46 protein-coding genes, 2 rRNA genes and 1 riboswitch are annotated in these 57,671 nt (G+C 55.1%); of the genes, 16 read left to right on the top strand and 32 right to left on the bottom strand.

The annotated features are described in order from the left end of the window. The first annotated feature begins 134 nt into the window (after positions 1-134). Entirely contained in the window at positions 135-626 is a 492-nt protein-coding gene (locus CRO33_RS16845) for a GNAT family N-acetyltransferase (RefSeq protein ID WP_058960055.1), read from the top strand. A gap of 67 nt (positions 627-693) precedes the next feature. Here CRO33_RS16845 and ggt read toward each other — a convergent pair whose 3' ends face one another. Beyond that, positions 694-2,445 carry a gamma-glutamyltransferase gene (ggt, locus tag CRO33_RS16840; RefSeq protein WP_097118927.1) on the bottom strand — a complete coding sequence of 584 codons (1,752 nt, stop codon included), beginning with the start codon at positions 2,443-2,445 and terminating at the stop codon, positions 694-696. Positions 2,446-2,647: 202 nt separating this feature from the next. Here ggt and CRO33_RS16835 point away from each other — a divergent pair, with 202 nt between their 5' ends. Further along, on the top strand, positions 2,648-2,926 hold the full coding sequence (locus CRO33_RS16835; RefSeq protein WP_097118926.1) for a DUF2756 domain-containing protein: 279 nt from the start codon (positions 2,648-2,650) through the stop codon (positions 2,924-2,926). Here the strand turns inward: CRO33_RS16835 and ugpQ are convergent. The 10 genes from ugpQ to CRO33_RS16785 all read right to left on the bottom strand — a co-directional run bounded on the left by ugpQ (position 2,923) and on the right by CRO33_RS16785 (position 13,131). Beyond that, positions 2,923-3,666, bottom strand: a complete 744-nt coding sequence (gene ugpQ / locus CRO33_RS16830; protein WP_097118925.1) for a glycerophosphodiester phosphodiesterase — start codon at positions 3,664-3,666, stop codon at positions 2,923-2,925. The genes CRO33_RS16835 and ugpQ overlap by 4 nt on opposite strands. Beyond that, positions 3,663-4,736 carry a sn-glycerol-3-phosphate import ATP-binding protein UgpC gene (locus tag CRO33_RS16825; protein WP_058960051.1) on the bottom strand — a complete coding sequence of 358 codons (1,074 nt, stop codon included), beginning with the start codon at positions 4,734-4,736 and terminating at the stop codon, positions 3,663-3,665. Before CRO33_RS16825 ends, ugpQ begins: the two co-directional genes overlap by 4 nt. Continuing rightward, positions 4,737-5,582, bottom strand: a complete 846-nt coding sequence (ugpE, locus tag CRO33_RS16820) for a sn-glycerol-3-phosphate ABC transporter permease UgpE (RefSeq protein ID WP_034827014.1) — start codon at positions 5,580-5,582, stop codon at positions 4,737-4,739. Beyond that, on the bottom strand, positions 5,579-6,466 hold the full coding sequence (gene ugpA, locus CRO33_RS16815) for a sn-glycerol-3-phosphate ABC transporter permease UgpA (RefSeq protein ID WP_034827026.1): 888 nt from the start codon (positions 6,464-6,466) through the stop codon (positions 5,579-5,581). Before ugpA ends, ugpE begins: the two co-directional genes overlap by 4 nt. Positions 6,467-6,527: 61 nt before the next feature. Further along, a complete protein-coding gene (gene ugpB / locus CRO33_RS16810; protein ID WP_034827028.1) occupies positions 6,528-7,844 on the bottom strand; it encodes a sn-glycerol-3-phosphate ABC transporter substrate-binding protein UgpB in 1,317 nt (438 codons plus the stop codon). 328 nt (positions 7,845-8,172) lie between these two features. Next, complete coding sequence (gene livF / locus CRO33_RS16805) at positions 8,173-8,886, bottom strand: high-affinity branched-chain amino acid ABC transporter ATP-binding protein LivF (RefSeq protein WP_034827030.1); 714 nt, start codon at positions 8,884-8,886, stop codon at positions 8,173-8,175. A 1-nt stretch (position 8,887) separates the two neighbouring features. Further along, a complete protein-coding gene (livG, locus tag CRO33_RS16800; RefSeq protein ID WP_034827032.1) occupies positions 8,888-9,655 on the bottom strand; it encodes a high-affinity branched-chain amino acid ABC transporter ATP-binding protein LivG in 768 nt (255 codons plus the stop codon). After that, entirely contained in the window at positions 9,652-10,923 is a 1,272-nt protein-coding gene (locus CRO33_RS16795) for a high-affinity branched-chain amino acid ABC transporter permease LivM (RefSeq protein WP_097118924.1), read from the bottom strand. Before CRO33_RS16795 ends, livG begins: the two co-directional genes overlap by 4 nt. Continuing rightward, positions 10,920-11,846: a high-affinity branched-chain amino acid ABC transporter permease LivH gene (gene livH / locus CRO33_RS16790; protein WP_034827036.1), complete on the bottom strand. Its 927-nt coding sequence runs from the start codon at positions 11,844-11,846 to the stop codon at positions 10,920-10,922. Before livH ends, CRO33_RS16795 begins: the two co-directional genes overlap by 4 nt. A 157-nt stretch (positions 11,847-12,003) precedes the next feature. Then, entirely contained in the window at positions 12,004-13,131 is a 1,128-nt protein-coding gene (locus CRO33_RS16785; RefSeq protein ID WP_045815772.1) for a branched-chain amino acid ABC transporter substrate-binding protein, read from the bottom strand. 404 nt (positions 13,132-13,535) lie between these two features. Here CRO33_RS16785 and panM point away from each other — a divergent pair, with 404 nt between their 5' ends. Then, a complete protein-coding gene (panM, locus tag CRO33_RS16780; RefSeq protein WP_097118923.1) occupies positions 13,536-13,922 on the top strand; it encodes an aspartate 1-decarboxylase autocleavage activator PanM in 387 nt (128 codons plus the stop codon). Between the two features lie 147 nt (positions 13,923-14,069). On the opposite strand, the gene rpoH is transcribed toward panM, so the two are convergent. The 4 genes from rpoH to ftsY all read right to left on the bottom strand — a co-directional run bounded on the left by rpoH (position 14,070) and on the right by ftsY (position 18,457). Continuing rightward, on the bottom strand, positions 14,070-14,927 hold the full coding sequence (gene rpoH, locus CRO33_RS16775; RefSeq protein ID WP_034827057.1) for an RNA polymerase sigma factor RpoH: 858 nt from the start codon (positions 14,925-14,927) through the stop codon (positions 14,070-14,072). A 239-nt stretch (positions 14,928-15,166) separates the two neighbouring features. Beyond that, complete coding sequence (gene ftsX, locus CRO33_RS16770; RefSeq protein ID WP_058960044.1) at positions 15,167-16,153, bottom strand: permease-like cell division protein FtsX; 987 nt, start codon at positions 16,151-16,153, stop codon at positions 15,167-15,169. Continuing rightward, positions 16,143-16,811 (bottom strand): cell division ATP-binding protein FtsE, encoded by a 669-nt coding sequence (ftsE, locus tag CRO33_RS16765; RefSeq protein ID WP_034827061.1) that lies wholly within the window; start codon positions 16,809-16,811, stop codon positions 16,143-16,145. Before ftsE ends, ftsX begins: the two co-directional genes overlap by 11 nt. A 5-nt stretch (positions 16,812-16,816) precedes the next feature. Further along, positions 16,817-18,457: a signal recognition particle-docking protein FtsY gene (ftsY, locus tag CRO33_RS16760; RefSeq protein WP_097118922.1), complete on the bottom strand. Its 1,641-nt coding sequence runs from the start codon at positions 18,455-18,457 to the stop codon at positions 16,817-16,819. A gap of 230 nt (positions 18,458-18,687) precedes the next feature. On the opposite strand from ftsY, the gene rsmD reads away from it, so the two are divergent. After that, on the top strand, positions 18,688-19,287 hold the full coding sequence (rsmD, locus tag CRO33_RS16755) for a 16S rRNA (guanine(966)-N(2))-methyltransferase (RefSeq protein ID WP_058960042.1): 600 nt from the start codon (positions 18,688-18,690) through the stop codon (positions 19,285-19,287). Beyond that, positions 19,277-19,546 carry a DUF1145 family protein gene (locus tag CRO33_RS16750; RefSeq protein ID WP_034827067.1) on the top strand — a complete coding sequence of 90 codons (270 nt, stop codon included), beginning with the start codon at positions 19,277-19,279 and terminating at the stop codon, positions 19,544-19,546. The genes rsmD and CRO33_RS16750 overlap by 11 nt, the downstream gene beginning before the upstream one ends. 27 nt (positions 19,547-19,573) lie before the next feature. Here CRO33_RS16750 and CRO33_RS16745 read toward each other — a convergent pair whose 3' ends face one another. Further along, positions 19,574-19,930, bottom strand: a complete 357-nt coding sequence (locus CRO33_RS16745) for a DUF2500 domain-containing protein (RefSeq protein WP_097118921.1) — start codon at positions 19,928-19,930, stop codon at positions 19,574-19,576. A gap of 162 nt (positions 19,931-20,092) precedes the next feature. Between CRO33_RS16745 and CRO33_RS16740 the strand changes: the two genes are divergently transcribed. Together CRO33_RS16740 and CRO33_RS16735 are read left to right on the top strand one after the other, a co-directional pair. Further along, positions 20,093-20,722 carry a lysoplasmalogenase gene (locus CRO33_RS16740; protein ID WP_097118920.1) on the top strand — a complete coding sequence of 210 codons (630 nt, stop codon included), beginning with the start codon at positions 20,093-20,095 and terminating at the stop codon, positions 20,720-20,722. Positions 20,723-20,814: 92 nt separating this feature from the next. Continuing rightward, positions 20,815-23,091, top strand: a complete 2,277-nt coding sequence (locus CRO33_RS16735) for a zinc/cadmium/mercury/lead-transporting ATPase (RefSeq protein ID WP_097118919.1) — start codon at positions 20,815-20,817, stop codon at positions 23,089-23,091. Here CRO33_RS16735 and tusA read toward each other — a convergent pair. Next, on the bottom strand, positions 23,088-23,336 hold the full coding sequence (gene tusA, locus CRO33_RS16730; RefSeq protein WP_034827082.1) for a sulfurtransferase TusA: 249 nt from the start codon (positions 23,334-23,336) through the stop codon (positions 23,088-23,090). The two genes, CRO33_RS16735 and tusA, sit on opposite strands and share 4 nt — an antisense overlap. Positions 23,337-23,643: 307 nt before the next feature. Between tusA and CRO33_RS16725 the strand changes: the two genes are divergently transcribed. Next, complete coding sequence (locus CRO33_RS16725) at positions 23,644-24,309, top strand: 7-cyano-7-deazaguanine/7-aminomethyl-7-deazaguanine transporter (RefSeq protein WP_034827083.1); 666 nt, start codon at positions 23,644-23,646, stop codon at positions 24,307-24,309. Positions 24,310-24,434: 125 nt separating this feature from the next. Further along, entirely contained in the window at positions 24,435-24,992 is a 558-nt protein-coding gene (locus CRO33_RS16720; RefSeq protein WP_034827084.1) for a DcrB family lipoprotein, read from the top strand. Between the two features lie 88 nt (positions 24,993-25,080). Here the strand turns inward: CRO33_RS16720 and glgP are convergent, their stop codons facing one another. The 6 genes from glgP to asd all read right to left on the bottom strand — a co-directional run bounded on the left by glgP (position 25,081) and on the right by asd (position 35,981). Further along, on the bottom strand, positions 25,081-27,528 hold the full coding sequence (glgP, locus tag CRO33_RS16715) for a glycogen phosphorylase (RefSeq protein ID WP_097118918.1): 2,448 nt from the start codon (positions 27,526-27,528) through the stop codon (positions 25,081-25,083). 21 nt (positions 27,529-27,549) lie between these two features. Continuing rightward, the gene (gene glgA, locus CRO33_RS16710; protein ID WP_097118917.1) at positions 27,550-28,983 is read right to left on the bottom strand and encodes a glycogen synthase GlgA; all 1,434 of its coding nucleotides are present in this window, start codon (positions 28,981-28,983) and stop codon (positions 27,550-27,552) included. 69 nt (positions 28,984-29,052) lie between these two features. After that, positions 29,053-30,336 carry a glucose-1-phosphate adenylyltransferase gene (glgC, locus tag CRO33_RS16705; protein WP_097118916.1) on the bottom strand — a complete coding sequence of 428 codons (1,284 nt, stop codon included), beginning with the start codon at positions 30,334-30,336 and terminating at the stop codon, positions 29,053-29,055. A 10-nt stretch (positions 30,337-30,346) separates the two neighbouring features. Beyond that, positions 30,347-32,326 (bottom strand): glycogen debranching protein GlgX, encoded by a 1,980-nt coding sequence (glgX, locus tag CRO33_RS16700; protein ID WP_097118915.1) that lies wholly within the window; start codon positions 32,324-32,326, stop codon positions 30,347-30,349. Beyond that, positions 32,326-34,512: a 1,4-alpha-glucan branching enzyme gene (gene glgB, locus CRO33_RS16695; RefSeq protein WP_097118914.1), complete on the bottom strand. Its 2,187-nt coding sequence runs from the start codon at positions 34,510-34,512 to the stop codon at positions 32,326-32,328. The genes glgX and glgB overlap by 1 nt, the downstream gene beginning before the upstream one ends. Positions 34,513-34,871: 359 nt before the next feature. Next, positions 34,872-35,981 (bottom strand): aspartate-semialdehyde dehydrogenase, encoded by a 1,110-nt coding sequence (gene asd / locus CRO33_RS16690; RefSeq protein ID WP_097118913.1) that lies wholly within the window; start codon positions 35,979-35,981, stop codon positions 34,872-34,874. A gap of 321 nt (positions 35,982-36,302) precedes the next feature. Between asd and CRO33_RS16685 the strand changes: the two genes are divergently transcribed. Further along, positions 36,303-36,896 (top strand): YhgN family NAAT transporter, encoded by a 594-nt coding sequence (locus CRO33_RS16685; protein ID WP_097118912.1) that lies wholly within the window; start codon positions 36,303-36,305, stop codon positions 36,894-36,896. Positions 36,897-36,938: 42 nt separating this feature from the next. Here the strand turns inward: CRO33_RS16685 and panS are convergent, their stop codons facing one another. Both panS and lysC read right to left on the bottom strand, forming a co-directional pair. Then, a complete protein-coding gene (gene panS / locus CRO33_RS16680; RefSeq protein WP_097118911.1) occupies positions 36,939-37,862 on the bottom strand; it encodes a ketopantoate/pantoate/pantothenate transporter PanS in 924 nt (307 codons plus the stop codon). Between the two features lie 284 nt (positions 37,863-38,146). Continuing rightward, positions 38,147-39,502, bottom strand: coding sequence for a lysine-sensitive aspartokinase 3 (gene lysC, locus CRO33_RS16675; protein ID WP_034827106.1), 1,356 nt, complete (start codon positions 39,500-39,502; stop codon positions 38,147-38,149). A 109-nt stretch (positions 39,503-39,611) separates the two neighbouring features. Further along, a riboswitch (Lysine riboswitch) is annotated at positions 39,612-39,806 on the bottom strand. Positions 39,807-40,200: 394 nt separating this feature from the next. Between lysC and pgi the strand changes: the two genes are divergently transcribed. The 5 genes from pgi to CRO33_RS16650 all read left to right on the top strand — a co-directional run bounded on the left by pgi (position 40,201) and on the right by CRO33_RS16650 (position 46,168). Next, on the top strand, positions 40,201-41,847 hold the full coding sequence (gene pgi, locus CRO33_RS16670) for a glucose-6-phosphate isomerase (RefSeq protein WP_097119023.1): 1,647 nt from the start codon (positions 40,201-40,203) through the stop codon (positions 41,845-41,847). 523 nt (positions 41,848-42,370) lie between these two features. Next, positions 42,371-42,619 (top strand): exopolysaccharide production protein YjbE, encoded by a 249-nt coding sequence (gene yjbE, locus CRO33_RS16665; protein WP_097118910.1) that lies wholly within the window; start codon positions 42,371-42,373, stop codon positions 42,617-42,619. 77 nt (positions 42,620-42,696) lie between these two features. Continuing rightward, a complete protein-coding gene (locus tag CRO33_RS16660) occupies positions 42,697-43,344 on the top strand; it encodes a YjbF family lipoprotein (protein ID WP_034827114.1) in 648 nt (215 codons plus the stop codon). Next, a complete protein-coding gene (locus CRO33_RS16655; RefSeq protein WP_097118909.1) occupies positions 43,341-44,078 on the top strand; it encodes a capsule biosynthesis GfcC family protein in 738 nt (245 codons plus the stop codon). Before CRO33_RS16660 ends, CRO33_RS16655 begins: the two co-directional genes overlap by 4 nt. Then, positions 44,078-46,168, top strand: a complete 2,091-nt coding sequence (locus CRO33_RS16650; protein WP_097118908.1) for a YjbH domain-containing protein — start codon at positions 44,078-44,080, stop codon at positions 46,166-46,168. The genes CRO33_RS16655 and CRO33_RS16650 overlap by 1 nt, the downstream gene beginning before the upstream one ends. A gap of 119 nt (positions 46,169-46,287) precedes the next feature. Here the strand turns inward: CRO33_RS16650 and metH are convergent, their stop codons facing one another. After that, positions 46,288-49,971 carry a methionine synthase gene (gene metH / locus CRO33_RS16645; RefSeq protein WP_097119022.1) on the bottom strand — a complete coding sequence of 1,228 codons (3,684 nt, stop codon included), beginning with the start codon at positions 49,969-49,971 and terminating at the stop codon, positions 46,288-46,290. A 198-nt stretch (positions 49,972-50,169) separates the two neighbouring features. On the opposite strand from metH, the gene iclR reads away from it, so the two are divergent. After that, positions 50,170-51,000 carry a glyoxylate bypass operon transcriptional repressor IclR gene (gene iclR, locus CRO33_RS16640; protein WP_097118907.1) on the top strand — a complete coding sequence of 277 codons (831 nt, stop codon included), beginning with the start codon at positions 50,170-50,172 and terminating at the stop codon, positions 50,998-51,000. Here the strand turns inward: iclR and aceK are convergent. The 6 genes from aceK to CRO33_RS16610 form a co-directional block, all read right to left on the bottom strand. Next, positions 50,997-52,730 (bottom strand): bifunctional isocitrate dehydrogenase kinase/phosphatase, encoded by a 1,734-nt coding sequence (gene aceK, locus CRO33_RS16635; protein WP_097118906.1) that lies wholly within the window; start codon positions 52,728-52,730, stop codon positions 50,997-50,999. The genes iclR and aceK overlap by 4 nt on opposite strands. 133 nt (positions 52,731-52,863) lie before the next feature. Beyond that, positions 52,864-54,165 carry an isocitrate lyase gene (gene aceA / locus CRO33_RS16630; RefSeq protein ID WP_058960030.1) on the bottom strand — a complete coding sequence of 434 codons (1,302 nt, stop codon included), beginning with the start codon at positions 54,163-54,165 and terminating at the stop codon, positions 52,864-52,866. Between the two features lie 16 nt (positions 54,166-54,181). Next, the gene (gene aceB / locus CRO33_RS16625; protein WP_097118905.1) at positions 54,182-55,780 is read right to left on the bottom strand and encodes a malate synthase A; all 1,599 of its coding nucleotides are present in this window, start codon (positions 55,778-55,780) and stop codon (positions 54,182-54,184) included. A gap of 271 nt (positions 55,781-56,051) precedes the next feature. Then, the gene (metA, locus tag CRO33_RS16620) at positions 56,052-56,981 is read right to left on the bottom strand and encodes a homoserine O-acetyltransferase MetA (protein WP_034827128.1); all 930 of its coding nucleotides are present in this window, start codon (positions 56,979-56,981) and stop codon (positions 56,052-56,054) included. 384 nt (positions 56,982-57,365) lie between these two features. Continuing rightward, positions 57,366-57,481 (bottom strand): 5S ribosomal RNA (gene rrf, locus CRO33_RS16615). A gap of 105 nt (positions 57,482-57,586) precedes the next feature. Beyond that, a 23S ribosomal RNA gene (locus CRO33_RS16610) occupies positions 57,587-57,671 on the bottom strand; the annotation flags it as partial.

Here is a 57,671-nt window from a genome sequence, read left to right as displayed (position 1 = left end):
CGGTCCGCATGACAATAATAATCATTATCATTCGCGTCTGTAAACCCCTTTTGAGAATTATTTTCGATTGACGACTTGCGAGAATTCCTTGATGTTAAAGGGGATTTTATTCACTTTGCACAAGGAGTCGCTTTATGAGTCAGATCGTCATTCGCCACGTAATCCCAGAAGATGCTGCTGCACTAACACGTCTCTACAGCCAACCGGAGACGCAGGCGAATACATTGCAACTGCCACACCAGTCACCCACGCTATGGCAGGAACGCCTTAGCAATCCACGTCCGGGTGTGCATATGCTAGTGGCAATGATTGACGATCAACTGGCTGGGCAAATCACGCTAGAAGTGCAATCTGTCGCACGACGTCGCCATGCCGCTACCTTTGGCATGGGCGTTGATCCCGCCTTTCACCGTCGCGGCGTAGGCTCGGCGCTGATGGCCGCGATGATTGACCTGTGTGACAACTGGCTACAAGTGACACGAATCGAGTTAACCGTGTTCGCTGATAACCATAAAGCGATGGGTCTTTATCAGAAGTTTGGCTTTGAGATCGAAGGGACGGCGAAGCGTTTTGCCATGCGCGACGGCGAGATGATTGATACGCACTACATGGCGCGATTGAAATAATTTGCGCGATGAATCGCGCCGCTACAACTCGTACTGAGGCGGTAGCGGCGCACTTTATTACGCTAAATTAATACCCGGCACTCAAATCATCCACCGAACGCGGATCCGAAGCACCATAGCGCATGCCATCCGGCCCAATCATAATGCTCTGCGTGCTGCCCATTGCGGGCATCACTTTCACATGCTGACCTTTAGCTTCCAGCAAACGCAACGTATCCGGGCTAAAGCCTTTCTCCACGCGTAGCTGATCCGGCAACCATTGATGGTGGAAACGCGGCGCATTGGTCGCTTCCGCCACGTTCATACCGAAATCGATACTGTTCACCACCATTTGCAACACAGTGGTGATAATACGGCTGCCACCAGGGCTACCTGTCACCAGCCAGGTTTTGCCGTCTTTGGCGATGATGGTCGGTGACATCGATGACAATGGACGTTTAGCCGGTTGCACCGCATTCGCTTCGCCACCCACCAAACCATACACGTTCGGCGTACCCGGTTTGGCGGAGAAGTCATCCATCTCGTTGTTCATCAGGATACCGCTCTGCCCGGCGACAATGCCGCTACCGAAATAGGTGTTCAGCGTGTAGGTCACGGCGACCGCATTACCGTCTTTATCCACCACCGAGAAGTGCGTAGTCTGGTTGCTTTCGTACGGCTCAAGCTTACCCGGTTTGATTTCGCTGGAAGGACGCGCTTTGTTGACGTCAATCTGCTGCGCCAGGGTTTTGGCGTAGGCTTTGCTGGTCAACGCCTGCTGCGGCACTTTGACGAAATCCGGATCGCCAAGGTATTCCGAACGATCGGCATAGGCGTATTTTTCCGCTTCCGCCATCACCTGCATAGCGTCCGCACTGCCAAAGCCCCACTTCGCCAGATCAAAGTTTTCGAGGATATTCAGGATCTGCACGATATGAATCCCACCTGAAGACGGTGGCGGCATTGAGAACACTTCATAGCCGCGATAGGTGCCGCTGACCGGTTTACGCTCTACCGCACGATAGGCGGCCAGATCCGGTTTGCCAATCAATCCGCCATGCTGTGCCATTTCTCCAGCGATCTCATCGGCAATTTTGCCTTTGTAGAACGCATCCGGCCCTTGTTGAGCAATCAGTTGCAGGCTGTGCGCGAGGTTTTTCTGCACCAGACGCTCACCTTTTTGATACGGCTTGCCGTCTGCCTTGTAGAAAATCGCCCGGCTGTTGTCGTGATTGATCAACGTCTCTTTGCCGTAGGTCGCCAAATCGTCCGCCAGCGCATCGTTAACGATGATGCCCTCACGCGCTAGCTTAATCGCCGGAGCCAGCAGTTTACTCAGCGGCAGCGTACCGTATTTTTGTGCCGCCAGCGCAAAACCAGCAACAGTGCCCGGTGTGCCCGAGGCTAAATGGGACGTGAGCGACAGTTTAGGGTCAGCATTACCCTGCTTATCGAGGAACATATCGCGTGAAGCACGCGCCGGCGCCATTTCACGAAAATCGATCGCCGTGGTGCGTCCCGAGGCGGTACGCAGCATCATAAAGCCACCACCGCCGAGATTACCGGCTTGTGGATGAGTGACGGCTAATGCGAAGCCCACTGCAACGGCCGCATCCACGGCATTACCGCCCTGCTTCAGAATATCGACGCCCACCTGGGTGGCTATCGCATCCACCGACGCCACCATACCGTGCTGCGCCTTCACCGGATGGAAGGTGTCACTGTCCACGCCGTATGACACCGGTGGCGCGCTAGCGGGCGCGGAAAACGCCCCCTGTACCACGGTAAAACTCATCAATAATGCCCAGCCAACCAGACGCACGCTGCCCTTTAGTCTCATTTGCGATCTTCCTTTGCGATTATTTACATTTGTTATTTTTTGATGCAAGTGTTTGCAAACACGATAAAAAGCGTAGCAGTAAGCCAAATTCGGCGCACTCCTGGTTCAGGACTTTGTGACATCGCATAAACTTATGACAGCAGCCTTGGTTGCCATATTGATGGCGACAGCACACAGCAGGCTGCATTAATGGAGGAAGACCATGAAAAAATGGCTAATCGTTATCGCTGCGTTGCTGCCGTTAAGCAGCATGGCAAATATGCTGAACAGCACAAATGACCCGAACAAGCCTGGCTATAACCCGAGCCAGCAGCGCATGCAGTCGCAAATGCAGACTCAGCAGCAACAACAACAGTTGAAGCTGAAACAGGATCAGCAGCAGCAGAATCAGGAGTTACAGCGGAAAATGCAGGAGCGAAGGGATAGCGCCCAGCAGCGCATGATTCAGCAACAGCCGGGCCAGCAGCAAAACCAGAATTAACGGAAGTCGGGACCGATAATGTCGATGCGGTCAGTACAGATGGCATCGACGCCCCAACTCAATAGCTCGCGCGCCCGCGCGGGCTGATTCACCGTGTACACCAGAATATGCAATCCGGCGGCTTTCAGCTGCGCGGTGCGTTCGGCATCCAGCAGTTTGTGATTGAGATGGATGGAGACGCAACCCAGTGCACTCGTCAGCGCCTGCCAGTCATCGTGCCACTCATCCAGCAATAATCCGCGTGGCAATTCAGGCGCCGCCTGCATCGCTGCTTCCAATGCTTCATAAGAGAAGGAAGAGAGTAGCGGCGCCGTTTGCCCCTGCCACAGTTCGCGCGCGGCCAACGCCACATCGCGTCCGGTTTCCACCTCTTTGCCGGTGGTCGGCTTGATCTCAACGTTCGCCATCATCTGATGCTGGCGGCAGCGATCGGCCACGTCACGCAGCAGTGCCAGCGGCTCGCCTTCATACTCACGGCTGTACCAACTGCCCGCATCCAGCTGCGATAGCTTACTCCATGAGAGATCGCCCGCCACACCCCAGCCGTTGCTGGTGCGATCCAGCGTATCGTCATGCAGCAGGAACACCTGTTTATCATCCGACAGCTTGGCATCAAACTCGATCATGGTATGACCGTACTGCGCGCCGACATCTATTGCCGCCAGCGTATTTTCCGGTGCCAGTTTACCGCCGCCGCGATGGGCGACGATCTGTGGGTATGGCCAATTTTCTACACTCATTCCAGACGCTTTCCATGGGTTGAATCGAAGAAGTGTAACGCATCTGGCGGCAGTTGCAGCCATAAGGTGCTGCCCGATTGCGGACGTTCACTGTGCGGCAAACGCACCACCAGACGGGTATTACCGATGCGGCCGTGCGCGAGATTATCCGCACCCAACATCTCCAGCGTATCGACCACTAATGGAATGCCGCCCGCTGCTTGCGAGCTGAGCACCAGATGCTCAGGACGGATGCCCAACGTAAGGGGACGATTCGCCCACTTCGCTTTGCTCTCGCCCAATGGCAAGCTATTAAGCGCATCGAGCGTAAAGCGCGTGCCGTCGCTGTTGATCTGGCCTGGCAGCAGGTTCATTGCCGGTGCACCGATAAACGACGCCACAAACTGGCTCGCCGGACGCTCATACACTTCCACCGGCGTGCCGACTTGCTCGACTACACCTTTGTTCATCACCATCACGCGCTGGGCCAACGTCATGGCTTCTACCTGATCGTGCGTCACATACAGACTGGTGGTTTTCAGGCGACGGTGCAGTTGTTGCAGCTCAAGACGCATCTGCACACGCAGGCGCGCATCGAGGTTCGACAGTGGCTCATCGAACAGGAACACCGCTGGTTCACGCACGATGGCGCGGCCCATTGCCACACGCTGGCGCTGTCCACCGGAAAGCTCACGCGGACGACGTGACAGCAGGTGATCCAATTCCAGACTGCGCGCGGCTTCCATTACGCGTTGATCGATCTGCTCTTTACCCATGCCGCGAATTTTCAGGCCATAGGCCATATTCTCACCCACGGTCATATGCGGGTAAAGCGCATAGTTCTGGAACACCATGGCGATGCCACGATCTTTCGGTTCCATGTTAGTGACTCGTTTGTCGTCGATGTAGATATCGCCGGAAGTCACACGTTCCAGGCCTGCCACCATGCGCAGCAGCGTCGACTTGCCGCAGCCGGAAGGGCCCACCATCACCATAAATTCGCCATCGTTGATGGTGATATTCAGTGGCTGAATGATCTGATTTTTGCCGTCATACGATTTGGTGACGGTCTGAAGGGTTACGCCTGCCATTTATTTATCACTCTCCACCAGGCCACGCACAAAGGCACGTTGCATCACGAGTACCACCACCACCGGTGGGATCAGGGTTAATAACATTGCCGCCATCACTTCGTTCCACTGCGTCGGCCCACCGCTGGTGTTGATCATACTTTTCACCCCGGCGACCGCCGTGCTGAGACTGGGATCGTTGATGATCAACAGCGGCCAGAGATACTGGTTCCAGCCGTAGATAAAGGTGATCACGAACAGCGCCGCGAGGTTGGTTTTGGACAGTGGCAAAACGATGTCCCAGAAGAAGCGCATCGGGCTGGCGCCATCAATGCGCGCCGCTTCAATCAGCTCATCCGGCAACGACATAAAGAACTGGCGGAACAGGAAGGTCGCAGTTGCTGAAGCCATGAGCGGCAGGGTTAAGCCACTGTAGCTGTCGAGCATGTGCAGGTTTGAAATCACTTCTACCGTCGGAAAGATACGCACTTCTACCGGCAGCATCAGGGTGATGAAGATCAGCCAGAAGAACAGCGAGCGCAACGGGAAACGGAACCACACCAGCGCAAACGCGGAGAGCATCGACACCGCGATTTTACCCACCGTGATGCCGAGCGCCATGATCAGGCTGTTGAGCATCATCATGCCAAAGGCCGGACCGCTGCCGTTGACGCCCTGGGTCCAGATGCGCGAAATGTTGTCCCACAAATGTGTGCCGGGCACTAAGGTCATCGGCACCTGATACACCGCTTCGTTATCCAGCGTGGCGGCGACTATCGCCACGTACAGTGGGAACAGAATGGTCAGGACACCGAGCACCAGCAGGGTATGGCTGAAGATGTCCAGCCCGCGTCGATTCTCAATCATTGGTATTGCACCTTACGCTCGACAAAGCGGAATTGCAGGATCGTCAGGCCAATCACCAGCAGCATCAGCACCACGGATTGCGCGGCAGAGGACGAGAGATCCAGACCGGTAAAGCCTTCGCGATAAATTTTGTAGATCAGCGTGGTAGTGGCCTGCACCGGACCGCCGCCGGTCGCGGCATCGATCACCGGGAAGGTGTCGAAGAAGGCATACACCAGGTTGACCACCAGCAGGAAGAAACTCACCGGGGTGATCAGCGGCAGTGACAGATTGAAGAAGCGACGCACCGGTCCAGCACCGTCTATCGCCGCCGCTTCCACCAGCGATTTGGGGATCGACTGCAGTGCGGCAAAGAAGAACAGGAAGTTGTAGCTCATCTGCTGCCAGATGGATGCCAGCACGATCAGGAACATCGCCTGACCGCTGTTTTGCGCGTAGTTCCAGTTATAGCCAATCTGGTTCAGCAGATGGCTGAACAGGCCGAGGCCAGGGTTGAACAGGAACATCCACAGCACGGCAGCGACCACCGGTGCAACGGCGTAAGGCAGCAGCAATAGCGTTTGGTACAGTTTTTTCAGACGCACCACGTAGTCGACCAGAGCCGCCAGCAGCAGCGAGAAGGTCATGCCGCACACCGTAACCAGTGCGCTGAATTCGATGGTGGTCCAGAAAGAGTCGAGGTAATAGCTGTCGCTGAACAGGCGTTTGAAGTTATCCAGCCCGACGAAGGTGCTGGAAATACCAAAGGGATCGATGCTTTGCAGCGAATACCACAGCGCTTCACCGGCCGGCCACAGGAAGAAAATAGCGGTAATCACCAGTTGTGGTGCCACCAGCAAATAGGGCAAAAAACGGGAGCGAAAAACAGGGCGTGATGAGGACATAGCAGACTCGCCAAAAGAGAAATCGGGGCTGACGCCATGCGCCAGCCCCGAGACAACGGAATTACTTCACTTGCTGTTCAAAACGACGCAGCAGTTCGTTTCCGCGCTTCACAGCGTTATCTAGTGCAGCTTGTGGCGCCTGTTTGCCCGTCCACACGCCTTCCAGCTCTTCGTCCACAATGGTACGAATCTGTGGCATGTTGCCCAGACGCATGCCTTTGGTGAACGGCAGTGGATCTTTGTTCAGCATCTGACGTGTGGCGATGTCTGCGCCTGGGTTCTTGTCATAGAAGCCCTGTTGCTTGGTCAGCTCATATGCAGCAGTGGTGATTGGCAGGTAACCGGTCTTCTGGTGCCATTCTGCGGCGATTTCTGGCTGAGCCAGGAACTTCATGAACTCGGCTACGCCCTTGTAGGTGTCGGCATCTTTGCCTTTCATCACCCACAGGCTCGCGCCGCCGATGATGGCGTTCTGCGGTGCGTTAGGCACAGTTGAGTCGTAAGGCATCATGCCAACGCCGAAGTTGAATTTCGCGTAATGCTTGATATCCGCCAGTGAACCGGAAGAAGCCGTGGTGATGCCGCAGTCGCCGTTATAGAACTTCGCGGTGGATTCATCTTTACGACCGAAGTAGGTGAAATCACCCTTCTTGTTCATGTCTTCCAGCATCTGGATGTGGCGCACCTGAACCGGCTTGTTGAATTCCAATACCGCATCGGTACCGTCAAAGCCGTTGTTTTTGGTGGCAACCGGCAGTGCATGCCAGGCGCTGAAGTTTTCGATTTGAATCCAACCCTGCCAGCCGCTGGCGTAACCACAAGTCATGCCCGCTTTACGCAGTGCGTCGGCGTCTTTTGCCAGTTCCTGCCAGGTTTTAGGCGGCTGGTCTGGGTTCAGACCGGCTTTCTTGAAGGCATCTTTGTTGTAGTACAGCACTGGGGTTGAGCTGTTGAACGGCTGAGAGATCAGCTGGCCATTGCTGTCGCTGTAATAACCTGCAACCGCTGGCACGAACTGTTTTGGATCCATCTGCACGCCCGCGTCTTTAAACACGTCATGCACAGGCACGATAGCTTTTGAAGCCATCATGGTCGCCGTACCCACTTCGTAAACCTGCAGAATCGCCGGTGCTTTACCGGTACGCACAGCAGCGATACCCGCTGCCAGGCTCTGCTCGTAGTTACCTTTGTAAGTCGGTACGATTTTGTATTCTGGGTGAGCCTGGTTAAAACGTTGTGCCAGAGAATCGACTTCTTTGCCTAACTCGCCTTCCATTGAGTGCCAGAAAGGAATGTCAGTGGCAGCCAGCGCGTTACCACTGAGCGCCAGACCAAGCAAAACACTCATCAGGCGGGGACGAAGCGTAAAAGCGGACATAAGTTTTTTCCTGTGCTGTTAGGTACGCGCGATATCACGCATTTTTTTGTTCGCGAAGTAACATGACACGGGGAAATGACGGATTAATAACAGGTTTATGACGGGAATGTGACGGAGATTGCGCGTATTAGAAAGTTTAAAGTGGCACAAGTTATCTCAAACTTGAGCCACTGTTTAGACCGCCAGCGTTGCAGTCAGACCGCACCTTCTATCAGACCGTCGGCGGCGCAGCCAGATTGCGGGCGGACAGCGCGCAGCCACCGGAACGTACACGTAGTACGTGAGGATAGCGAGCACTGCCCAACCGCAAGCTGGCAAGTAAGCCAGGTCAGGCACCGAGGTAAGCGCTGCGTACCGCTTCGTTGGACAGCAACGCTTCACCACTGTCTTCCAGCACCACATGACCGTTCTCCAGCACGTAGCCGCGATCGGCGAGCTTCAGCGCCTGGTTGGCGTTTTGCTCCACCAGGAAAATGGTCATGCCCTCTTTACGCAACTGTTCAATCGTATCGAAAATCTGCTGAATAATAATCGGTGCTAAACCTAAAGAAGGTTCGTCGAGTAACAGCAAACGCGGCTGACTCATTAGCGCACGACCGATCGCCAGCATCTGCTGTTCACCACCGGACATGGTGCCCGCGCGCTGCACTTTACGTTCAGCCAGACGCGGGAACAGCTGATAAACCCGCTCAATGCGCTCCTGATACTGCTGGCGCGTGGCAAAGAAACCGCCCATCGCCAGGTTCTCTTCCACCGTCATCCGGGAAAACACGCGGCGGCCTTCCGGCACAATCGCAATCGCTTCACGCATGATTTTGGCGGTTTGCCAGTCGGTGATCTCTTTGCCGTCGAAGATAATAGTGCCACTGGTGGCACGCGGTTCACCGCACAGGGTGCCGAGCAACGTGGTTTTACCTGCGCCGTTAGCCCCAATCAGGGTGACAATTTCACCCTGACTGATGTGCAGGTTGATGTTGTGCAGTGCCTGAATCGGGCCGTAATGGGCACTCACCCCTTGCAACGTTAAAATTGGGTTTGCCATATTACGCCTCACCTAAATAAGCACGGATCACATCCGGATTGTTACGCACTTCTTCCGGCGTACCGTTAGCCAGCGGTGTGCCCTGGTTCACCACATAAATGCGGTCAGAAATGCCCATCACCAGCTTCATATCGTGTTCGATTAACAGTACCGAGACCTTATGCTCACCGCGCAGTTCGGCAATCAGTTCGTCCAGTTCGTGGGTTTCGCGTGGGTTAAGTCCTGCGGCAGGCTCATCCAGCATCAGGATTTCCGGACGCGTCACCATGCAGCGCGCAATCTCCAGACGACGCTGCTGGCCGTAAGCGAGGTTGCCCGCCTGGCGATTGGCCAGCTCCAGCAGGCCGATGCGATCCAGCCAGGTGGCAGCACGATCCAACGCTTCACTCTCCCCGCGACGGAACGCCGGGGTTTTGAACAGGCCGGAGAACACGCCACTTTTCAGATGCTGATGCTGCGCGACCAGCAGGTTTTCAATCACCGTCATCTCACGGAACAGTCGCACGTGCTGGAAAGTACGCACGATGCCCATACGCGCAATCTTCTGGCCTGGCTGGCCCTGCAACTCCTGATCGCGCAGTTTGATGGTACCGCCGGTCGGCTTGTAAAAACCGGTCAGGCAGTTGAACACCGTGGTTTTACCGGCACCGTTCGGCCCGATCAGTGACACGATTTCCTGGGGATGCAGTTCCAGCGCCACATTGTTGACGGCCAACAGCCCGCCAAAGCGCATCATCAAGCCTTCAACGGCTAACAAAGGCTGACTCATGCCTGCTCTCCTTGTTTACTGCTTTTCAACTTCAGGTGTGGACGTTTCATCGGCAACAATCCTTGCGGACGCCAAATCATCATCAGCACCATCAAACCACCCAGCACCAGCATGCTGTACTCGTTCAGATCACGCATCAATTCGCGCGACACCACCAGCAGCACGGCCGCGAGGATCACCGCAAACTGCGAACCCATGCCGCCCAGTACCACAATCGCCAGCACAAAGGCTGATTCGACGAAGGTGAAGGATTCCGGGCTAACAAAACCCTGACGTGCGGCAAACAGCGTGCCAGCAAAACCGGCGAACACGGCGCTGATGGTGAAAGCGGTCAGCTTGATGCGTGTTGGGCTGAGTCCCAATGAACGACAGGCGATCTCATCTTCACGCAGCGCTTCCCACGCGCGACCCAATGGCATACGCAGCAAACGGTTAATCACGAACAAGGTCAGCACCACCAGCAGCAGCGCCACCAGATAGAGGAAGATGACACGATGATTCGGATCGTACTGCAGGCCCGTTAGCTCATGGAAAGTAGTCCAGCCGCCTTCACTGACACGACGTCCAAACTCAATGCCAAACAGGCTTGGTTTAGGAATCTGCGCGATACCGTTTGGACCGCCGGTAATAGAAGTGCTGTTGAGCAGCAGAATACGCACGATTTCACCGAAGCCGAGCGTCACAATCGCCAGATAGTCACCGCGCAGGCGCAGTACCGGGAAGCCGAGCATCAGGCCAAACGCACCTGCGACAATCCCCGCCAGCGGCAGGCTTTCCCAGAAACCAAAACCGTAATAGTGATTGAGCAGCGCGAAGGTGTAAGCGCCGATGGCATAGAAACCACCGTAGCCCAGCACCAGCAGACCAGACAGGCCGACCACCACGTTGAGGCCGAGACCGAGCATCACGTAGATCAGCGTTAATGTGGCGATATCGACACTGCCGCGCGACACCAGAAACGGCCACAGCACCGCAGCAGCAATCAACAGCGCCATCACCAGCTTTTGCTTTGGCGTCGAACCATCGAAGCCCGGCAGCACAAAGCCTTTACCGCTGCGTTTTAACTTGCCATGGAACACCGGGCGCAGCAGCTGGAAGACAAAAACCACCGCACAGCCGATGAAAATCCAGTTCCAGCGCGCCGCGCCAGCGTTAGCCACCACCAGTTTGGTGCCATCAAGATCAAGACGGACGCCCATAAAGAAAGTGGCGAGAATCAGTAACATCACCGTTGAAATCACGGCGTTGACCAGACCGAGGCGTTTCATACTTTCTCTACCTCCGGACGGCCCAGAATGCCGGTCGGCATCACCAGCAGCACTACAATCAGCAGTGCGAATGACACCACATCTTTGTATTCGGTCGACAGATACGCCGAGGTCAGCGCTTCAGCGATACCGAGCACCAGACCACCAATCATCGCGCCCGGAATACTGCCGATGCCGCCCAGTACCGCAGCGGTAAACGCCTTCATCCCGGCCATAAAGCCGATGAACGGGTTGATCGAGCCATAAAACTGGCCCAGCAGCACGCCCGCCACCGCCGCCATCGCCGCACCAATAATGAAGGTCAGTGAAATCACGCGGTCAGTATTAATCCCCAGCAGACTGGCCATTTTCAGGTCTTCCGCACAGGCGCGGCAGGCGCGGCCCATACGTGAATAACGAATAAACAGCGTCAGGGCCAGCATCGACAGGAAGGTCACGACCCAAATCACCAGCTGCATGGTGGAGAGCGTGGCAGCAAAGCCGTTGCTCTCGCCCAGCGTCCACTGGCCGGTAATCAGGCTTGGCAACGCCAGATCGCGCGAACCTTGCGTCAGACTGACGTAGTTCTGCAGAAAGATCGACATCCCAATAGCCGAAATCAGCGCGATCAAGCGCTTAGAGGAGCGCACGGGTTTATACGCCACGCGCTCAATGCTCCAGCCGTAGGCGCTGGAGATGATCACCGCCATCACGAACCCGGCGGCAATCATCAGCCACGTGGTATCGATACCCATCATCATCAGGGCGGCAATCACAATAAAGGAGACATAACTGCCGATCATATACACCTCGCCATGGGCGAAGTTGATCATGCCGATGATGCCGTAAACCATGGTGTAACCAATGGCGATCAGCGCGTAAGTGCTCCCGAGGGTGACCCCGTTGAACATCTGCTGAATGAAATAGAGAAACTGCTCGGACATAGTGAGGACCTGCATGTGGACTAAAAATCCCCTCTCCCTTTTGGCAGAGGGTTAGGGTGAGGGAACAGGCGCGCGGGATCCCATCAAGACGGTACGCGCTGTCCCTCCCCCAGCCCTCTCCGGCAAAAGAGAGGGCCAATCTATTTAAGCTTGGGAATTACTTAACAGCGGTAGAGGAACCGTCTTTGTGCCATTTGAAGACACCAAATTCGAAGCCCTTCAGGTCGCCTTTCTGATCCCAGTTCAGGTTGCCCATCACCGTTGGAACCGCTGCGCCCTCTTTCAGGTTTTTAGCAATGGCATCTGGCTCAGCGCTCTTGCTACGTTCAATACCGGCCACCAGCGACTGAATGGCCGCATAGGTGGTCCAGACGAACGGACCGGTTGGATCTTTACGGTTAGACGCGGTATTAGCTTTGATGGCTTCAACAATCGCCTTGTTCTCTGGCAACTGGTCATAACGTTTCGGCAAGGTGACGTACAGGCCTTCAGATGCATCACCGGCGATGTTAGACAGTGAGGCGTTGCCTACACCTTCTGGACCCATGAAGCCAGCAGTCAGACCGGCTGCTTTTGCCTGACGCAGAATCTGGCCCAGCTCTGGGTAGTAGCCACCGTAGTAAACGAAATCGACGTTTTCTTTCTTCAGACGCGCAATCAGCGTAGAGAAATCTTTATCGCCCGCGGTGATACCTTCGAACAGCACCACATTGCCGCCTTTGGCTTTCAGGGTTTTCTGCACCGATTCGGCCAGTCCCTGACCGTACTGCTGCTTGTCATGCACCACAGCGATACGTTTTGGTTTGATCTCATTGAGAATGTAAGTTGCAGCGGTTGGACCCTGATCGGAATCCAGACCGGTAGTACGCAGCACATCCGCATAGCCACGCGCGGTCAGCTCTGGTGCGGTTGCCGCTGGGGTGATCATCAGAATGCCTTCATCGTTATAGATGTCGGAAGCAGGCTGAGTAGAAGAGGAGCACAGGTGGCCGATCACATACTTGATGCCGTCGTTAACCACTTTGTTGGCCACTGCAACCGCTTGTTTCGGGTCACAGGCGTCGTCATATTCCACGCCAACCAGTTTGTCACCGTTCACGCCACCTTTGGCGTTGATGTCCTTAATGGCTTGCGCTGCACCGGTGAACTGCATATCACCGTATTGTGCAACCGGACCAGTTGCTGCGCCAACGATGGCAATCTTGATATCTTTCGCCAGTGCCGCGTGGCTCAGCGCCAGCGCAACGCAACCCGCCAGTAATGCGCGTCCTTTACTCATTTTCATGCGAACTTCCCCATCTGTTGTGTCGTGTGTCGTTGTGTTTGGTTTATTTTCTGCCAGTCAAAGAGGAAAACTGATTCAAGAATAATGAGTTAGCGCTCTTTTCTGGCATTTATTGGTAATAAGGCTTTATTTTTCAGGTTATTAAACAGGAACTTTCTTCTGTAAATCAACTGACATATTCAGTATTAGTCGCGTTGCACAGCAGAATCATCTGGTTTTTATGGCCGGTTTTTAGCCAAAATGCCAGCGCGTTATGCTGGCTTTTTCAGCTAACATTGATGGCTTCCTCCACAATCCTGGCAAAGTGGCTGGCATTTGACCTATTTTCATCGCAAAAAAGTGACAGCACGCTGACTGTCTAAATTCGCTACACTATGGCCTTTCTGGCAGTACAGGTAAGGGTAATGAAGCTCACTATTCAGCGAATCACCGCACTCACGCCGCAGGATCGGTTGGATTTAGCTAAAGTCTGGTCGCAGATCGATATTTCGCAACTTGAGGCTGCATTAAGCGAGACGCAGCGCTTGTATGCGGCAAGGTTTAACGATCGTCTGTTGGGCGGGTTGCAGCTGGAGATTTGTGGCACGCAGGGGAAGATTTCACACCTCACCGTGCGCGAAGTGACGCGCCGCCGTGGAGTCGGGCAATATTTGCTGGAAGAGACTATCGCGCAGAATAGCGCGCTGGCAGATTGGTGGGTAGCCGATGACGGCGACGACGATCAGAGTGTGCGCGCGGCCTTTATGCAGGCCTGTGGTTTTCGCGCGCAGGCCGATGGCTGGGTGCGCTAATTATTGCGGACACGTAACGGCGCGATTTATCGCGCTGTCCTGAAGCGCCAGGGTTGGTGACTGATGCGCAATACATTGCGCGGCTACGGACTGCGGGCAAATAAAAAGGGCGACTATAAAGTCGCCCCGTTTTTCACCCGATGGTTATCAGGCTTCAATCGCCATACGCAGTTTCTTCATGGCGTTCTTTTCCAGCTGACGCACACGCTCTGCAGAGACGCCATATTTGTCGGCCAACTCCTGCAAAGTGGTTTTATTCTCATCATCCAGCCAACGGGCGCGGATGATGTGCTGGCTGCGCTCATCAAGGCTCAGCATGGCATCGCTCAGCTTATCAGCAGCGTGCGCATCCCAGTTATCCTCTTCAATGCCGTCGGCAAAGTCTGAGGTTTTATCCTGCAGATAGAGTACCGGTGCCATCGGCTTACCTTCGCCAGCTTCGTCATCCGAAGACATGTCGAAAGTCATATCCTGCGCGGCCATACGAGATTCCATCTCGAGGACATCTTTGCTGCTCACGCCCAACTCGCGCGCAACCATCTCCACTTCATCCTGATTAAACCAACCAAGACGCTGTTTGCTTTTACGCAGATTAAAGAACAGCTTGCGCTGGGCTTTCGTGGTCGCGACTTTCACAATACGCCAGTTACGCAGCACGTATTCGTGAATCTCTGCTTTGATCCAGTGCACGGCAAATGACACCAGACGCACGCCAACTTCAGGGTTGAAGCGACGCACCGCCTTCATCAGGCCTATGTTACCTTCCTGAATCAGGTCCGCCTGTGGCAGGCCGTAACCGGAGTAGTTACGAGCAATATGAACAACAAAGCGCAGGTGAGACAGGATCAGCGTCTTAGCTGCATCCAGATCGCCCTGGTAATGCAGTTTCTCCGCTAATGCCTTCTCCTCTTCTGCCGTTAATACCGGCCAGTTGTTGGCAGCCCGGACATAAGATTCCAGGTTACCCAGAGGCGCAATCGCTAAAGTTTGCATTTCTTTGGTCATTCAAACCCTCACAAATTCAATGGACTTGCTGCGCGGTATTTTGCGCAGACGTTACATTATGTCAACGTCGCGAAAAAACCAAAAGCAATCTGTGCTACTTGGACGACAAAGTTATCCACAAGTTCAATATTAGCAGTGAATATTTTACACACAGATGACGGCGGGAAAAATAGGAAGATTCCTCTGCTCCCAGATCGTCGGCAGCAGAGGAAGAGTATATCAAAAAACGTTGCTGTTGGTTACTGCGGCGTAAATCGGCGTAAATGTTGTACAGTGGCTAACCATGCGGCAACCCAGCCAATAATGGCGGCGATGAGCAGCAGTAGCAGCCCTTCGTCCCAGGAAAAACCTTCAAGAACAAAGGTGGTGCCAAACACCGTCGCCACCTGCGCTACGACTGATTGCAGACGCAGTACCAGCACTTCGGACAGCAGCAGTGAAAGCACTGCACCACTGAAACCTAACAGCGCGCCGCCATACAGGAACGGACGCAAGATAAAGCCGTCGGTGGCACCAATCAGCTTTTGCACGTTAATGGTATCGCGACGGGCAAAGATGCTCAGGCGCACGCTGTTACCAATCACCAGGAACACCGCCACCACCATCAGCAGACCAATCATCGAAGCAATTTGCCCTACCAGCCCGGTTAACGCCGCTAAACGGGCAAACCAGCTGTCATCCATGCGCACTTCATCCACACCCTGCACTTTCGACACGCGGTCGCGCAGGTTAGCCATAGTGTCTGAATTCTGGAAATTCAGTTTCGGCGTGATGATGGCCACGGCAGGCAGCGGGTTTTGCTCCAGCATGTCCATTGAACCGCCGAAACCAGACCAGTTGCGGAACTCATTCAGCGCTTCTTCACGGGTCAGATAGTTAACGTTATCCACGCCATCTAACTTTTTCAGCTCAGCAGCGACATTCTCAGCCGCCGTATCATCCAGCGCTTTATCCAGATACACCGTCAACTGCGGTGCCGGATACCACTGCGTCGCCGCCTGGCTGACGTTTTTCCACACCATATAGCAGACGCTCGGCAGCGTCAGCGAGATAGCAATCACCATCACGGTCAGCAGCGTGGCCAGCGGCTGACGCCACATATCCGAGAGCGTACCGCGCAGCGCATAGCGCCACTGCTCCTGCCAGCCGCCTTTCAGCGCCTTACTTTTTGAAGGCGCCTTCGCCGCCTTCGGCGCCGCTGGGCGCTTATTGCGTTTATTGACCATCATGGCCTCCGTGCAGGCGTCCCTGATTCAGCGTCATCAAGCGGTAATTGCGGCGGGCAATCAGCCCGGTGTCGTGCGTCGCCATTAAGACGGTCACACCAACACGATTGAACTCTTCAAACAGGCGCAGAATGTCTTCTGACAGGGCATCATCCAGATTACCGGTGGGTTCGTCCGCCAGCAGCACCGCAGGTTTGTTCACCACCGCGCGGGCAATGCCGACACGTTGCTGTTCACCACCAGAAAGCTGGATCGGATAACTCTTCGCTTTGTCGAGCAAGCCGACTTTATCCAGCGCTGCCGATACACGGCGACGAATATCTTCACCACTGGCGCCGGAAATGATCAGTGGAATCGCCACGTTGTCATAGACCGAACGATCCATCAGCAAGTGGTGATCCTGGAAAATCATCCCGATCTGACGTCGCAGGAAAGGCACTTCGCTGCGACGCAGACGTGAAATATCGTGGCCGCTAAACCAGATTTGCCCGGCGCTCGGGCGCTCAATGCCACAAATCAGCTTCAGCAAGGTACTTTTCCCTGCACCGGAGTGGCCGGTCAGGAATGCCATTTCGCCGGGGCGAAGATGGAAATCCACTCCCTGCAGCGCCTGACGTCCTCCCAGGTATGCTTTACTGACCTCTTCAAAGCGAATCATCCCAATCATTCCTCTCGGGCAAACAGTGCCTCAATAAAGTCTGCGGCCTTAAACGGCCGTAAATCCTCGATGCCTTCCCCGACACCGATATAACGAATCGGAATACCAAACTGATCGGCAACCGAGAAGATCACACCACCTTTGGCGGTGCCGTCGAGCTTGGTCAGCGTGATGCCGGTCAGTCCCACCGCTTCATGGAACAGTTTGGCCTGGCTAACGGCGTTTTGCCCGGTGCTGGCATCGAGGGTTAACATCACTTCATGTGGTGCATCCTCATCCAGCTTTTTCATCACGCGGGTGATTTTTTTCAGCTCTTCCATCAGATGGGCTTTGTTCTGCAGGCGACCAGCGGTATCTGCAATGAGTACATCGACGTTGCGTGACTTCGCGGCCTGAATGGCGTCGAAGATAACGGAAGCCGAGTCAGCACCCGTATGCTGAGCCACCACAGGAATGTTGTTACGCTGACCCCAGACCTGAAGCTGTTCCACTGCTGCTGCACGGAAGGTATCACCCGCCGCCAACATCACTGATTTTCCCTGAGCCTGATATTGACGCGCCAGCTTACCGATAGTGGTGGTTTTACCCACGCCGTTGACGCCTACCATCAGGATAACAAACGGCGTTTTGCCGCCCACATCCAGTGGCTGATCAACTTTTTCCAGAATGCCGGCCATTTCACTTTTCAGCAGGCCGTAAAGTGCTTCAGCATCACGCAACTGCTTGCGGTTAGCCTGCTGCGTCAGATTGGTGATGATGCGGCGCGTGGTCTCTACACCCACATCAGCAATCAGCAACTGCTCTTCCAGCTCTTCAAACAGGTCATCATCGATTTTTTTGCCGCGGAACAGGCTAACAAAACCGGAACCGAGGTTTTCTCGGGTTTTGACCAGGCTGCGCTTGAGGCGAGCAAAGAAGCCCTCTTTGGTCGGACGATCCTGCTCCTGCGTGATCAGCGGCGCTGCGGCCAGCGGTAAATCGCTGACAGTATCCTGCGCTTCGGCTTCAGCGTCTTCCGCATAGGTTTCGGCCAACGCCAAGGCTTCAAGTTCTTCGTCGCTTAACGCGTCGTCTTCCGATTCAACGGCTGCTTCTTCGATTTCCGGCTCATGCTGCGCAACGAGTGGCTCAACAGCCGCTTCCTCGATCTCTGGCTCATGCTGCCCAACCACTGGCTCAACGACCGCTTCTTCGATCTCTGGCTCATGCTGCGCAATCACTGGCTCAACGTCCGCTTCTTCGATTTCCGGCTCGTACTGCGCAACTACTGGCGCAACGGACGCTTCTTCGATCTCCGGCTCGTGCTGCGCAGCAGGCGCTTCAACAATCAGTTCTTCTGCCTGAGGCTCTTCTTCGACAGGTGCTACGTCCGGATGGATTTCCTCCTCCGGTAGCACTTCCTCTTCAATTGCCGTGATCGGCTTGGACACCACCGCTTCCGGCTGTGCCCGTTGTTCTTCGGCTACGTGCTCAGTGACGGCAACCGTCTCTTCCGCCTGCGCTTCGGCGCTTGCTAACGCGCTCTCTTCAGCGATCGGCTGTTGCGCCGCTTCGGCCGGTTGCTGCTCTTCCGCAGGCTGCTGCTTCTCTTCTTCTTTGCCAAAGCCTAGCCAGGAAAAAAAGCCACGTTTTTTCTCTTTTGCCATTGTGTAACCACACTCCTCGATGGCTTATTCCCGGTAGCACGCTGTTCCCAGGGGATAAAAAATTCAATTTTTTGTTCGCGAGCGGCGTAAAAATCAGGCAATTACGCGCGCCATATCAACTCAGTAGTCTAACACTTTCCAGCCAGCGCACCACAGCACCCTTTTTTACGTTTCTTCTGCCTGCCACGCCCGTTAAACTACGCAACAAATTATGACGAGTTGTGAGCAAAATGAGTAAATCCCCCCGCAGCAGCGGCGCTGCTGGCCAGATTCGTATCATTGGCGGACAGTGGCGCGGTCGCAAATTACCGGTGCCGGATAGCGCGGGTCTGCGCCCGACCACCGATCGCGTGCGTGAAACCCTGTTTAACTGGTTAGCGCCGGATATTCAGGAAGCGCGTTGTCTCGATTGCTTCGCCGGTAGCGGTGCGCTCGGCCTGGAAGCACTGTCACGCTATGCGGCGTCTGCTACGCTGCTTGAGATGGAACGTTCCGTTGCCCAGCAGCTGTCGCAGAATCTGCAAACCCTGCGTGCGACGCAAGGCAACGTCGTGCAGACCAATACGCTACAGTGGTTGAGCCAACCCGGAGAGCCGTTCGATGTGGTGTTTGTTGATCCACCATTCCGTAAAGGATTACTGCTGGAGACGCTAACGCTGCTGGAAAACAACGGCTGGCTGGCGGAGAACGCACTGATTTACGTCGAAAGCGAAGTGGAGCACGGCACGCCTGTGGCGCCCGCTAACTGGGACTTGTACCGCGAAAAAATTGCCGGTCAGGTGGCATATCGCCTTTATCAACGCCAACAGGAGACGCACGATGTGGCTTAATCTGGGACGATTACTGATGATTTGCGTCTGGGCATTTCTGCTGCTCAATCTGGTGCATCCTTTCCCGACACCGCTGCGCTACTTTGTGCATGTGGCGCTGTTCTTCATGGTGATCATGCACGGCTTGCAGCTGGTTCTGCTGCGCGCGACTCAGCCGAAAGAGGCGCCAAAACTCAGTGGCGTCACGCAAGCGAAGATTTTCTTTTTTGGTGTGTTTGAACTGCTGGCGTGGCAGAAAAAGCATTACCCGAAGATGTAAGGATACGGGCCGCTGCAGCGGCCCGTTTTATTGCGCAGGCGTGAAACTGACAAAGCGACTGCCCTGCATTTTCAACTCTCCCTTCGCGCCCTTATCGATATGATGATAGTCATCGGCGCTCACCACCACCTTAATATCACTCGCCCCATTGAGTGGATGAAACCAGGCTTCGTACTTCATATCTTCAGCCACAATCTCTTCACGCTGGCGCGAACGGCGATTGGGGGAAGGAAACTCACGTTTGGTTTTCACTTCTACGCTCAGTGAGCGAATCGGTGAAGCATCATTTACCGCGGTTTCACGGCGATGCTTAATAAACTGACGGGTCGCCAATACGGCAATAATCGCCAGAACGATGAAAAAGATTAGCGGTGGTTTGCTCATGATTTCTCTCGCACTTTGCGTTAATGTCGGAACAGTAAAAGACGACAAAGCATACAACCAGAGTTGACCGATTGTCACATTCGTCGCCGGTAACTTACACTGAGATCGCGATTTTGGGAAAATTCATGACTCTGAACAGCACGTTCAGAAAAGGGAGAAAACATGCTTTGGTCTTTCCTTGCCGTACTTTTTTCCGGTTGGCTGTACGTTGATGCTTCATACCGTGGCCCGCAGTGGCAACGCTGGCTGTTCAAACCTGTTACCTTGCTGTTGCTGGTCGCCTGGGCCTGGCAAGCGCCCACGCTCAATACCACCGATTACCTGATTCTGGCTGGCCTGATTGCCACTCTGGTCGGCGATGCACTGACGTTACTGCCTCGCCAGCAAATGCTCTATGCGCTGGGTGCATTCTTCCTGTCACATCTGCTCTACACCATCAGCTTTGCTGCCCACATGACCATGAGTTTCTTCTGGCCGATTCCGGTCACGCTGCTGGTGATTGGGGTGGTGGTGATTGGCATTATCTGGTCGAAGCTGGAGGATTTGCGCTGGCCGATCTGTACCCTAATTGGGATGACGCTGGTGATGAACTGGATGGCGGCAGAGAATTACTTCTTCCGCCCGACGGATTACAGCTTCTCACTATTGGTTGGCGCCGGACTGCTGCTATTAGGCAACATTATCTGGTTTATCACCCATTATCGCCGCCGTTTCAGTGCCGATAGCGCCATTGTTGCCGCTTGCTATTTCGCCGGCCACTTTATGATTGTGCGTTCGCTGTGGCTGTATTGAAGAAAAGATGACCTTTTGCTTGACTCTGGAGTTTACTCCAGAGTGTAGCATTCGGAATGCGGGCAGTGGCCCGCATTGATACCGGAGGCTCTATGCACGCCCATTCTCATTCATGCCGTTGTGGAAAATCCCACAGCAAAACCCAGCCGCTGTGCGCCATTCGCAGTGTTTCACCTACGACGCTGAAAATCTCAGCCGCCCTCCCCGCCACACCAGAAAGTGGTTGCGGTTGCTGTGACAACGACAGCGGCAGTCCCGGCGGCGAAAGCGACGCCGAAAGCGACAGGCCCTCATCCACATCTCATCAATTCCGCTGGCAGATTGCCGGAATGGATTGCCCCAGCTGCGCGCGAAAAATTGAAAGTGCTGTACAACAGCTGGCGCAGGTGCGCACCGCTCGCGTGATTTTTGCCAGTGAAAAACTGGTGGTGGATGCCGACCAGGATATTCGCCCGGCCATCGAACAGGCCGTCAAAAATGTCGGTTTTACCCTGACCTCAAACGATCCGCAATCTCAGCCCGCACCGCAACGCCGCTGGCAGGAAAATGCCGGTTTGCTGTTACTGGCGCTGCTGATGCTTGCCAGTTGGCTGCTGAGCCAGGTTTCTCCGGTATGGGGCGATCGCCTGTTTGTGATGACCACGCTGATCGGCCTGGCTCCGATTGCATTCAGCGCGTGGAAACTGCTGCGAGGCGGTTCACCCTTCAGTATCGAAACCCTGATGACCCTTGCCGCCACCGGTGCGTTGGTGATTGGCGCACATGCTGAAGCCGCGATGGTGCTGTTGCTGTTCCAGCTGGGTGAAAGGCTGGAGTCATTTGCAGCTTCTCGCGCACGACGCGGTGTGACGGCGTTAATGGCACTGCGCCCCGATACTGCTACGCGTTTGAAAGGCACGCAGCGCGAGCAGGTGGCGCTGGCTGACTTGCATCCTGGCGATACGATTGAAGTCGCGGCTGGCGGTCGTTTGCCGGCCGATGGCGAGCTGCTAAACCAGAGCGCCAGTTTTGATGAAAGTGCGCTGACGGGCGAGTCCGTGCCGGTTGCCCGTCAGCCGGGCGAAACGGTGATGGCGGGCGCCACTAGCGTGGATCGCCTGGTCACGCTGAAAGTCATCTCCGAACCTGGCCAGAGCGCGATTGATCGCATCCTGCAGCTCATCGAAGAAGCTGAAAGCCACCGTGCACCGGTTGAGCGCTTTATCGATCGCTTCAGCCGCATTTATACGCCTGCCATTATGCTGCTGGCGCTGTTAGTGATGGTGCTGCCGCCACTGTTAGCGGGGGCAGCGTGGTTGCCGTGGATTTATAAAGGCCTGACGCTGCTGTTAATTGGTTGCCCTTGTGCGCTGGTGATATCAACACCCGCCGCGATCACCTCTGGCTTAGCGGCGGCCGCGCGACAGGGCGCCCTGATCAAAGGTGGCGCCGCGCTGGAACGTCTCAGCCGCATCCAGACCATCGCATTCGATAAAACCGGTACCCTCACACTGGGTAAACCGCAGGTGACCGAGGTCGAATCTTTCAGTGCGATGGAAGCAAATGCACTGCTGAGCATTGCGGCGGCAGTGGAGCAAGGTTCCAGCCATCCATTGGCGATCGCCATCGTGCGTGAGGCCGAAAAGCGCCAGCTCAGGCTACCGCGCGCCCGGCAGCAGCAAACGCTGGCTGGCAGCGGCATCCGTGCGCAGATTGATGGCGTGACCTATCAGCTGCTGGCTCCACGCGATGCCACCACGCTCACGACCGATCAGCAGCAGGCGATCGCGCAACGGGAAGCTCAAGGTAAAACCGTGGTGGTGCTGTTACAGGATGAGACCGTCATCGGCACCCTGGCGTTGCAGGATCAGCTACGCGAGGAAGCCGTCACGGCGCTGGCACAGTTGCAAGCGCTGGGCATTAATAGCCTGATGTTGACCGGTGATAACCCGCGTGCGGCGGCGTCGATGGCGACGCAACTCAACATCGATTATCGCGCCGGCTTGTTGCCTGCCGATAAAGTGGAGATGGTGCGCAAACTGGAGGAGCAGCAGCCGCTGGCCATGGTAGGCGATGGCATTAACGACGCCCCGGCGATGAAAGCGGCCACGATTGGCATTGCCATGGGCAGCGGCACCGATGTCGCGCTGGAAGCCGCCGACGCCGCGCTGACACAAAACCGTCTGGCAATTCTGCCACGCACTATCGCACTGGCCCGTCGCACGCGCGCCATCATCCGTCAAAACATCGCGATAGCGCTGGGGCTGAAAGGCATTTTCCTGATCACCACACTGCTCGGTTTCACCGGTCTGTGGCTGGCAGTGCTGGCAGATTCAGGTGCGACAGCGCTGGTCACAGCCAACGCTTTGCGATTGCTGCGACAGCGTTAAGCCGTGCCCTTCTGAATCAGATACTGGTACGGCAGCGTTTCCGTCTGCTGTGCCAGCAACTGATGTTCCATAAAGCGGCAAAAACCGGGAATATCACGCGTGGTGGCCGGATCATCGGCAATGATCAGTAAGGTTTCGCCCGCCTGCATGGTGCGCACGGTTTTGCGCACCATCATTACGGGCTCAGGGCAGCGCAGGCCAAGGGCATCAAGCTTGTGGTCCGGCGCAGAAAAGGGATCGCTCATGATTCTCTGTCTTCATTCAAGATGGGCGCTCATTCTAGCGCGCTAAATGGAGAGCGCAAGGCGATAACGATTGCGTTAAAATTAACCATTGCATTATTTGCGCAACGCGCTAAGATGCCGCCGTTTTTTTACCAAATTGCTTAATCCTCGAAATAATTCGCGTTTTAGCAAGGCGGCAAGTGCGTGTATCCCCAGGAGCTTACATAAGTAAGTGGCTGGGGTACGCGAACTTAGCCAACGAAGCGACAACGCGAAGTATGAAGAGGATTGTTGGGTTCCCTCACCCCATTACTCAAAAAGGTCTCACATGATTGATTTCTCTGCACGTCAGCGCATGCATGCGCTGTTTTGGCTTTCCCTATTCCATCTGCTGGTGATCACGTCCAGTAACTATCTGGTCCAGCTGCCGGTTTCCATCTTCGGCTTCCACACCACCTGGGGTGCCTTTAGCTTTCCATTTATCTTCCTCGCTACCGATCTCACCGTGCGCATCTTTGGCGCGCCGTTAGCCCGTCGTATTATTTTGGCGGTGATGATCCCGGCGCTGTTTATCTCTTACGTGGTGTCCTGTGTGTTTTACCAGGGCGAATGGCAAGGATGGGCATCGCTGGAACAGGTGAATCTGTTTGTCGCACGTATCGCCAGTGCCAGCTTTATGGCCTATGCGCTCGGTCAGATTCTGGATGTCCACGTTTTTAACCGTTTGCGTCGTTTACCGCAGTGGTGGATCGCCCCTGCTGCAGCCATGTTCCTCGGCAATATCAGCGATACGCTGGCCTTCTTTTTCATCGCCTTCTACAAGAGCCCGGACCCGTTCATGGCCGCGCATTGGGTGGAGATCGCACTGGTGGATTACAGCTTCAAAGTGCTGATCTGCATGATTTTCTTCCTGCCTGCTTACGGTGTGTTGCTGAACAGCCTGCTAAAACGTCTGGCAGAGCGCTCGACACAGCGTCAGATCAATTTCGGCTAATTGCACATAGACGAAACGCCGCAGCGCGCTAAGATTTCCTGACAAACCGGCGGTTGCTTTTGACCGCCGATTCCGTTTTTATACCGGGTAGAAAACACCTGACTGGAATCATCAAAGGGAAAAGAATGCGTAACTTAGTGAAATATGCGGGTATTGGTTTGTTGGTGTTAGGCCTTGCGGCCTGTGATCAGAAGAAAGAAGATGCGGCGGCAGGCAGCAACGGTGCCAGCGCCAGCCAGTCAGCCCAGACGGTGAACCTGATGGACGGCAAGCTGAGCTTCAGTCTGCCGGCGGGCATGTCTGATAAAAGCGGTAAACTCGGTTCTGAATCTACCAATATGCATGTGTACGCCGATGAAACCGGCCAGCGCGCAATTATTGTGATTGCGGGCGATCCGACCAACGAAGCGCTGGATGCCTTGTCACAGCGTCTGGAACAGCAGCAGCGCGGTCGCGATCCGCAGTTGCAGGTCGTTTCTAACAAAGCGGTGACGCTGAAAGATCAGCCCGCTCAGCAGTTGGATACCGTGATTTCGGCCAACAACCAAACCTCATGGTCTTCCGTGATTCTGGCAAAAGTGGATGGCAAACTGCTGACACTGCAGATCACTCTTCCAGCCGACAATCAGCAGCAGGCGCAGAGCGATGCTGATGCGATCGTGAAAAGCATCACTCTCAAGTAATGCTTTATAGGTGCGTATAAAAGCGCACCCTTCGAAAATCTCATCCATTGCGTTCAGGGTCGCCTTTAATGGCGACCCATTTCATACCTTACAATCTCACCGGCGAAATATGCCAAATCTCGTCCGCGTACTCCTGGATCGTCCTGTCTGCTGAGAAGTAGCCCATGTTGGCGATATTCAATGCCGCACGGCGCTGCCACTCATCCGGCTGACGATAAAGCTTGTCCACCTTATCCTGCGCATCCACATAGCTGCGATAATCGGCCAGCAGTTGATAGTGATCGCCGAAGTTCACCAGCGCATCAAACAGATTGCGATAGCGACCTGGCTCTCCCGGGCTGAATGCACCACTGGCAATTTGCGTTAGCGCCTGGTGCAGCTCGGCATCTTCCTCATAATATTTACGCGGGTTGTAGCCATCCTTGCGCAGCTGCTCGACCTGCGGCGTGGTGTTGCCGAAGATAAAGATATTTTCCGCACCCACATGCTCGCGCATCTCGACGTTCGCACCATCCAGCGTACCGATGGTCAACGCGCCATTGAGGGCAAACTTCATGTTACTGGTGCCGGACGCCTCGGTGCCTGCCGTAGAGATCTGCTCGGACAGATCCGCCGCCGGAATAATGATCTGCGCCAGGCTCACGCTGTAGTTAGGAATAAACACCACCTTCAGCTTGTTCTTCACCTGCGGATCGTTGTTGATCACGTTGGCAACATCGTTGATCAGATGGATGATGTGCTTCGCCACGTAATAGGCCGACGCCGCTTTACCGGCGAAGATATTCACGCGCGGCACCCAATCCGCGGTGGGATCGGCTTTGATGCGGTTATAACGGGTGATGACGTGCAGCACGTTAAGCAGCTGACGCTTATATTCATGGATACGTTTGATCTGCACATCGAACAGCGCATGCGGATCCAGCACAATATCCATGTTTTTCGCCACCCAATCCGCCAGACGTTTTTTGTTGGCGAATTTGGCGTCGGAAACTTGCTCGATAAAGGCCGGATAATCGATGTGTGGCGTCAGATCGCTCAGCTGACTGAGGTCGGTTCGCCAGGTGCGACCAATCGTCTCATCCAGCACATCAGAAAGCGCCGGGTTGGCCAGCGCCAGCCAGCGACGCGGCGTCACGCCGTTGGTTTTATTACAGAAACGCCCCGGGAACAGGCGCGCGAAATCAGCAAACAGCGACTGCACCATCAGATTGGAGTGCAGCTCTGAAACGCCATTCACCTTGTGGCTGACCACCACCGCCAGCCACGCCATGCGCACCTTGCGGCCGTTGTTTTCGTCGATGATCGAGATGCGTGACATCAAATCCCAATCATCCGGATAGTATTCCTGGATGGTTTTCAGGAAGTAATCGTTGATTTCGAAAACAATGCTGAGGTGGCGCGGCAGAATCTTGCCGAACATATCCACCGGCCAGGTTTCCAGCGCTTCACTCATCAATGTGTGGTTGGTGTACGAGAACACCTGGCAAGTGACCTCAAAAGCGTCATCCCAGCTGAACTTGTGATCGTCGATCAACAAGCGCATCAATTCAGGGATGGCTAAAACCGGGTGGGTGTCATTGAGATGGATAGCAATTTTATCCGCCAGGTTGTCCCAGGTTTCATGCATTTGCCAGTGGCGATTCAAAATATCCTGCACCGTGGCGGAGACGAGGAAATACTCCTGACGCAAACGCAGTTCACGGCCTGAATCGGTGGAGTCATCCGGATAGAGCACGCGCGATACGTTCTCTGAATGGTTTTTATCTTCCACCGCCGCAAAGTAATCCCCCTGGTTAAACTTGCCGAGGTTGATCTCATTGCTGGCCTGCGCGCTCCACAAGCGCAGCGTGTTGGTGGCATCGGTGTCGAAACCCGGAATGATTTGATCGTAAGCCGCCGCGATAATCTCTTCGGTTTCCAGCCAACGAACGCGCGCACCTTCATGCTGCAGACGGCCACCGAAACGCACTTTGTAGCGCGTGTTAAAGCGCTGGAACTCCCACGGATTGCCGTATTCCAGCCAGTAATCCGGCGATTCACGCTGCTGACCGTCGACAATATTCTGCTTGAACATGCCGTAATCGTAGCGAATGCCGTAACCGCGTCCCGGCAAACCGAGGGTGGCGAGCGAGTCAAGGAAACACGCCGCTAAACGACCCAGGCCGCCATTGCCGAGCCCCGGATCGTTCTCTTCGTCCATCAGTTCGCTAAGGTCTAGCCCCATCTCCTCCAGCGCCTGATTGAGATCATCGTAGATACCCATCGCCAGCAATGCATTGCCCAGCGTGCGTCCCATCAGGAACTCCATCGACAGGTAGTAAACCTGACGCACATCCTGCGACAGCTGCGCACGGCTGGAGCGCAACCAACGTTCTACCATGCGATCGCGCACCGCCAGCAAGGCGGCGTTAAGCCACTCATGGTGATTGGCGATCGACGGGTCTTTACCAATAGTAAACATCAGTTTATAGGCGATTGAGTGCTTCAGTGCGTCAACCGTAAGCGTGGGTGAGGCATAGGTGAAAGGTGCATTCATATCCAGTATCCCAATCTCTGATTACAGCAAACGTTGATAAAGATCGCGGTAGGCTTGTGCGGCCACCTGCCAACTAAAATCCATCCCCATCGCCTGCCGCTGAACGTAGCGCCAGAGAGAAGGACGGGACCAGAGGACAAAAGCACGTCGAATCGCCCGCAGCAGCGACCAGGCGTTACTGTCTTCAAAACTGAAACCGCTTGCGACCCCGTCAGCGAGGTTCTCCAGCGAACTGTCCTGCACGGTATCTGCCAGCCCGCCGGTGCGGCGCACTAACGGCAATGTGCCATATTTCAAACCGTACAACTGAGTTAAGCCGCACGGTTCAAAACGGCTCGGCACCATAATCACATCGGCGCCACCGACAATGCGGTGTGAGAAGGCTTCGTGATAACCGATCTGTACGCCGACGCTGCCTGGATGTTCCGCCGCCGCAGCGAGGAAACCTTGTTGTAACTCTGCATCGCCCTGGCCCAACAGCACCAGCTGCCCGCCTTGCGCCAATAGCCCCGGTAACGCTTCCAGCACCAGATCCAGCCCTTTCTGTTTGGTCAAACGGCTGATGACACAAAATACCGGCACTTTGTCATCCACCTTCAGGCCCATGGCGATCTGTAGTTGGCGCTTGTTCTCCGCTTTGCTCTCCAGCGTTTCCCGGTCGTAACGCGCCGTCAGCAGCAGGTCGTGCGCCGGGTCCCAAATACCCGGGTCAACGCCATTCAGGATGCCACTCAGCCGCCCCTCTTTCAGACGCTGCTCTAGCAGCGCTTCCATGCCATAACCGAATTCTGGCCGGGTGATTTCCAGAGCATACGTCGGGCTGACTGCGGTTATATGATCGGCATAAAATAATCCCGCCTTGAGGTACGAAATTTGTCCGTAGAACTCCAGGCCATGCATGGTGAAGAAACTGCGCGGGATCTGGATCTCATCAAGATGACGCGAATTGAACAGCCCCTGATACGCGAGGTTGTGCACGGTAAACACCGTTTTTGCCGGGTGTCCACGGGCCGCGATGTAAGCACAGGTTAACCCCGCGTGCCAGTCATGCGCGTGCACCACATCGGGTTGCCAGTAGGTATCCAACCCGCTGGCCAGCTCGGCACCCATCCAGCCCAGCAGCGCAAAACGCAGATAGTTATCCACGTAGGCAAACTGCGATGTGTCGTGATAAGGGCTGCCGGGACGCTCATACAATCCCGGCGCATCAATTAAATAAATGCCAACGCCATTGAATTGTCCAAATAATAAACGGACCGGGCCAGCAAAAGTATGCAATTCCGCAACGATCTCGGTGTCAGGAATCCCTTTACGCAAATCCGGATACGCGGGAAGCAATACCCGCGCATCCGTACCACCCGCAATCTGAGCCTGAGGCAATGCGCCGACGACATCAGCCAACCCGCCGGTTTTCAGCAGCGGGAAAAGTTCTGAACAGACATGTAAAACCTGCATCCTGGACCCCTATTGTGTTATCGCGCGCGTTCCCCGCGGCGATTATGTGCTTGCTCGTTGCATTCGTGGTCAGCCAGCCAATTTGGCCAGCATGGCGCGCGTCACCAAAACGATGCCTTCTTCTGAACGGTAAAAACGGCGGCTGTCTTCATCAGGGTTTTCACCAATCACCATGCCTTCCGGAATCACGCAGGCGCGATCAATCACGCAACGGCGTAGACGACAGGAACGATTGATCACCACATCCGGTAACAGCACCGATGAATCGATATTGCAAAACGAGTTAATGCGCACGCGTGGGAACAACACCGAATTCACCACCACGGAACCGGAGATAATGCAGCCGCCGGAAACCAGTGAATTCATCGTCATGCCATGGCTGCCCGAGCGATCCTGCACAAATTTGGCGGGCGGCAAGGGTTCCATATGCGTACGGATTGGCCAGTCGTGGTCGTACATATCCAGTTCCGGCGTGACCGAGGCCAGATCGAGATTAGCGCGCCAGTAAGCTTCCAGCGTTCCGACGTCACGCCAGTAAGGCTCGGCGTTTTCATCGTTCTGTACGCACGACAACGTAAAGGAGTGCGCGTAGGCTTCACCGCTGGCGACAATTTTTGGCAGCAAATCCTTGCCGAAATCGTGGCTCGATTCAGGGATTAGCAAATCCTCTTCCAATAGCTGGTAGAGGTAATCAGCGTTGAACACGTAGATCCCCATACTGGCTAACGCTTTGGTGTCATCGCCCGGCATTGACGGTGGCTTCGGCGGTTTTTCCACAAAATCCACCACGTTGTTGTCCGCATCCACCGCCATCACACCAAACGCCGTGGCTTCGTCGAGCGGCACCGGTAAGCAGGCGATGGTGCACTTCGCGCCACGTTCAGCGTGATCGAGCAACATGCGCGAGTAATCCATTTTGTAGATATGATCCCCGGCGAGAATCACGATGTATTGCGCTCGATAGCGGCGAATGATGTCGAGGTTCTGCGAAACTGCATCGGCGGTACCGCGATACCAATGCTCGGTGGATGCACGCTGCTGCGCCGGCAGCAAATCGACAAATTCATTCATCTCTTCGTTGAATAACGACCAGCCACGCTGGATGTGCTGCGTTAACGTATGCGACTGATATTGGGTGATCACGCCGATGCGCCGAATACCCGAATTGATACAATTCGACAGCGCAAAGTCGATGATGCGGAACTTGCCGCCGAAATGAACGGCAGGTTTGGCACGTTTCGCGGTGAGATCTTTCAGACGCGTACCGCGCCCGCCAGCAAGGATCAACGCCACCGTTTGTGTAGGGAGCTGGCGCGCCAGCATCAGTGGATCTGTTCTATCTAACTTAACCATGTCTGACTCCTTATGATTGCTTTAGGAACACACACACGCCGTGTGCGGGCCCGTGCCAGACAGTTGTCAGGATGGGGTTATCTTCCCCGGCGAAAGGAGGAATGGCACGCCACTCTCCGTCTGGTAAGGCAAGGTCACTCACCGATTCCGTGGCGTTGATTGTTATTAACCAGCGGCTGGAGAGCAGGATCTGCATTCTGTGCGCCCCCTGTTCCCACTCCTCATTTCCCAGTGGTTTGCCGCTGGCATTGAACCACTGCACATTGCCATCGCCCTCCTGCCACCAGCGATCCGCTGTCAGTGCAGGAATGCGCTGACGCAGCCGGATTAACGCGGCAGTGAAGTCGACCAGTCCAAAATCATCCTGATGCCAGTGCAACCAGGTGAGTGGGTTGTCCTGACAGTACGCGTTATTGTTACCGTGCTGGCTGTGACCGCGTTCGTCCCCGGCCAGCAGCATCGGTGTACCTTGCGCCAACAGCAGCGTGGTCAGCAGAGCATGCACGCTACGCCGACGACGTTCGACAATATCGAAATTGACCTGTAGCCCCTCTTTGCCATGGTTGTGGCTGAAGTTGCTGCTACTGCCGTCACGATTGTCTTCGCCGTTGGCCTGATTGTGTTTATTGTTGAAGCTCACCACGTCGCGCAGCGTAAAACCGTCATGCGCGGTGATCAGATTGATACTGGCGTGCGGCAAGCGTCCCTCTCGCTGGAACACATCGCTGGAGGCGGCAAACCGCCGGGCAAATTCGCCATTATTGAGCTGGCCGTGCAGCCAGTAACGGCGCGCGGCATCGCGGAAATGGTCATTCCATTCCGCGAATCCTTCGGGAAAATTGCCCACCTGATAGCCGCCGGGGCCGATATCCCACGGTTCAGCAATCAATTTGACCTGTGACAGCACCGGACAGGCTTTAATGGCGATGAACAGCGGCGCATCCTGCCGATAGTCCGGCGTACGACCCAGCACGCTGGCGAGGTCAAAACGGAAGCCATCGATATGGCAGTCCCGCACCCAATAGCGCAGCGCTTCTAATGCCCATTCCATCACCTGCGGATCGCTGAGATTGAGCGTATTGCCGCAGCCGGTCCAGTTTTGATATTCACCCTGCGCGTCGAGCCAGTAATAGCTGGCGTTATCCACGCCGCGCAGTGAAATGTTGGGGCCAATCTCTTCCAACTCGGCAGTGTGGTTGAACACCACATCAAGGATCACTTCGATACCCGCCGCATGCAGCGCTTTCACCGCCTGCTGAAACTCCTGCAAGGGCGTTAAACCCTGCTCGCCGGAGGCATAGCGCGGATCCACCGCCCACAGCGCGAACGGGTTGTAACCCCAGTAATTGCTCAGCCCGAGTCGTAGCAGACGCGGCTCGCTGGCGAAGTGCGCTATCGGCAGCAGTTCCAGCGCGGTGATGCCGAGATGGCGTAAGTACTTCACCATAGCAGGATGGCCCAGTGCCGCATAAGTCCCGCGCAGCCTTTCCGGAATTTCCGGATGTTGCCGGGTTAAGCCACGCACGTGCGCCTCATACACCACCGTCTTGCCCCACGGCGTACGCAGTGGTTTCTCATCATCCCAGTCAAAATCTTCAGCGATCACCAGTGATTTGGGCGCAATGGCGGCGTTATCCTGCTCATCCGGCTGCTGCTCACCACCGCTAAAACGCGGATCGTCGGGAATATCCCCCACCACCGCTTTCGCGCAGGGATCCACCAGCAATTTGGCGGGGTTAAAACGATGACCTTGCTGTGGTGCCCACGGACCGTGGACGCGATAGCCGTAACGCTGGCCGGGCTTTAATGCCGAAAAATAGCCGTGCCAGATATCCCCACTGCGCGCGGGTAGCGTAAAGCGACGCTCAACGCCGTGCGCGTCAAACAGGCACAGCTCCACCTGCTCGGCATGGCGGGAAAACAGCGTGAAGTTAACGCCGCGCCCATCGTAATGGGCGCCCAACGGCGTTGGCTGCCCGGGCTCCAGCATCAGTCGCCCTCCCGCACCAGCCAAATCGTGGCCAGCGGCGGCAAGGTCAGGCTCAGGGATTGCGCCCGACCGTGGCTCTCAATGTTATCGGTATGCACGATGCCGTGATTGCGGATATTACTGCCGTGATAATCCTGCTGATCGGTGTTCAGCACCTCACGCCAGCCGCCTTGTTGATTGACGCCAAAGCGGTAGTCGTGGCGCGCCACCGGCGTGAAGTTACTGGCAACGATGATTTCATTGCCGTCACGATCGCGGCGCACAAACACAAATACCGAGTTTTCATGATCGTCGACCACCAGCCATTCAAAGCCCTGCGCATCGAAATCAAGTTGATGTAATGCCGTGAAGTGTTTGTAGCTGTGGTTGAGATCGCGCACCAGACGCTGTACGCCGTTGTGCCAGTTGTCTTCGCCCTCCAGCAGATGCCAGTCGAGGCTCGAATCGTGGTTCCACTCACGCCCTTGCGCAAACTCGTTGCCCATAAACTGCAGCTTTTTACCGGGGAAGCCCCACATCCAGCCGTAATAGGCACGCAGGTTGGCAAACTTTTGCCACGCATCGCCGGGCATGCGATCAAGAATCGAGCGTTTACCGTGCACCACTTCATCGTGCGACAGCGGCAGCACGAAGTTTTCGGTGTAGTTATAAAGCATGCCAAACGTCATCAGGTTGTGATGATAGCGACGGTGCACCGGATCGAGTTTCATGTAGTCGAGCGTGTCGTGCATCCAGCCGAGGTTCCATTTGAACCAGAAGCCGAGGCCGCCATCTTCAGAAGGGCGTGTCACACCCGGATAGTCGGTGGACTCTTCTGCCACGCTGATGGTGCCCGGTGCCGCACGGCCCAGTGTGCGGTTGGTGTGGCGCAGGAAGGAAATCGCTTCAAGATTTTCACGCCCGCCAAAGTGGTTAGGGATCCATTCGCCCTCTTTGCGGCTGTAATCGCGGTAGATCATCGATGCCACGGCATCCACACGCAGGCCATCAATGCCAAAGCGCTCCATCCAATACAGCGCGTTGCCGGAGAGATAGTTACTGACTTCGCGGCGTCCAAAGTTGTAGATCAGTGTGTTCCAGTCCTGATGGTAGCCTTCACGCGGATCGCTGTGCTCATACAGTTCGGTGCCATCAAATTTCGCCAATCCGAAATCGTCACTGGGAAAGTGACCCGGCACCCAATCAAGCAACACATTAAGGCCGGCATCGTGCGCTGCGGCGATAAAGTGGCGGAACTCATCGCGGGTACCAAAGCGGCGCGTGGGTGCATACATGCCAAGAGGCTGATAGCCCCAGCTGCCATCAAACGGATGTTCGTTGATCGGCAGCAGTTCAATGTGGGTGAAGCCCATCTCTTTGACGTAAGGCACCAGCTGTTCGGCCAGCTCTTTGTAGCTCAGCCAGAAGTTGTTGTCGGTGTGGCGGCGCCAGGATCCCAGATGCACTTCGTAAATCGAGATCGGTTGATCAAAAGCATTGGCGGCTTTGCGCTGCGGCTGCATCTCCACCTTCGGCGGTAAACCGCAGATCATTGAGGCGGTTTGCGGGCGCATCTGTGCTTCAAAGGCAAACGGGTCGGCTTTGATGCGCATCTGCCCTGACGCATCAATAATTTCATATTTGTACAGCTGGCCATTCACCGCGCCCGGCACAAACAGCTCCCAGATACCCAGCTCACGGCGGAAGCGCATCGGGTGACGACGACCGTCCCAGAAATTGAATTCGCCTACCACAGAGACGCGACGTGCGTTCGGTGCCCACACCGAGAAACGGGTGCCGCTGACGCCATCGATGGTGGCGTTATGTGCACCTAACGTTTCATACGGGCGCAGATGCGTGCCTTCGCCGAGCAGCCAGGCATCCATTTCGGCCAGTAGAGGACCGAAGCGATAGGCATCATCGATCAGGTTTTGCTGGCCGTGCCAGGTGACCGCCAGCTGATAGCGAAACAGGTTTTTACGGCGTGGGATCACACCGCAGAAGAAGCCGCGTGAATCGAGGCATTTAAGCTGCGCGCATTTGCGTCCGGTGTTGGTTTCAATCACCCAGACTTCGGAGGCATCGGGCAGCAGCGCGCGCACTTCAAGGCCTTCGACAGTTTGGTGCATCCCCAAAAAAGAGAAGGGATCGGCATAATTCCCGGCAAAAAGGGCATTGATCGCCTGGCGATCGGGAAGCTCTGACATGACTTTCTTCCTATGATTTTGCGCAGGCGACCGGAGTGGACAACAATGCCGCCTCTGGTGCGCTGCTTTTCATTGAGCCATACGTACATCAGCAAGAGAGGACACCGTCCATGGGAGAAGATCTTTGCCGTGTACAACAACCATTCAGTTCGGAAAGCAAAAACAGTAAACAACCGGCACATCACTGTTAAATCATAGCTTGGGGCTGGCAGAAGCCAGGGGGGAAAGCAAAAAAATCTTGTCGGGCAAGCAAAAAGGGGAAGCGGATCACTTGTCAGGCGCAATTTGGGTTAAGTTTTGCAACCTGGTTGGCATAAAAAAGGCCGGGAAATCCCGGCCTGTCTGCTTTGTCGCTGCGCTTAGTCGATCAGCAAACGCAACATGCGGCGTAGCGGTTCAGCCGCGCCCCACAACAATTGGTCACCCACGGTAAAGGCGGAAAGGTATTCCGGCCCCATGTTCAGTTTGCGCAGACGGCCCACTGGCGTGGTCAGCGTACCGGTCACCGCTGCAGGGGTCAGTTCACGCATGGTGATTTCGCGGTCATTTGGCACCACTTTCACCCACTCGTTATGAGAAGCCAGCAGCTGTTCGATTTCGTTCAGCGGGATATCTTTTTTCAGCTTCAGGGTGAATGCCTGGCTGTGGCAGCGCAGTGCACCGACGCGCACACACAGACCATCCACTGGGATCACGCTGCTGGTGCGCAGAATCTTGTTGGTTTCTGCCTGGCCTTTCCACTCTTCGCGGCTCTGGCCATTATCCAGCTGCTTGTCGATCCATGGAATCAGGCTGCCCGCCAGCGGTACGCCGAAGTTGTCGGTCGGCAAAGTGCCTGAACGGGTAAAATCGGTGACGCTGCGTTCGATATCCAGAATCGCCGAAGCCGGATCCTGCAGGGATTTCGCCACGTGGTCGTGCAACATGCCCATCTGGGTCAGCAGTTCACGCATATGGCGCGCACCGCCGCCCGACGCCGCCTGATAAGTAGCGACAGAGGCCCACTCCACCAGATCGTTAGCGAACAGGCCGCCGAGTGACATCAGCATCAGGCTGACGGTACAGTTACCGCCGACGAAGGTTTTGATACCGTTGTCGAGGCCCTGACGAATCACATTGTGGTTAACCGGATCGAGAATGATGATGGCGTCATCTTTCATGCGCAGCGTCGAGGCCGCATCAATCCAGTAACCCTGCCAGCCGCTTTCACGCAGCTTAGGGTAAACTTCACTGGTGTAGTCACCGCCCTGGCAGGTGATAATAATATCCAGCGCCTTCAGCGCCTCGATATCAAAAGCATCCTGCAGCGCACCGGTCGACTTGCCGCCGAATGTCGGTGCAGCCTGACCAAGCTGAGACGTGGAGAAGAAGACCGGATTAATCACATCAAAATCGCGTTCTTCACTCATGCGTGACATCAGCACAGAGCCGACCATGCCACGCCAACCAATAAAGCCTACATTCTTCATTTTCTGTCCGTCCGGGGCGTTATCACTGTGCCCTTCGTGGTGCGAGGAAAAGACCAAGCGGAATATCCAGTTGATCTGCGTAATAATCAGGTTTACCTGCGACCTCCAACTCTACAAAATGCAGGCTTTCTGGCAAGTGAATTAATTCGATTGCGCCAACTTTTTCAGCAGTACAACTAATACTCCCCTCAATGAATCGAGGTACGGGCAGGCGGAAATTCGGAGTATCTCGATCGGCTACGCGAGTCAGCGCTCCGGAAGCCCATCGCCGCCAACGCACCTTAGTTGAAAAATGACGGGAACAAGGGATGGCTATTACCTATGACTGAAATGATATCTGCGACCATATTGCTGCTGTTGATTATGGATCCGCTAGGCAACCTGCCGATTTTTATGTCGGTGCTTAAGCATCTCGAACCCAAGCGCCGGCGCGCGGTGCTAATACGTGAAATGCTGATCGCACTGATCATCATGCTGCTGTTCCTGTTTACCGGCGAACGTATTCTGGCGTTCCTGAATTTGCGCACCGAAACCGTCTCGATCTCCGGCGGCATCATCCTGTTCCTGATTGCCATTCGCATGATTTTTCCCTCTGGCGAAACCAGCACCAGCGGATTATCTGCAGGTGAAGAACCGTTTCTGGTGCCGCTGGCGATTCCGCTGGTCGCAGGCCCTTCGCTGTTAGCCACGCTGATGCTGCTGTCACATCAATATCCTAATCAGATGTCACATTTGGTTGGCGCATTGCTGATTGCCTGGGGCGTTACCGTGGTCATTCTGCTGATGTCAGGACTGTTTTTACGCCTGTTGGGCGACAAAGGCGTTAACGCGCTGGAGCGGTTGATGGGCTTGATTTTGATTATGCTGGCAACGCAGATGTTCCTGGATGGGATCCGCGCTTATCTAAAACTTTAGTAAATAGACAGCGGGCGGCACTTTGGCCGCCCGCTCGCAGGATTACTTCTGCTTCTTCTCAATCGGTTTGCCCGACCAGTAACCGGCCAGCAGCGAACCTGAAAGGTTGTGCCACACCGAGAACAGCGCACCCGGCAAGGCGGCCAGTGGCGAGAAGTAGAGTTTGCCCAGCGTTGCCGCCAGACCGGAGTTCTGCATACCCACTTCCAGTGCCAGCGTGCGGCAGGTGGATTCGTCAAAGCCAAACAGCTTGCCGCCCCAGTAACCGCCCAGCAGGCCGATGGCGTTATGCAGAATCACCGCCGCAATCACCACCAGGCCGACAGAACCGATAAAGCCCTGAGAACCCGCTACCACTGCGCTGATAATCAGCAGAATGCAGACCATGGAAAATGCCGGCAGATAGGGCTCAACACGGCGCACCACGCTGTTCATTGAGTGGTGGATGATCAGACCCAGACCAATCGGGATAACCACGATTTTAATAATGCTGAGCAGCATGCCGATCACATCGACCTGAATGTGAGTATCGACATAGAAGCGCGTCAGTAGCGGCGTGGCGAACACACCCACCAGCGCAGACACTGAAGAGATGGTCACGGACAGGGCCACATCGCCCTTCGCCAGATAGATCATCACGTTGGACGCGGTACCGCTGGCCACGCTGCCCACCAGGATCATCCCGGCTGAAAGGTCCGGCGGCATGTGGAATAGCTTAGCCAGGCACCAGGCGGCGAGTGGCATCACCAGATAGTGCAAAAAGGTGCCGGCAATAACCGGTGCCGGACGCGTCAGCACACGTTTGAAATCATCAATATTCAGAGTGACGCCCATGCCGAACATGATCAGCATTAGCAGGTAAGTGACCCACGGCCCAATACCGAGAAACGTCGAGGGTGAGTAATACGCCGCGACCGAGAGCAGCACGGCCCAGAGCGGGAACAGGCGGGTTAATTTGGCGAGCATGGAGAGACTTCCTTAGATATTTTTTAATTTATTTCATATGCCACAGATGAAGTGCCGCGCGGGGAACGACCACAGCGACGGACGCGGGATCATAACATTTCATTATCGTGACGTAAGGCGGGAAGTCGCTGGCAGGATAAAATGCGGATCGTCTGCGGCAAAGCAGGGAAAAAGGCAATGATATCCGCTGCTTTTAAGGCGGTGGACGAGATATCGCACGCCTGTAGCCTGTTAAAGAAATAAAAAAGCCGGACGATGTCCGGCTCGTTTTCAGCATGTCTGGATTAACTGCCAAACAAGTTCTTATGCAGCGCGCGCACCACTTCTTCTGCGTCTGGCGTTGGTACCAGGAAGCACAGGTTATAGCTGCTGGCACCGTAGCAAATCATGCGCAGATTAAACGGCTCAAGGGCACCAAACACCTCTTTGCCAACGCCGCAGGCTTTCGACAGGTTGTTGCCGATAATCGCCACCAGCGCCAGGTTCTCTTCCACTTCCACGCGGCACAGTGAAGAGAGCTCAGTCAGCAGTGCTTGCGTCAACAAGCTTTCACCGGTGGTCGAAGAACCGGTGGTATCCAGCGTCAGCGCCACGCTCACTTCTGACGTGGTGACCAGATCGACGGAGATGTTATGGCGAGCCAGAATCGCGAACACTTCAGCCAGGAAGCCGTGCGCGTGCAGCATGTTCAGGCTGTGCAGCGTCATCAGCGTTTGCTTACGACGCAGTGCCAGCGCGCGGAACAGCGGTGGATTCTGGGTTTCATTGCACACGCGCGTGCCACCTGCAGCCGGATCTTTACTCGAACCGACGAACACCGGAATGTCACTGCGCACAGCTGGCAGCAAGGTCGCTGGATGCAGCACTTTCGCGCCGAAGATCGCCATTTCCGCCGCTTCCTCGAAGGTGATCTCTTCGATGCGTTTCGCGGTGGGCACCACGCGTGGATCGGTGGTGTAGATACCGGCCACGTCGGTCCAGATATCCACACGCGATGCCTGCAGAGCTTCTCCCAACAGTGCTGCGGTATAGTCGCTGCCGCCACGTCCCAGCGTGGTGGTGCGCCCTTTGCCTTCGCTACCAATAAAGCCCTGAGTAACGACCAGTGCTTCTGCAACACGTGGAGCCAGTTGCGCGGTGGACAGCTCTTTCAGCGTGGCAACATCAGGCTCAGCACGACCAAAACGGTCGCTGGTGCGCATCACTTTACGCACATCAAACCATTCGGCATTGACCTGACGCTCACGCAGCACTTCCACGAACAGCAGGGTCGACATCAGCTCACCGTGGCTTACCAACTCATCGGTCAGCGCATGTGAGGTCGCCAGCGCAGTCGCTTCCGCCAGCATCAGGATGTTTTCCAGCATGCGATCAATCTCCTGGCGAATCACTTCAGGGGATTGCAGGCGATCAATGATGGCGTATTGAATGTTGCGAATTTCGTCCAGCAGGTGCGCGCGCTGCTCCAGTTCCCGGCCTTCAGCCAGAGAAACCAGCAGATTAGTCACGCCAGCAGACGCAGAGAGCACCACTAAACGGGTATTGGCATCAGAGAGCACAACATCCGCACTGCGGTTCATGGCATCAAAATCGGCAACGCTGGTGCCGCCAAATTTTGCCACGATCAGGTTTTGAGACATGTTACGAACCTCGTGTCAGATTAGCTTTCTCCCGTGGTTAAACGGAAGAGGTGATTTCAGCCTTGGCACAAGAGAAGAGCAGAATTGGACAGACAAGATCAGGAGATGAGTCACCAAAAGCACTTCACCTTGCGAAACGTCCGACTGCGGACGCTTCTGGTGACAACCCAGAGGATTCAGCCCCTGCAGCCGACAGGACAACACTCCGCGTGTTGTTCCATCTCGGCGTCGCACCCCATGATGTGTTGTCGTTGGATACGGATCCTCAAACACACTGCCTGGGCGACGCGCCTCTTCTGGCTTGCACCCAAAGGTGCAAGTCGCGGGCACAAAATACTGATTAATTTTGCTGCTGTCCAGCCTTGCAACACGTTGAAAATTCTTTTTTAGAATTACGCCAGCGCATCGCAGAACAAACGCTGGCAGCCACACCCGCCTAGAGTAGTCAACGGCGCGCAAAAACGCGGCTTTTTGCTGATGCGGCACAGGGAATTTTTTTGCCAGAACATCGACAATCACCGCCGGATTAACCTGAAACCTTGCGGCCACGGTCACAAATTTTTTCCCTTCGTTTGCAACTGTGGTCATACTGAAACCCGTTTGCAGTAGCGTATCAGCCACAAGAAATGCTTAGCACGCTGGGCCAGCAGGACGCGCCCGGCTGGAATGACGGTTCTTATTTCAACAAGAGTGTTGCCATGAAAAATATCAATCCGAAACAAACCGCAGCCTGGAAAGCGCTGCAGCAGCATTTTGACCAGATGAAATCGGTGCAGATCGCCGACCTGTTTAAAGATGATGCCGATCGTTTTGCGAAATTCTCTGCCACTTTCGACGATCAGATGCTGGTGGATTTCTCAAAAAACCGCATCACCCAGGAAACCCTCGATAAGTTACAGGCGCTGGCAAAAGAGACCGATCTGGCGGGCGCCATCAAATCCATGTTCTCTGGTGAGAAGATCAACCGCACCGAAGAGCGTGCCGTGCTGCACGTTGCTTTGCGTAATCGCAGCAACACGCCAATCATTGTTGATGGCAAAGATGTGATGCCAGAAGTGAATGCGGTGCTGGCGAAGATGAAAGGCTTCTCTGAGCGCATCATCAGCGGTGAGTGGAAAGGTTATACCGGCAAAGCGATCACCGACGTGGTGAACATCGGTATCGGCGGTTCGGATCTCGGTCCATTCATGGTGACTGAGGCGCTGCGCCCGTATAAAAATCACCTGAACATGCACTTTGTTTCTAACGTTGATGGCACACACATTGCCGAAACGCTGAAAGATCTCAGCCCGGAAACCACCCTGTTCCTCGTGGCGTCTAAAACCTTCACCACGCAGGAGACCATGACCAACGCCCACAGCGCGCGCGACTGGTTCCTGAAAACCGCGGGCGACCAGCAGCATGTCGCCAAACACTTTGCTGCGCTGTCGACCAACAGTAAAGCGGTGGGCGAGTTCGGTATCGATACCGACAATATGTTTGAGTTCTGGGACTGGGTCGGCGGTCGCTATTCACTGTGGTCAGCGATTGGCTTGTCGATCATCCTGTCAGTGGGCTTCGAGAACTTCGAACAGCTGCTGAGCGGCGCACATGCGATGGACAACCACTTCGCCAACACGCCAGCCGAACAAAACCTGCCGGTGCTGCTGGCACTGATCGGTATCTGGTACAACAACTTCTTTGGTGCCGAAACCGAAGCCATCCTGCCTTACGACCAGTACATGCACCGTTTCGCAGCGTACTTCCAGCAGGGCAACATGGAGTCCAACGGTAAGTACGTGGATCGCGAAGGTAACCCGGTGGATTACCAGACCGGCCCAATTATCTGGGGCGAGCCTGGCACCAACGGTCAGCATGCGTTTTATCAGCTGATTCATCAGGGCACCAAACTGATCCCTTGCGACTTTATCGCCCCGGCGCAGACCCACAACGCACTGACCGATCACCATCCGAAACTGCTGTCGAACTTCTTCGCGCAGACCGAAGCGCTGGCGTTTGGCAAATCACGTGAGGTGGTCGAGAAAGAGTTTACCGATGCCGGTAAATCCGTTGAGTCTGTTGCCCACATCGTGCCGTTCAAGGTGTTCGAGGGTAACCGCCCAACCAACTCCATCCTGCTACGTGAAATCACCCCGTTCAGCCTGGGTGCACTGATTGCGCTGTACGAGCACAAGATCTTCACTCAGGGCGCGATTCTCAACATCTTCACCTTTGACCAATGGGGTGTTGAATTGGGTAAACAGTTGGCAAACCGTATTCTGCCAGAGCTGGAAAATGAATCGCAGATCAGCAGCCACGACAGTTCCACTAATGGCTTAATTAACCGCTATAAATCCTGGCGATAATTTTCCTGCCAATCTGAATAAGGCGGCTTAATTGCCGCCTTATTTCTATCAAACATGCAATAAACCTCGCAATTTTGTTATTCAGCGATCCCGTTACGGTTAGATAATTCTTAAAATGCGCTAAGGAAAATCGGAGTTTGTTTAAAATGAATAGCATGGCACTCATCAAAAAATGGATCTAATTCGCCCACCTAAAATAAGCATCTATTTGATTAATCTATCATTAAAATTAAAGCACACTCAGGAAAATCTGATTAATCCTATTCCGTACCATTTTTTAATGCAAAAGTGAAAAATGCTGCCGTGTCAGCCCCAACCACTCAAATATCCCGCTACCTGAAAAATATTCATTTAAAAAAAGCAGCTATCGCCAATTCGCCGTATTTATCACCAGAATAACCCCTGTTTTTCACCCTCTTTTACTGGCGATGAACTCTGGTAATTTGTTGCCCTATACTGAACGCGCCCGAAATTAGGGTACATCCTTCATTCATTTGTTTCTAAAAATGCAGGAAACGTTGTTATGAAAAAACTGATGGTTGCCAGTGCAGCCTTACTTTACGTTGCCGTTTCTTCCGCTGCGATTGCCGCACCGGAAGAAGCTGGTGCTGCAGCGGGCGCGCAGGCGGGAGCAATCTCGACCGGTGCCACGACCGCTGTGGGTATCGGCGCACTGGGCGCGTTAGTAGGACTCGGCATCGCTGCTGCTGGCGGCGGTGACGGCGCAAATACCGGCACAACAACGACCACCACAACGAGCACCACGCGTTGATGTAGCACCTTTAAACATAACCACACAGCCGTGTGGTTATTTTTTGCCTGGTTTTATTTTTGACAGGGATATACACAGTGCACCGACTCTCCTTGCTACTTTTCTGCCTGCTGCTGCAGGCCTGCACACAAACACAAAAAGGCCTGGAACAAACCGTGATGCTGGCCGTGAAAGGTCCGGATGATGTCACCGTCACCGATGAGCAGGTTGCCAGTCTCCCTTACGCCAGCCTGTATGCGCGCATCAATGAAGGACCGCGTATCTTCGTGGTACTTGGGTATGACGAAAACGGCCAGCAGAAATGGATCACCCAGGATAAAGCGATGCTGGTGATGCAGCATGGCAGGCTCGTCAAAACACTGGGGCTGGCCAGCAACCTTGATGAGGTCAGCAATCTGGCGCAGGATCCGCTCGCCGATGCGCTGCATCTGCAAAACAATGTCAGCTGGACCCGCGTGGTGCAGTGGCGCGAGAAAGAGAAAGTACGCGCTGCCACCGCCACTTCCACCTTTCAGCGCGGCGATGACACCGTGCTGAACATCGCCGGTGAGCGCGTGCCCTGCCGTATCTGGATCGAGACCGTGCGAATGGATGATGTCGGCGCAGAATGGCAAAACACCTTCTGGATCGATAACCGTGATGGCAGCGTTTTGCAGGCAAATCAAATGCTCGCCGCAGATGCCTTCCCAGTTGAAACCACTATTCTGAAGCCGGCAAAATCATGAAAATAATCTCCCCTCTGTTAACGGCCATCGCGCTGCTGACGGCCGGTTATGCGCAGGCAGATAGCCAGGTAACGGTGCATGACCAGCACAGCCAACACAGCCTGCAGATCGATCATGCACAGAATCTGGCGCAGCTGGTCACCAACCCGGCACTGCACACCTGGTGGCCCGGTACGGTGATCGCTGAACGTGGCGCAACGGCGGTGGCACAGCAACAACAGCAACAGCTGCTGGCTGATTTACGCACCTGGCAGGCCGAAAGCGGCGATGCGCTGGCAGCGACCATTGGCGCAGTGATCCACCAGCTCAGCACGATACAGGTCACCGGACGCCAGTTCACTGAACTCGATCCTGATTGGGTGCGCCTGCGTCCAGAAGCCAATCGCACGCTACAGGGCAGCTACGACCTCTACACGCTGCCTCAGCCTGACCAGGTGCTGATTCTCGGCGCGCTGGAACATCCCGGCAAAGCAAGCTGGCAACCTGGTCGCACCGTGCGTGATTACCTTGATACCCACGATCGCCTGTCAGGAGCCGAGCGCAGTTTCGCCACGGTGATCTCGCCTTCGGGCCAGATGCAGCAGGTGCCGGTCGCCTACTGGAATCAACGTCACGTGGAAGTGGCACCCGGCAGCATCATCTGGCTGGGCTTTACCTCGTGGAGCCTGCCGTGGGGAAAAGCTGATTTGAATGCGCGCATGCTTTCTGTTCTGACACACCGGATTCCAGACTGATGAAAAAACAATTACTTCTCAGCCTGTTGGCTGCTTCTGTCTCTGCGGCATGCCAGGTGCACGCGGAAACCTGGCCGGAACCCATCGGGCCATCACAATCGGATTTCGGCGGCGTGGGTTTGATGCAGACCCCCACGGCACGTATGGCAAAAGAGGGCGAATTCAGCCTGAACTTCCGCGATAACGATCAATATCGCTACTACTCTGCTTCGCTGCAGCTGTTCCCATGGCTGGAAACCACCGTGCGTTACACTGACGTGCGTACGCGCCGCTATAGCGCAGTTGAAGGCTTCAGTGGCGACCAAAGTTATAAAGACAAAGCCTTCGATGTGAAGCTGCGTCTGTGGCAGGAGAGCTACTGGCTGCCTGAAGTGGCAGTCGGATCGCGTGATTTGGGCGGTACCGGCCTGTTTGACAGTGAATATCTGGTGGCAACCAAAGCCTGGGGACCGTTTGATTTCACCATGGGCATCGGCTGGGGCTACCTCGGTAACAGCGGCAGTATCAAAAACCCGTTCTGCTCCTACAGCGATAGCTTCTGTAGCCGTACCGGCGGTGGCTCGGCGGGTTCTATCAATGGTTCCCAGATGTTCCACGGCCCGGCAGCACTGTTTGGCGGCGTGGAGTATCAAACCCCCTGGCAGCCGCTACGTCTGAAGCTGGAATATGAAGGCAATGACTATCAGGATGACTTTGCCGGACGTCTGGAACAGCGCAGCAAGGTCAACGTGGGAGCGATTTATCGCCTGACCGATTGGGCCGATGTCAACGCCAGCTATGAGCGTGGCAACACCTTTATGTTTGGCGTGACCGTGCGCACTAACTTCAACGATTTGCGCCAGTCGCACATTGATAGTGCCAAACCGGCTTATAACCCGCAGCCGCAGGGTGATCTGTTGCAACCGACGGTGGTAGCCAACCAGCTGACCGATCTGAAGTACAACGCCGGATTAAGCGGTCCGCGCATCCAGACCAAAGGCAGTACGCTGTATGTCTCTGGCGAACAGACGAAATACCGCGATACGCGCGAAGGCGTCGATCGTGCCAATCGCATCATCATGAACAACCTGCCGGCCGGCATTGATACCATAGATGTCACCGAGTCGCGTCTCAATATGCCGCAGGTGACCACCCGCACTGATGTCGCCAGTCTGCACAATGCGCTGAGCGGTTACCCGCTGGGTCATGAGCAGCCGCTGCAGCAGACGCGTGAGAATCCGGTCGATCCTGGCGAGACTGAACAAGGCTTCTTTATCCGCAAAGATCGCCTTCACTACAATCTGGCACCGGTGCTCAATCAGTCGGTTGGTGGGCCTGAGAGCTTCTACATGTACCAACTGGGCGTGATGGGCAGCGTTGATTACGCACTGACCGATCACCTGCTGGTTAGCGGCAGCCTGTTTGGTAACCTCGCCAATAACTACGACAAATTTAACTACAACGGCGCACCGGCTGACTCCACCCTGCCGCGCGTGCGTACCCATATTCGCGACTACGTCGAGAACAATGTTTACGTTAATGACCTGCAAGCCAACTACATGGGGTATCTCGGCAATGGCTTCTATGGCCAGGTGTACGGCGGTTATCTCGAAACCATGTACGGCGGCGTGGGTGGTGAAGTGTTGTATCGTCCGATAGACAGCAACTGGGCTTTTGGTGTTGATGCCAACTACGTGAAACAACGTGACTGGGACAACATGATGCAGTTCACCGACTACAAAGCGCCAACCGGACACTTCACCGCGTACTGGCGCCCATGGTTCATGCAGGACGTGCTGGTGAAAGCCAGCGTCGGTGAATATCTGGCGAAAGATAAAGGTGTGACGGTCGATGTGTCGAAGCGCTTCGACAGCGGTGTGATGGTCGGCTTCTACGCCACCAAAACCAACGTGTCCGCCGAAGCCTATGGCGAAGGCGACTTCACCAAAGGCTTCTATATCTCGATTCCAATGGATCTGTTTACCGTGACGCCAACCCGTGGCCGTGCGCAGGTGAATTGGGTGCCGCTAACGCGTGATGGCGGACAGATGCTGGGGCGTAAATATCAGCTGTATGACATGACCTCAGATCGTGATGCGCGGTTTAATTAACGACAAGTGTGGAAGGTTGAAACGGCGTTGACCTCCAGGCGCATTCCTGGAGGTTTCGGGGCCTTGCCTGGTTGGGCCCCGACTGAATGCTCTGCGTATCCTTTTACGCCATCAGCCCATCAATCCGCGTCATAACCCAGATTCGGTGCCAGCCAGCGCTCAACCTCGCTGACACTCATCCCTTTACGCGCCGCGTAATCTTCCACCTGATCACGCTGAATCTGCGCCACAGCGAAGTATTTGCTGTCCGGATGGCTGAAATACCAGCCGGATACTGCCGCACCCGGCCACATAGCAAAGGACTCCGTGAGCTTCATGCCAGTGTGCGTCTCCACATCCAGCAACTGCCAGATTTGCGCTTTCTCCGTGTGTTCCGGACAGGCCGGATAGCCCGGAGCAGGACGAATGCCCTGATAATTTTCGCGAATCAACTCTTCGTTACTCAGGTTCTCATGAGCGGCAAAGCCCCAAATCACCTTACGTACCCGCTCATGCAGATATTCGGCAAAAGCTTCGGCCAGACGGTCTGCCAGCGCCTTGATCATGATTTTGTTGTAGTCATCATGCTGCTGTTCATAGGCTTCGGCCAGCGCATCCTCTTCCAGTCCACCGGTGACAGCAAACGCACCGAGATAATCGGCTTTACCGCTGGATTTCGGTGCGACAAAGTCAGCTAAGCAGTAGTTGGCGAAGTCGGTTTTCTCGGTCTGCTGACGTAAGTGATGGCTCACACCTATCACCTGATCGCGGTTTTCATCACGGTAGACTTCAATATCGTCTCCGACGCGGTTTGCCGGGAAAATCCCGACTACGCCACGCGGATTGAGGGTGCCGGTTTCACTGAGCCTGTCCAACATGGCGTTGGCATCGGCAAACAGGCGTTTAGCCTCTTCACCCACCACTTCATCTTCGAGAATGCGCGGGTATTTCCCCGCCAGCGACCAGGTCATAAAGAACGGCGTCCAGTCGATGTAGTTACGGAGGGTGTCGATACTGGCTTCAACCGCGCTGACCCCAAGGCGATGCGCGACCGGCGGCGTATAGCTTTCCCAGTCGATGGCGTAATCGTTGTCGCGTGCGGTTTGCAGGCTGACCGGCGGCGTGCGTGGCTTCTTACGTGCGTGCTGAATGCGCACCGTGTCGTACTCTTTGCGCGTGCGGGCCACAAACTCCTCTTTGAGGCTTTCTGAGAGCAGTGAAGAGACAACACCCACGGTGCGTGAGGCGTTTTGCACATACACCGTTGGACCACTGTAGTTCTGCTCGATCTTCACTGCCGTATGCGCTTTCGACGTGGTCGCACCGCCAATCAGTAACGGGATGGTGAAGCCCTGGCGCTCCATCTCTTTCGCCACGTTGACCATCTCATCCAGCGAAGGCGTAATCAGCCCGGAAAGCCCAATGATATCGGCATTTTCAGCAATGGCGGTTTTCAGGATTTTGTCACTTGGCACCATCACGCCAAGATCGATAATTTCGTAGTTATTACACTGCAGCACCACGCCGACAATGTTTTTACCGATGTCATGCACATCGCCCTTCACCGTCGCCAGCACGATTTTACCGTTACTGCGCCCGGCTTCTTTGCTGGCTTCAATATAAGGTTCGAGATAGGCCACCGCTTGCTTCATCACGCGCGCCGATTTCACTACCTGCGGCAGGAACATTTTGCCCTCGCCGAACAAATCGCCGACCACGTTCATGCCGGACATCAGCGGCCCTTCAATCACTTCAATGGGCCGTGCGGCAGCCTGACGCGCCTCCTCGGTGTCCAGCTCAATAAACTCTGTGATGCCTTTTACCAGCGAGTATTCCAGACGTTTAACCACATCCCAGCTACGCCATTCGGCCTGCTGCTTCTCCTGCTCGCCGTCACCTTTACTGCCGCGATATTTCTCCGCCAGCTCCAGTAACCGCTCGGTGCCATCGTCACGACGGTTCAGCACCACATCTTCCACCGCATCGCGCAGTTCTGCGGGCAAGTCGTCATAGATCGCCAGCTGACCGGCGTTGACGATGCCCATATCCATCCCATTGCGAATCGCGTAATAGAGGAACACCGCGTGAATCGCCTCGCGCACTGGATCGTTACCACGGAACGAGAACGACACGTTAGACACGCCGCCGGAGATCATCGCATGCGGCAGCTCGCGCTTGATGTCTTCACAGGCGCCGATAAAGTCCATCGCATAGTTGTTATGCTCTTCAATACCGGTGGCGACTGCGAAGATGTTTGGGTCGAAAATGATGTCTTCTGGCGGGAAACCGACCTCTTCCGTCAGAATCTTGTAGGCGCGACGACAGATTTCGATTTTACGTGCGCGGGTATCCGCCTGGCCGACTTCATCAAACGCCATCACCACCATGGCGGCACCGTAGCGTCGCACTTTACGCGCGTGTTCGATAAACGGCTCAACGCCCTCTTTCATCGAAATTGAGTTAACGATGCCTTTGCCCTGAATGCACTGCAGCCCTTTCTCGATCACCTCCCACTTGGAGGAGTCGATCATGATCGGTACGCGCGCGATATCGGGTTCACCGGCAATCAGGTTGAGGAAGCGCACCATCGCAGCTTCCGCATCCAGCATGCCTTCGTCCATGTTGATATCGATAATTTGCGCGCCGCTTTCCACCTGCTGACGGGCCACATCCAACGCTTCGTTGTACTTCTCTTCTTTAATCAGACGCTTAAATTTGGCCGAACCCGTGACGTTGGTGCGTTCACCGACGTTCACATACAGCGAATCAGCGTGAATATTCAGGGGTTCCAGACCGGACAGACGGCAGGCAACAGGGATTTCAGGCAGCTGGCGGGGGGCAACGCCCTCAACCGCCGCCGCCATCGCCGCGATATGTTCCGGCGTGGTACCGCAGCAGCCGCCGATGATATTCAGGAAACCGGCTCGCGCCCATTCGCCGATCTGTTCAGCCATGGTTGCCGCATCTAAATCGTATTCACCAAACGCATTCGGCAAACCGGCGTTAGGGTGAGCAGTGACATAGCCTTCCGCAATGCGGGATAGCTCCTGCACGTACTGGCGTAGCTCGTCTGGACCGAGCGCACAGTTCAGGCCAAACGACAGCGGCTCGGCGTGGCGCAGTGAGTTGTAGAAACCTTCTGTGGTCTGGCCGGAGAGTGTGCGACCCGAGGCATCGGTAATGGTACCGGAGATCATCACCGGCAGCTTCACGCCCATCGCTTCCATCTCGACCTGCACCGCGTAAATCGCCGCCTTGGCATTCAGGGTATCGAACACCGTCTCAATCATGATCAGATCTGAACCACCCGCAATCAGCGCATGCGTTGATTCGCGGTAGGCTTCCACCAGCTGATTGAAGGTGACGTTTCGGAAGGCAGGATCATTCACATCCGGCGAGATGGAGCAGGTGCGGTTGGTGGGGCCGAGCACGCCCGCAACATAGCGCGGTTGGTCAGGTGTTTTTACCGTCCATGCATCCGCACTGGCGCGCGCCAGTTTTGCCGCTTCAAAGTTAATCTCCGCTGACAAAGCTTCCATCGCGTAATCTGCCATCGCAATGGTGGTGGAGTTGAAGGTGTTGGTTTCCAGAATATCTGCGCCAGCGGCAAGATAAGCATCATGAATTTCGCGAATAACGTCCGGTTTGGTGAGCACTAGCAGGTCGTTATTGCCTTTCAAATCGGAGGGCCAGTCGGCAAAACGGCTGCCACGAAAATCGGCTTCGCTGAGTTTATAACTCTGAATCATGGTGCCCATGCCACCGTCCAAAATCATAATCCGCTGTGCCAGTTGCTGATGCAGCATTTCTGTTTTATTGCTCACTCTCGCCCCGTCCACGTCATTGCGTTGGCTAATATGCCAGCCAAACATACTGGCATAACTTTCCGGTGAGCAAAAGTCACGACAGATGAGACATTTTCAGCCTGAAAGTATTACAGATCCGACCAGTAAAGCAGCGTTTGCATTCATACGCCCAAAAACGAAAATGGTTTCCAGCATTGATGCGATTGTGGAGACGTTATGGCAACCCCAGTACCGGCGAAACGTGGAAAAAAACCGCGTGCCGCAACAGCCACCAGCGCCCCGGCAGGTGGGCAAGTTCAATCCCTGACGCGCGGTTTGCGTTTACTCGAACTGATCGCCGAATCTCACGGCAGCGTTGCCCTGACCGAGCTGGCTCAACAGGCCGGTTTACCGAATTCCACCACGCATCGCCTGCTGACCACCATGCAGCAGCAGGGATTTGTGCATCAGGTTGGTGATCTGGGCTTCTGGACCATCGGCTCACATGCCTTTGTGGTCGGCAGCAGTTTTCTTCAGAGCCGCAATCTGCTGGCGATTGTGCATCCCATCCTGCGTAAACTGATGGAAGATGCCGGAGAGACAGTGAATCTGGCGGTGCTGGATCTCAGCGACTATCAGGCAGTGATTATTGACCAGGTGCAGTGTACGCAGCTGATGCGTATGTCGGCACCGATTGGCGGTAAGCTACCGATGCACGCGTCTGGCGCAGGCAAAGCATTTCTCGCCCATCTCAGCGATGAGCAGGTGACCGCGCTGTTGCATCAGAAAGGATTGCACCACTACACACCGAAAACTTTGATGTCTCCGCACAGCCTGAAAGAGAATCTGGCGCTGATTCGCAAGATGGGCTTCTCACATGATGATGAAGAGCACGCGCTGGGCCTGCGCTGCGTGGCGGCACCCATCTATGATGAGCACGGCGAGCCTTTTGCCGCCATCTCGATTTCCGGCCCGATAGCACGCATGACCGACGACCGTGTGACCGAACTGGGCGCGCTGGTGATCCGTGCCGCCAGGCTGGTCACGCAGACCTATTCTGGCCGCTAAGCGGCCACTGATGCATAGCGCGCGCTGAAACGCTGTCCGGCGCGCCAGGCGATCACTTCTTCGATATGCCCTTCCCGGATGCGCGTTTGCAGCGCGCGCCACCAGCCCGGATCAAACAGCTGCGGGTGCAGCGCGAGCAATAACTTACCGGTGCCCGGCTCGCTGCACAGCGCATAGCGGAAGGTTTCGGGGAACACATCATCCGGCCCCACGCTGTACCACGGCTCGGCTTGCAGCTCATCCTCTTCGTAACGTGCTGGCGGCACATCGCGGAACTGCAGTTCGGTCATAGGCCGAATTTCATCGTAGTCGTAAAACACCACGCGACCGTGACGCGTCATGCCGAAGTTTTTAAATAGCATGTCGCCGGGGAAAATGTTCGCTGCCGCCAACTGGCAAATCGCATCGCCATATTCGCCAATCGCGTGCTGACGCTGTTCTGGTGTGGCCTGCGCCAGCCACAAATTTAGTGGCTCCATACGACGCTCCAGCCACAGATGACGGATAATCAGCACATCTTCACGCAGTTCCATCTTCTCCGGAATGTCGCGTTGAAATTCCTCCATCAGCGCTGCCGGGATACGTGCGCGCGGTATCGCGAAGTACTCAAACTCTTGTGTATCGGCCATGCGTCCCACACGGTCGTGCTCTTTGACCATGCGATAGCAGTCACGCACCTGCGCATCAGTGACCTCTTTCTGCGGCGCGAAGCGATCTTTAATCACCTTAAATACGCGATCAAATCCGGGCAGCGTAAACACCAGCATCACCATGCCGCGGATGCCGGGCGCGACGGTGAACTCTTCGTCGCTGTGTGACAGATAATGCAGGTATTCGCGGTAGCATTCGGTTTTGCCGTGTTTCTGGCAGCCGATGGCCATGTAGCGTTCGGCGAGGGTTTTACCCGGCAGAATCGGTTGCAGCCAGGCAACCAACGCTGCGGGCACCGGTGCATACACCATAAAATAGGCGCGTGCGAAGCCAAAGACGATGCTGGCGTCGTCGCTGTCGGTTAAGCAGGTATCGATCCACAAGCGTCCCGCCTCATCGCGCTGGATGGGCAGCAAGCAAGGCACCATGCCATCACTCAACTGCAATCGCGCCACGATCCAGGCGGTTTTATTGCGGTAGAACAGTTCACCGGCGACATCCAGCGTGGCGGTGGCCAGTTGAGCGGGGCTGAACTGTTCATGCAAGTGGCGGACGATCCAGCCGATATCGCGGGTGATATCCTGCCAGGGCAAGCGCAAAGGAATATCGTTCAGAACCTGCCTTAATACTTCATGCCAGCTGCCTTGTGGACGGTACAGCCGCGACAATGGACGTTGTGCCATCGGCGCGGCGACATAGGGCTGCGACGGGATGATAAACAGCCGATTGGGATCGAGATGGCTGTGCCCCTGCAAGCGACAATAGACGGAATTAAAGAAGCTTTCGGCAATTTCATGGCGCGGATAACCGGGTAGCAGCGTCTCATAGTGGCTTTTTACCCGCAGCCAGAACGCTTCATCCCAGTTTGACACATCATTGAGGATGCGCAGTTGGTTGGTCACCAATCCAACATGGTGATCGTAAAGATGGATACGCGCTTTCATTGCCTGCTGCACGGCATGCCAGTCGGCCTGCTCGAAGCGCTGCTGGGCGCCTGCGGTGATATCCAGAAAGCGGCCATACTGCGCGTCGAAACCTTGCAGAATGGTGTGGGCGATCAGAGATTCTCTCGGTGTCATCGGCAACGCTCCGGCAAAGGGAGCCCATCCATGGGCCAGGCGTGATGAAAGTCCGCGATGCGGTTTTAGTCGGCATCAATGGCGACCCTACGAATGGGTCGTGCAATTTTCGTAGGGTACGCATGCAGACTGATCAGAACTGCGCAGCTTCTGTCGAACCGGTCAGTGCGGTCACGGAAGACTGGCCGCCCTGAATCACGTTGGTGATGCGATCAAAATAGCCGGTGCCCACTTCCTGCTGATGCGAGGAGAAGGTGTAGCCTTTTTCGCGCGCGGCAAATTCCGGCTGCTGCACTTTCTCAACGTAATGGCGCATCCCTTCACCCTGCGCATACGCGTGTGCCAGATCGAACATGTTGAACCACATGCTATGAATGCCGGCCAGCGTAATGAACTGGAAGCGATAGCCCATGTCGCTTAATGCCTGCTGGAAACGGGCGATGGTGCGATCGTCGAGATTCTTCTTCCAGTTGAATGACGGCGAGCAGTTGTAGGCCAGCAACTTGCCCGGATACTGCGCGTGAATCGCGTCGGCAAAACGTTGCGCCAGTTCGAGATCCGGCGTCGAGGTTTCGCACCACAATACATCTGCGTACGGCGCATACGACAAGCCACGGCTGATCGCCTGCTCAATACCGGCGCGAGTACGGAAGAACCCTTCAGCGGTACGTTGCCCGGTGATAAACGGAGCATCTCGCTCGTCACAGTCGGAGGTAATCAAGTCAGCGGCATCCGCATCGGTGCGTGCCAGCAATATCGTCGGCACACCCATGACATCAGCTGCCAGCCGCGCAGCCACCAGTTTCTGAATCGCTTCCTGAGTGGGCACTAACACTTTGCCACCCATATGGCCACACTTCTTCACCGAGGCCAGCTGATCTTCAAAGTGCACCGCACCGGCACCTGCCTGAATCATCGATTTCATCAGCTCGAAGGCATTGAGCACGCCACCAAAACCCGCTTCTGCATCCGCCACAATCGGCAGGAAGTAGTCAATAAAGCCTTCATCTTCTGGCGACAGACCATTCGCCCACTGAATCTGGTCGGCGCGCTGGAAGCTCTGATTGATACGCTCGACCACATTCGGCACCGAGTTCGCCGGATAGAGCGACTGATCGGGATACATCTGCCCGGCCATATTCGCATCCGCCGCCACCTGCCAGCCGGAGAGATAGATCGCCTCTATTCCGGCTTTGGCTTGCTGTATTGCCTGCCCGCCGGTTAAGGCGCCGAGGCTGTTGATATACCCTTTGGTGGACTCACCATTGAGCAACGACCACAGTTTATTCGCCCCGCGCTCTGCCAGCGTGCAGGCCGGATTCACTGAGCCACGCAGGTTGATAACATCTTCCGCGCTATAGGGGCGGGTAATGCCCTGCCAGCGTGCGTCGTTCCAGCTCGATTCCAGTTGTTTGATCTGTTGGTGACGATTCATAGCGTTATCTCCAGGTTCATGGCAGCAGGCGGTAGCCCGGCAGAGTAAGGAAAGAAACCAGTTCGTTATCCGTGGTGATTTGCGCCATCAGCGCGGCGGCATCGGCAAAGCGTCCGCTACGGAAGCGCTCCTCGCCCAGCGTTTGTTGCAGGGCCAGCATCTCTTCATCGAGTAGCCGCTCAAACAGTTCGGCGGTCACCAGTTGGCCATCGCTGAGGATCTGCTTGTGATGAATCCACTGCCAGATGGAGGTGCGGGCAATTTCTGCCGTGGCGGCATCCTCCATCAACCCATCAATCGGCACGCAGCCGTTACCCCCAATCCACGCCTCAAGGTACTGCAACGCCACGCGAATGTTGGCGCGCATACCCACTTCAGTGCGCAGACCCCGACATGGCCGCAGCAGACGTTCGGCGGTGATGGGTGCATCCTGATCGCGACTGACCTGCAGCTGATTAGGCTGATTGCCGAGCTGCCGGTCGAATTCAGCCATGGCGATATCGGCCAGCCCCGGATGCGCGACCCAGGTGCCGTCATGGCCGTTACCGGCTTCACGCGCTTTGTCTTCCTGTACTTTCTGCATCACCCACGCATTACGCTCGGCATCTTTGCTCGGAATCAGCGCGGACATGCCGCCCATCGCCAGTGCGCCGCGGCGGTGGCAGGTTTTGATCAGCAACCGTGAATAGGCATCGAGGAAGGGCTGATCCATACTGATTTGCTGGCGGTCCGGCAGAATGCGATCGCCGTGCTGTGCCAGGGTTTTGATGTAGCTGAAGATGTAATCCCAGCGACCACAATTCAGGCCGACCACGTGATCGCGCAGTTCCCACAGGATCTCGTCCATCTGGAATACCGCTGGCAGCGTTTCGATCAATACCGTGGCTTTGATGGTGCCGCGCGGCAGATCAAAGCGATCCTCGCTAAAGCGGAAGATCTCACGCCACCACGCCACTTCAGATGCATGCTCGGTTTTTGGCAGATAAAACCAGGGGCCATGCCCCTTTTCCAGCAGTGCCTCAACGTTGTGGAACAGGTAGAGCGCAAAATCAAACAGCCCGCCGGGAATGGCCCGATCGCGCCACTCAACGTGTTTTTCATTCAGATGCAGCCCACGTACACGACACATCAGCAGAGCAGGATCGGATTTCAGCTGGTAGATCTTGCCCGCTTCACTGGTGAAGTTCAGCGTGCCGTTGACCGCATCACGCAGTGTCAGCTGGCCATCCATCAATTTCTGCCAGGTGGGTGCCAGCGAATCCTCGAAATCGGCCATGAAGACGTTGACGTTCGCATTCAGCGCGTTGATCACCATTTTGCGATCCGGCGGGCCGGTGATCTCGACGCGACGATCGCGCAGCAATTGGGGAATCGGGCGAACCTGCCAGTCACGTTCACGAATGGAAGTGGTTTCCGAATCAAAGTCAGGTAAGGCACCCTGATCGTAACGCTGCTGGCGCTGCTGACGTGCTTTTAACAGGCGCTCACGTTCCGGTGCAAAACGCGCGACCAGTGTGTGCAGGAAGTCGATGGCTTGCGGGGTGAGCAGCTGCTTTTCCGCGTAGGTAAGGGGCTGAGTGAAGGTCAGCGTATTGTGGATAACCGAATCTGTCATGCGGGCTGCTCCTGTTATGATCCGTCCCCATTTACGGGGATCCGGGTGTAGGGTGATTTTTAACCGGCAAGATCAGAGCATAATGATTTTTATCTTATTTTCAAAAACTATTTCCATTTTTATATTTAAACTGCCTTATTATACTGATAAATATGTAATTTAAACTCTCAAATTAAAGGCAATGGATTCCACAAGCTTGCGCAAGGCAAAAAAAATGCCGCGACAGCACGAGGCTGTCACGGCACATTTAACGAGAAAAGCGAGCTTTGCTTTAGTCGAGTGTGGGGTTCATATGACGCAGATCGAACGGTGTAATCTGGTAAACGTAATAGTTTAGCCAGTTTGAGAACAATAGATTACCGTGGCTGCGCCAGGTGGCACGCGGTGGCAGTTCAGGATTGTCTTGTGGGAAGTAGTTAAATGGTACTTCCGGATGCAGCCCGGCATCATAATCACGATGGTATTCACCGGATAACGTCAGCGCATCGTATTCAGGATGGCCAGTTACAAACGCCAGGCGCTTGTCTTTACTCGCCATCAGGTAAGCCCCGGTGGCGTCAGATTCGGCAAACAATTCGAGATCGGTATAGTCGCGAATTAACTGGCTCGGGAAATCAGCATAACGCGAATGCGGCGCGAGGAAATTGTCGTCAAATCCACGGGTTAACAAAGCATGCGGATGCAGGATTTGATGTTCATACACGCCTGAAAGTTTGTTCTGACGCGTTTGCTTTGGAATGCCGTACAGAATGTTCAGCGCGGCTTGTACCGCCCAACAGACAAACAGCGTGGATGTGACGTGTTCTTTCGCCCAGTGCAGCACACGCTGAATCTGCGGCCAGTATGCCACGTCATTGAAATCCACCAATCCCAGCGGGGCACCCGTAACGATCAGACCATCGAAATTATCGTGCTCAATATCTTCGAAGTTGCAGTAAAAGTTATTGAGATGCTCGCTCGGCGTATTGCGTGACTCACGGCTGTCGATGCGCAGTAGCTGTATGTCGATCTGCAGTGGCGAGTTGGAGAGTAAGCGTAAGAACTGATTTTCCGTTTCGATCTTTTTTGGCATCAGGTTGAGGATCAGTACTTTTAGCGGGCGAATCTCCTGAACACTGGCGCGCGATGAGGCCATGACAAACACGTTCTCATTACGCAAAAAATTCACTGCCGGTAATTCGTCGGGGATTCTGATTGGCATAGCTAACTGACCTCTTACTGATAACCGTATAAACGTTTAGACATCCAGATGCCCGAGATTAGCCTGGCATCCGCTGAATGTCGAGTCTTCATGCGGATTATGAAAATGTTTCAGTTTAAGGCGGGATTTGGAGGTCTGATCCGCCTATTTATGCTACATCTTTGCGCGACCAACGCGGTGTTCTATGCGTTTTTTGCATATAGATGAGGTGTAATGACAGTGTTTGAGAGGAAAAATGGGGGATTTTACGGAGCACTTCAATCTTTTTTCGCAGCGCATTTAGCGGTATTTTGGCGATCTTCGTGGCTGTTAGTATTAATTTCGCCGATCTGCAGACGTAAAAAAACCCTGAACTTTCGTTCAGGGTTTCTTCACTTATTTGATGCCTGGCAGTTCCCTACTCTCGCATGGGGAGACCCCACACTACCATCGGCGCTACGGCGTTTCACTTCTGAGTTCGGCATGGGGTCAGGTGGGACCACCGCGCTACAGCCGCCAGGCAAATTCTGTTATTCACGCCGTGACATCCGTCACCACGCGAACCAATCCGTTTGAACAAAGCTGAAAATCTACTCGCGTCTCTTCAAAAACGCCTCTGGCGTTGTAAGGTTAAGCCTCACGGGTCATTAGTACCGGTTAGCTCAATGCATCGCTGCACTTACACATCCGGCCTATCAACGTCGTCGTCTT

This window comes from Pantoea sp. GL120224-02 (assembly GCF_900215395.1).
Lineage (GTDB): Bacteria > Pseudomonadota > Gammaproteobacteria > Enterobacterales > Enterobacteriaceae > Pantoea > Pantoea communis.
The sequence above is the reverse complement of the archived record's forward strand: the minus strand, read 5'-3'. Positions and strand labels throughout refer to the sequence as shown.

Excerpts from the sequence above, each read along its gene's own strand:
- livF (WP_034827030.1), bottom strand. The coding sequence starts at position 8,886 with ATGGCAAACCCAATTTTAACGTTGCAAGGGGTGAGTGCCCATTACGGC.
- aceK (WP_097118906.1), bottom strand. The coding sequence starts at position 52,730 with ATGACACCGAGAGAATCTCTGATCGCCCACACCATTCTGCAAGGTTTC.
- rsmD (WP_058960042.1), top strand. The coding sequence starts at position 18,688 with ATGAGTAAATCCCCCCGCAGCAGCGGCGCTGCTGGCCAGATTCGTATC.
- CRO33_RS16845 (WP_058960055.1), top strand. The coding sequence starts at position 135 with ATGAGTCAGATCGTCATTCGCCACGTAATCCCAGAAGATGCTGCTGCA.
- CRO33_RS16735 (WP_097118919.1), top strand. The coding sequence starts at position 20,815 with ATGCACGCCCATTCTCATTCATGCCGTTGTGGAAAATCCCACAGCAAA.
- CRO33_RS16685 (WP_097118912.1), top strand. The coding sequence starts at position 36,303 with ATGACTGAAATGATATCTGCGACCATATTGCTGCTGTTGATTATGGAT.
- rpoH (WP_034827057.1), bottom strand. The coding sequence starts at position 14,927 with ATGACCAAAGAAATGCAAACTTTAGCGATTGCGCCTCTGGGTAACCTG.
- glgC (WP_097118916.1), bottom strand. The coding sequence starts at position 30,336 with ATGGTTAAGTTAGATAGAACAGATCCACTGATGCTGGCGCGCCAGCTC.
- panM (WP_097118923.1), top strand. The coding sequence starts at position 13,536 with ATGAAGCTCACTATTCAGCGAATCACCGCACTCACGCCGCAGGATCGG.
- CRO33_RS16750 (WP_034827067.1), top strand. The coding sequence starts at position 19,277 with ATGTGGCTTAATCTGGGACGATTACTGATGATTTGCGTCTGGGCATTT.
- glgA (WP_097118917.1), bottom strand. The coding sequence starts at position 28,983 with ATGCAGGTTTTACATGTCTGTTCAGAACTTTTCCCGCTGCTGAAAACC.
- CRO33_RS16725 (WP_034827083.1), top strand. The coding sequence starts at position 23,644 with ATGATTGATTTCTCTGCACGTCAGCGCATGCATGCGCTGTTTTGGCTT.
- livH (WP_034827036.1), bottom strand. The coding sequence starts at position 11,846 with ATGTCCGAGCAGTTTCTCTATTTCATTCAGCAGATGTTCAACGGGGTC.
- CRO33_RS16835 (WP_097118926.1), top strand. The coding sequence starts at position 2,648 with ATGAAAAAATGGCTAATCGTTATCGCTGCGTTGCTGCCGTTAAGCAGC.
- lysC (WP_034827106.1), bottom strand. The coding sequence starts at position 39,502 with ATGTCTCAAAACCTGATCGTGGCAAAATTTGGCGGCACCAGCGTTGCC.
- glgB (WP_097118914.1), bottom strand. The coding sequence starts at position 34,512 with ATGTCAGAGCTTCCCGATCGCCAGGCGATCAATGCCCTTTTTGCCGGG.
- ugpE (WP_034827014.1), bottom strand. The coding sequence starts at position 5,582 with ATGATTGAGAATCGACGCGGGCTGGACATCTTCAGCCATACCCTGCTG.
- ftsE (WP_034827061.1), bottom strand. The coding sequence starts at position 16,811 with ATGATTCGCTTTGAAGAGGTCAGTAAAGCATACCTGGGAGGACGTCAG.
- CRO33_RS16655 (WP_097118909.1), top strand. The coding sequence starts at position 43,341 with ATGAAAATAATCTCCCCTCTGTTAACGGCCATCGCGCTGCTGACGGCC.
- glgP (WP_097118918.1), bottom strand. The coding sequence starts at position 27,528 with ATGAATGCACCTTTCACCTATGCCTCACCCACGCTTACGGTTGACGCA.
- glgX (WP_097118915.1), bottom strand. The coding sequence starts at position 32,326 with ATGCTGGAGCCCGGGCAGCCAACGCCGTTGGGCGCCCATTACGATGGG.
- ftsX (WP_058960044.1), bottom strand. The coding sequence starts at position 16,153 with ATGGTCAATAAACGCAATAAGCGCCCAGCGGCGCCGAAGGCGGCGAAG.
- ftsY (WP_097118922.1), bottom strand. The coding sequence starts at position 18,457 with ATGGCAAAAGAGAAAAAACGTGGCTTTTTTTCCTGGCTAGGCTTTGGC.
- CRO33_RS16650 (WP_097118908.1), top strand. The coding sequence starts at position 44,078 with ATGAAAAAACAATTACTTCTCAGCCTGTTGGCTGCTTCTGTCTCTGCG.
- ugpQ (WP_097118925.1), bottom strand. The coding sequence starts at position 3,666 with ATGAGTGTAGAAAATTGGCCATACCCACAGATCGTCGCCCATCGCGGC.
- aceB (WP_097118905.1), bottom strand. The coding sequence starts at position 55,780 with ATGACAGATTCGGTTATCCACAATACGCTGACCTTCACTCAGCCCCTT.
- ugpB (WP_034827028.1), bottom strand. The coding sequence starts at position 7,844 with ATGTCCGCTTTTACGCTTCGTCCCCGCCTGATGAGTGTTTTGCTTGGT.
- CRO33_RS16740 (WP_097118920.1), top strand. The coding sequence starts at position 20,093 with ATGCTTTGGTCTTTCCTTGCCGTACTTTTTTCCGGTTGGCTGTACGTT.
- CRO33_RS16745 (WP_097118921.1), bottom strand. The coding sequence starts at position 19,930 with ATGAGCAAACCACCGCTAATCTTTTTCATCGTTCTGGCGATTATTGCC.
- livG (WP_034827032.1), bottom strand. The coding sequence starts at position 9,655 with ATGAGTCAGCCTTTGTTAGCCGTTGAAGGCTTGATGATGCGCTTTGGC.
- ggt (WP_097118927.1), bottom strand. The coding sequence starts at position 2,445 with ATGAGACTAAAGGGCAGCGTGCGTCTGGTTGGCTGGGCATTATTGATG.
- asd (WP_097118913.1), bottom strand. The coding sequence starts at position 35,981 with ATGAAGAATGTAGGCTTTATTGGTTGGCGTGGCATGGTCGGCTCTGTG.
- metA (WP_034827128.1), bottom strand. The coding sequence starts at position 56,981 with ATGCCAATCAGAATCCCCGACGAATTACCGGCAGTGAATTTTTTGCGT.
- pgi (WP_097119023.1), top strand. The coding sequence starts at position 40,201 with ATGAAAAATATCAATCCGAAACAAACCGCAGCCTGGAAAGCGCTGCAG.
- panS (WP_097118911.1), bottom strand. The coding sequence starts at position 37,862 with ATGCTCGCCAAATTAACCCGCCTGTTCCCGCTCTGGGCCGTGCTGCTC.
- yjbE (WP_097118910.1), top strand. The coding sequence starts at position 42,371 with ATGAAAAAACTGATGGTTGCCAGTGCAGCCTTACTTTACGTTGCCGTT.
- CRO33_RS16825 (WP_058960051.1), bottom strand. The coding sequence starts at position 4,736 with ATGGCAGGCGTAACCCTTCAGACCGTCACCAAATCGTATGACGGCAAA.
- ugpA (WP_034827026.1), bottom strand. The coding sequence starts at position 6,466 with ATGTCCTCATCACGCCCTGTTTTTCGCTCCCGTTTTTTGCCCTATTTG.
- aceA (WP_058960030.1), bottom strand. The coding sequence starts at position 54,165 with ATGAATCGTCACCAACAGATCAAACAACTGGAATCGAGCTGGAACGAC.
- iclR (WP_097118907.1), top strand. The coding sequence starts at position 50,170 with ATGGCAACCCCAGTACCGGCGAAACGTGGAAAAAAACCGCGTGCCGCA.
- tusA (WP_034827082.1), bottom strand. The coding sequence starts at position 23,336 with ATGAGCGATCCCTTTTCTGCGCCGGACCACAAGCTTGATGCCCTTGGC.
- CRO33_RS16795 (WP_097118924.1), bottom strand. The coding sequence starts at position 10,923 with ATGAAACGCCTCGGTCTGGTCAACGCCGTGATTTCAACGGTGATGTTA.
- CRO33_RS16720 (WP_034827084.1), top strand. The coding sequence starts at position 24,435 with ATGCGTAACTTAGTGAAATATGCGGGTATTGGTTTGTTGGTGTTAGGC.
- CRO33_RS16785 (WP_045815772.1), bottom strand. The coding sequence starts at position 13,131 with ATGAAAATGAGTAAAGGACGCGCATTACTGGCGGGTTGCGTTGCGCTG.